Here is a 57,671-nt window from a genome sequence, read left to right as displayed (position 1 = left end):
GCCTGGTCTTCTACGGCGCGCAGGGTCAGATGCGCGAGGAAGTCCGCCACGTCCCGCTCGGCGCCGGACAGTTGCAGCCGGGGGAAAGCGTGTTCCAGCTCGGCATCGCAGAGGCGTTCAAGCCGGTTTATGGGTTCGGGCTCGCCAATTTCATGCACAGGGAGGCAGGACCGCGCGTCACGCTCGGCATGGATTACGGGCTGACGTCGAGTTTCACCGTGCATGCCGATCTCACGCGGTATGACCCGTGGGGTGCGGGTGCCCGGATCGCCGCCGCCGCCGGGGTCAAGACCATCGTCGCAAGGACCGGCCTCGATGCGCTCGTTGCCCATGATACGCTTGGCGGCCGGGCGGCGAGCCTGCTTGCCGCGACGCGCCGGGGCAGCTTCGACCTTCGTGCGAGCCATTCGGAATATGCCGGTGGCTTCATCGACGAAACGCGTGGGCCCATCGGCTTTGGCCTTGGCGCGCTTCGCCGGGCGAGCGAATTGCGGATGGGCGTCGCGGCGCCCTTGCCGGGCGGAATGCTGCTGCCCCTGTCATTCGATCTTCGCTATGCCGATTTTGACAGGGACGGCGCGCGTTTTGATGCGAACATACGCGCTGGCGTGTCGCTGGGCCGTGCCTATGTCAACCTGCTGCTCGGTCGGCAGCGCCGGAGCGGCCCTGTCGCGATGGAGCGCAACGTCGCCGCCGCGGAGGCGATCGTTCCGCTCGCCGAGGCGGTCACGGTGCGAACGGGGCTCACCTATCGCATGACGGACGGGGCAGGGGTGGAGCGCGCATTCATCGCTTCGCAATTCCGGAACCGTTTCGGCGAGTTTCAGCTCGGCGCGTCGCGCTACGATCGCGGCGTGGCCAACACGCTGGTGGATATGTCCCATCGTTACCGGATCGCCGGGGTGGATATTACGACCGCCGGGGGGATGGAGCTTGATACGGGCGATTGGCGCGCGTCGCTGCAATTGTCCTTCGTGCTCGCGCCGGGCGGAATGCGGGATGGCTATCGCCTTTCGTCGGCGAATGGCGCGATCGGCGGGCGCGGGGCAATCGACGCCTTCATCGACGCGAATGGCGATGGACGGCGACAGGATGACGAAGTCGGCGTCGGTTCGCTTCGCATTCACACGCCCGGCGGGATCGTGACCACCGATGATGCCGGCTACGCCGTTGCGGATATGCTGGGCGATTCGTCGCCGGCACGGCTGCGCATCGACGCATCGCAGACCGATCAGCTTTATCTTGGCGGGGTGCCCGATGCCTTGATGTTGACCCCGCGGCAGGGGCGAACCGTGCCGATCCGCATCCCGATGAGCTTCGCGTCGGAGATCGAGATTCCGGTGTTTTTCGCAACCTCGGACGGCTTTCGTCCGATCGCCGCGATTTTGCTGAAGCTCGTGCCGCTGGCGGGCGAGGATGGTGCCGGTCCGGTCATCGCGGCGCGCACGGGCCACGACGGTATTGCCATTTTCGGTGCCGTTCCGCCGGGCAGGTATACGCTTCGCCTCGATCCCGATCAGGCCACCCGGTTCGGCCTCCGCATGGCTGAGGCGCCGGTGGTCGAGGTGCCTGCGTCGTGCGGCTACATGCTGCTCGACCGTGCCATTCTTCATATTCAGGAAGGAGCGGTTTGATGGCCAGGTTCGTGATGTGGCTTCTGCTGCCCGTGGCGCTGGCGTTCGTCTGCGTTTCGCCGGCACAGGCACAGCTTTCGGTGGTGTTTCAGACCGGCGTCGCGTTGCAGCTTGGCGAGATCATCGCCGGCACCGTGCCGACGACGTTCCGGATCGCGCCATCGGGACAGGTCACGCGCATATCGGGCGATGCCATCCGGCTCAGCACGCGCCGGTGGCCGTGCCCCGCATGACGATATCGTGCCGTGCGCTCAACCTCTCGAACCTGTGCCTTATCCGCTATGTCCGCATTACCCTCGTGCCGCAGACGCAGCATGCCGCATCGCGCGTCACCATGTTCTATCCAGGGACACTTTCGGGGGCGAGTTTTCGGAACGGCCCGCCGCCGGGGGGAAGCTCGCTCGATTTTCAGCTTAATCCGATGGGGCTGGGCGACACCACGCTGAGCCTCGCGATGGATGTGGTGGTGGAGCCGGGCTATACCGGCCCCGCAACCTTCGCATACAACGTGAGCGTCGCCTTCGATTGAGACGGGATCAGATGGAGAGCCGGGGGCCGGGAGCATCCCCGGTTGCACGAATATCACCCGGATCGCCGGAAAGCCGCCGCCGGAACAGCGACTTTACCAGCCAGCTTTCCAGTATGCGTCCCACGATATAGAGCGCCGCGAAGATACCGGCGAAGATATAGGCGGCCGTGGGCTTGGGGCCCTTGTCCTCTTCCGCATCGTCGGCGCTCGGCTTTTCGGGTACCGGGGCGCCCAGTGCCGCGTCGATGAAGTGCTGCGGCAGATCCTCGTCCTCGGCCTTGTCCTTTTTTTCGCTGTCCTCGGCCGTTGCAGAATTCGCCTCGTATTGCGCGATGAGCACGGTGACCTGCGCGATGGCGAGAAAGAGCAGCGGCGCAAGGAAGCAATAGAGCAGGGCGCGGCTTTTCATGTTGTAGCGCAGCGCGCGTCCGCCCGCACCTTCCTCGACGCGCAGGGTTCCGCCATCGAATATCGAAAGCCTGTCCTGCGCTTCCTGATCCTTCTTGTCGAAGGTCAGGGTGTCGCCTTGGCGACGATGCGTCGTGCCGCGCGTCGCGAAAAGCGGATCCAGCCGCGCAAAGGCATCGTCGGCATCCTGACCGGGGAGGAGCGGCACCGCGCCCTTTATGTGCCAGATGCTGTCGATCATGGATTTCATGGGTGTTTATCCTTCTGCGCGGATGCGTCGGCGGCGTGGTGGGGCATCGCCCTCATTCGGCGGGAACGGCGGTGGCGCGATTGCCGGGGAAACGCTCGCGGAACGCCTTCCACCCTTCGGTAAAGGGGTAGACCATCGTTTCGCGGATCGACATCGGACGTCCGCCTTCCATGCCGAGCAGTTCCGCCTCGCCATCGATGGCCGTGCCGAACATGCGGTCGATGATGATCCAGGTGGCCGAGTAATTGCTGCGGCTCGCCTCGTAATCCTGGGAATGGTGGACGCTGTGGTGTTCGGTCGTGTTGAAGAGGAAGCGCCACCAGTTCGGCGTGTTGAAGCGCACGTTGATATGCTGATAGATGGAGACGGCGATGCCGAGCGAGCCGGCAAGCAACGCGGCGCGCGGCAGGAAGTTGAAGAACCCGCCAATGCCGAGACCGATCAGGAACAGCTCGATCGGGTTGCCGACCGCGCCCTTGTTGATGTTGAGCTGTGTGATGTAGTGATGCGGCGCATGCGTCAGCCACAGCGGGAACCAGTTGTGCATGCCGCGATGCATCCAGTACTGCCCGAAATCGAAGATGAACGAGATCAGGAACGCCTGAAGCAGGAGGGGCAGGCCCATGAACCACAGGAACTTGTCCCATTCGAACACGCCTTGCACCGCCTCTGTCATGAAGCCTGAGCCGAAATAGCTGCCCGCGAGGCTGACCACGGTATAGCCGATGCCGACATAGAACAGATCGGTCGCCGCTTCCTTCCACGTCAGACGCCAGCTGGTGAAGCGCGGGCTCACCCATTCTAGCGCGAGCAGAAGCGCCTTGAACCCGATGCCGAGGTAGATCGCCGTTTCCGCCGTCGCGAGCCAATTGGGCGCATAATACCAGAACGCGATGAGCGCGAACAGCATGACCGGCTGAAACCAGGTGAACACGAATTGCTTGATCGGTCCACCCTCCACACGGGGGAGGTTTTCCCAGCCGATGGTAACCGGCGCTTCGGTGCCGATCATCCTGTTTCCTACGCGCGTTCCGTTCATGTCATCTACCTTGGTGACTGCAACTCATGGTGCCGTTTTCGCGTCCGGGGACAACGATGCGGCACTGCACAAATGGTAAAGGGAACAAGAGGCCGCGCGTAAGTGTTCAAATGACGTATGCCCCCGGTGCGTGCCTTTATCCGGCTAGGATGCGCATGGCATGGGCGGTCGCCGCCGCGCGGGTTTCCACGCCCAGTTTCGTGAACACCTGTTGCAGATGCTTGTTCACCGTCCGCGGACTGATCTCTAGGATTTCGCTTATCGTGCGGTTCGATTTGCCGCGCGTGACCCAGAGCAAGACCTCCGCCTCGCGAGGGGTGAGGGCGCCCTGTTTCTGGAGAAGGGCGGCCTCGGCCCCTTCGCGAATTTCGGTCAGGCGGACGAGGATCTCGCCTTTCTCCTCGCGTTCGCCTTCGCGGGCGCTTTCCATCGTGGCGAGTTCGATCTCGAACGTGCCGAAAGACACGCGGATCGAACGTCCGAGGTCGGAAGGATCGTGCAGCAATCGTGCCGCTGCGGCGCGCAATCCACCGGGGAGGCGCGAACGCTGCGTGTCCCAGTCAGGATCGACGAGCAGAAGCAGGCTTTCGGCCTGCGGCGTGCACCAAAGCAACGTGCCCTCGCTGTCGAGCGCGAGGACATGGCGGCCCGCCACGTCGAGCGCGCGCCGGGAACGATGCGACGCGCGCGCATTGGCAAGATGGACGCGGATGCGTGCCATCAATTCGTCCAGCACGACGGGCTTTCGCACATAATCGACGCCGCCACATTCCAGCGCCATGATCGCATGTTCAGGCTCGCTCAGCCCCGTCATGAAGATGACGGGCAGGTGGGCGAGGGCGGGGTCGCGCTTGATCCGGGCGGTTGTCTCGAAACCGTCCAGCCCCGGCATCACCGCGTCCATCAAAACGAGATCGGGTACCGTGTGGCCAAGCAGGTCGAGCGCGGCCTCCCCGCTTGTCGCGACGAGCGGCGTCATCCCCTCCTGATCGAGCATGTCGACAAGGAAGCGCAGCGCGTCCGGCGTATCGTCCACGACCAGGATCCGGTCGCGCCGCACTATCTCTTCCGTCATCGCGCGGCCCCTTCGGCGGCGATGCGGGCGAGGGCGGCAAGATCGAACGCGTCCAGCGCATCGCGCATCCGGCCGGTCAGCGCGGCGGCATCGGGCGCCAGTGCGGCAAAATCAGCGATCCGCGTGTCGAGCGCGCGAACATCGCCGCGCCGTGCGTCACGCTCGATCTGCGAAAGGCAGGATGCGGCGTCGGCTTCGGCTCCGGCTGCCGCGTTCGCATCCGATGACGGGGCGGCGGCGGGCGGTGTTCCGCCCGCGGCGGTCCATTCGATGCCGAGCTGCTGCGCCACGAGATCGAGCAGACTGCCAAAGTCGAAGGGTTTGAGGAGGAAACCGTCATTCGCGGCCCGGCCATCGCCGCCGCCGTCCAGTTCATGGGCATTGGCCGACACCATCACGATGCGCATAGCCCGCCCATGCCGCGCGCGCAGGATTTCGGCCGTCTCCCACCCCGTGCGGCCCGGCATGGATATGTCGAGCAGGACGAGCGCCGGCGGGCGGCGTTCGGCCATGGCGATCGCATCCTCGCCATTGGCCGCAACGGCGATGTCGAAGCCCAGCGGTTCGAGTAGCCCCTCCACCATTTCCGCCTGTTCTGCATCGTCATCGACGATGAGAATGCGGCGGCGCCCTTCGCCCTGTCCTGCATCGCTATAGCCGGCGATGCGGGCGGTTGGCGCCGGACCTGCCGGCGCCGAGGGCGGCTGCGACAGCATCATGCGCACCGTGAACCGGCTTCCCTCGCCGACCGTGCTTTCGACCGCGATATCGCCGCCCATCATATGCACCAGCGCGCGGGTAATCGACAGGCCCAGCCCCGCCCCCGGCGCGAGGGCGGCACGCGTTTCGTCGCCGCGTTCGAACGGATCGAAGACGCGGGCGCAATCCTCGGCCGGTATACCGACGCCGGTGTCGCGGACCTCAAAGCTGGCGATATCGCTGCGGTAATGCACCGCCAGGGTCACGGACCCTTCCTTCGTGAACTTGATCGCGTTCGACAACAGGTTGATCAGCACCTGACGCAGCCGTTTCGGATCCCCGCGCACGAATTCGGGCAGGCTGTCGGGCCGTTCAAGAATTAGCGAGATACCCCGCACACGGGCCTGCGGCTCGAACATGGCGATCATCTGGTCGAGCAGGGCGGGAAAGCGGATCGCGTCACGCTGAAGCCGCAGGACGCCGTTCTCCACCTGCGAAAGATCGAGCAGACCCTCGACCAGATTGGTCAGATGCTCGCAGCTGCGCCGGATGATCTGCGCCGCACGCATCGCATCGCGCCCCTCCTTGCGCTCCAGCAATTGGGCATGGCCGTAGATGGCATTGAGGGGCGAGCGGATTTCGTGGCTCAGGCTGGCGAGGAAGCGGCTCTTCGCCTCGTTCGCGGATTGCGCGCGGCGGACCTCCTGCGAGAGCCGGGCGTTTTCCGCCTCCAGCGCGGCTATCTTGCGCGATGGCGCATCATCGGTTGCGCCCACCGCCCGATCCGTCTCCTCCGAATGGCCGGTCATCGTCATCCCGCCAGCCTTAGCGCCCGCCGGACGGGAGGCAATCGCGGGTTATGCCGGAATGCCGGGGCCGTTTGCCCGGCTCCGGTACGGCCCGTGCGGCTGAAGGATGCCGGCGCCATTCAACCTTGCGCGATAAAGGCGCGCCAGCCGCCCAGATGCGTGATATCCTCCGCCCCGTCGAGCGCGCGCGGTTCCGCGACGAAACCCTTGACGCTGCTGCCATCGGAAAGCGTAACCGTCCCGATGGCGAGCGGGGCGGGAACCTCGGCGGTGAAGCTGCCGAAATGGGCCACGTCCATTTCGTAGATCTCGACCGGGATTTCGGCACCGTCCGCACTGAACGCGAGGGCGGGTTTGGGCGGCGTGCTGTCCGCCATGGCATATAGGCGATAGCTCGGCGCGGTGGTCGTCTCCGCGATGAATTGCGCATCGCGCGAGGTCAGCTGCCAGTGCAGCGGCATGTCCTTCAAGTGGGCGCCCACGACGGCCAGTTTCACACGTTCCACGATAGTCTCCTCGGCAAGGGGCGGGGGCGGCGGAAGCTTTGCCGCATCGAGATAGTCTTGCGCCGCGTCGATCAACGCGGCATCCGTATCCGCCGGACCGATCAGCGTGATGCCGAAGCCGGTGCGATTGGTGCGCGCACCCGCCGGCACCGCAATCGCCGCCATGTCGAGCAGGTTCACGAAATTGGTATAGAACCCCAGATTGCTGTTGAGCGCGACGGGCGCCGCCTGCAGTTCGCGCACCCGATACGTGGTGCCCGTGGTCGGGAAGGCGAGCATGTCGACATCGTTCCACATCATGTCGGCATGGCGTTTCAGTTCGGCCAGACGGTAGATGCCGTTCCACAATTCGACCGCGCCCATGTCGATACCGGCGCTCACCACCTCCCGCACGGTGGGGTCGATGGCATCGGGATCGTCCTGTAACAAGGAGCCGATGGCGGCGGTCCGCTCCGCCACCCAGGGCCCGCCGTAAAGCAGCCGCGCCGCCTCAAGCAAGGGCGCGATGTCGAGCTCGACAATGTCGGCATCCTGGCCGAGCGTTGCGAGCGCTCGTTCGTAAAGCGTTTCCGATTGCGCATCGCCGAAAAAGGCGCGCTGATCCCGGCGCGGGACGCCGATGCGCGACACGGCGATGTCGCGATGCGCCAGCGGTTTCGACCAGGGATCGCGCGGATCGAAACCCCCGATCACGGCATCGGCGAGACGCGCATCGGCAAGATCGTTGGCAAATACGGTGATGCAATCGACGCTGCGGCACGCGGGCACCAGCCCGTCGGTGCTCCACCGCCCCTTGGTCGGCTTGAACCCGATCAGATGGTTGAAGGCGGCGGGCACACGCCCGGACCCCGCCGTATCGGTGCCGAGCGCGATCGGCACCAGCCCCGCGGCGACGCAGATGGAGGAGCCGGAACTCGATCCGCCGCTCACATAATCGGGATTATAGGCGTTGCGCGGAATGCCATACGGGCTGCGCACGCCGACGAGGCCGGTCGCGAACTGATCGAGATTGGTCTTGCCGATGCAGATCGCGCCCGCCTGTTCGAGCCGGGCGACCGTTGTTGCGGAGCGTTCGGGGCGGTAGGCGAAAGCGGGGCAGGCCGCCGTTGTTTCGAGCCCCGTGACATCGATATTGTCCTTTGCCGCAAAGGGCACCCCGGCAAGCGGCAGGCTCTCGCCATCCGCGATGCGCGCGTCGATCCGTCGTGCGGCATCGCGCAGATCGCCTGGCGAACGCCGCGAGATCCAGATCGCCGGCTGCACCGCGTCGTAACGCTCGATCCCGGCGATCGTCTCTTCCATGATCGCGGCGGCGGTGCTCCTGCCGGTGGCGACGGCGTCGGCGATTTCGGTCGCGCTGCGTAGCGGGTCCGTCATGCTCATGCCTCCCGCCGCAGGGCGACCATCGGCGCGCCGGGGGTCAGCGCCTGGCGCTCCTCGACATAGATGGCCGCGATCGTGCCGCTCGCCGGGCTTTCGAACGGGCATTCCATCTTCATGGATTCGATGACGGCGATCACCTGACCCTCGGTCACGCTGTCGCCGGGGGATACGTTCATTTTCCACACGCTCCCGCCAAAGGGCGCTTCGATAAGCTCGGCCCCGTCGGGAACCTCGATCGCCGGGCCTGTGGCGCCAATGCCTGCCTCATCCTCGATCAGGTCGCTCACCCGGTCGAATTCGCCGGAGCGTTCCCATTCGGCACGCTCTGTATCGAAGGCGGCCTGCCTTGTTTCCTCGAACGCGGCGATGGACGCGGCATGTTCGGCAAGGAAGGCCCGATAATCGGCGAGGCGGAACTCCGAATGCTCGACCTCGATCGCGCGGCGTCCGTTGGGGAAATCGCGCCGCCATTCGGCCAGCTCGTCCGCATCCACCTTGAAAAAGCGGATCTGATCGAAAAAGCGCAGCAGCCACGGCTTTCCATCGACGAAGGCGTCGGTCTGGCGGTGGGTGTTCCACACCTGGATCGTGCGGCCGAAAAGCTGGTATCCGCCCGGTCCTTCCATGCCGTAAATGCACATGTAGGCCCCGCCGATCCCCACCACATTGGGCGGCGTCCACGTGCGGGCCGGATTGTATTTCGTCGTCACCAGCCTTTGCCGCGGATCGACCGGGGTCGCGACCGGCGCACCGAGATACACATCGCCCAACCCCATGACGAGATAGCTCGCATCGAAGATCAGCTTCTCCACCGCATCGGCATCGGGAAGCCCGTTGATGCGGCGGATGAACTCGATATTGTCGGGGCACCACGGCGCATCGTCGCGGACCGCGCCCATGTATTTCTCGACCGTCTCCTCGATCGCCGGGTCGCGCCAGCTCAGCGGGAGATGCACGATGCGCGAGGGCACGGTGAAATCCTCAAGATCGCCCAATGCTTCTTCTGCCGCGATGAGCGCGTCGAGCGCGCCTTGCTGATCCAGCGCACGCCCGTCGAAATGCAGTTGCAGCGAGCGAATGCCGGGCACGATGTCGATCACGCCGGGCAGCGCGCGCCGTTCGAGTTCCTCCATCAGCGCATGGACGCGAATGCGCAATTCGATGTCGAGCACGATGTCCCCGTATTCGACCAGGATATTGCGGTCGCCCTGCTGGCGATAGACGGTGCGGGGGCGGTGGCCCTGCGGCTCGATCGTGCCGAGAATGGGGGACAGCGCGGCGATGTCGGCGCCCGCATCGGGCGTCTCGTCGTGCGACAGGGAGAGGCGGTCGGCCTCCGCCGCATCCTCCACGGTGACGGGGACGAAGCGGACGGTATCGTCGGGCGAAAGCTGCCCGATTTTCCACCTGTCCGCTGCGATCACCGTGAAGGGACACACGAACCCGCCGAGCGACGGCCCGTCCGGTCCCAGGATGATCGGCATGTCGCCGGTAAAATCGACCGCACCGATGGCATAGGGATTGTCGTGAATGTTCGAGGGGTGCAGCCCGGCCTCGCCGCCGTCCTTGCGCGCCCATTCGGGTTTCGGCCCGACGAGCCGGACGCCGGTCCGGTTGCTGTTGTAATGCACCTGCCAGCGGGCATCGGCGATTTGCGCGATGTCGGCCTCGGTAAAGAAATCCGGCGCGCCATGCGGTCCGTAAAGCACGCGCAGCGACCATTGCGTGCCGAACGCCGGTTCGCCCGTCGGCTGACAAGGCGCGGCGATTGCAGCGCGTTCGAGGTGCAGCGTATCGCCCGCCAGCAGCTGCCGCGCGGCATGCCCGCCGAACTGTCCCAGGGCAAAGGTGCTCCGGCTGCCGAGATAGGCCGCGATGTCGAGCCCGCCTGCGAACAGCACATAGCCGCGCACGCCGCCCCCGCTCACCCGGCCAAGCGCGAGCGTCTGCCCCGCCGCGATGTCGAGCACCTCGCCGCGCGGCACCGGCTTTCCATCCAGCGTGGCGCCGAAATCCGCCCCCATGAGGCAGATGCGCGCATCCGCATTGAAGAGCAGCGTCGGCCCGCTCGCCGTCATTTCGAGGCCTGCCGTACCCTCCGCATTGCCGAGCATCAGATTGCCGAGCCGGAACGAACGGTCGTCCATCGGGCCGGAGGGCGGCACGCCGACGGACCAGTAACCCTCCCGGCCCGGCCAGTCCTGCACCGTGGTGGCGGTGCCGCCGCTGATCACGCGGAGGCTCGCCGGGCGATAGTCGATGGTCTCGAGCAGCTTGGTCGAAACCGTCCCGCGGCCGAAATGCCCGTCGCGCATCACGTCGCGCAGCCATCGCAGATTCGTCTCGATCCCGTCGATGCGCGTATCGTCGAGCGCATCCTGCATCGCGCCGATCGCCGCCTCGCGCGTGTCGGCGTGGACGATCATCTTGGCCAGCATGGGGTCGTACCACGCGCTGATCTCGCTCCCCGCCATGCACCAGCGTTCGACGCGCACGTCGTCCGGAAATTGAACGGCGGTCAGCGTGCCGACCGTGGGCCGGTAATCCATCGCGGGATCCTCGGCATAGAGGCGCACCTGTATCGCGTGGCCGTTTGCAACGGGGGTGGCGGCGTCCATGAACGCGAAATCGCCCTGTGCCCCCCGGATCATCCATTCGACGATGTCGATGCCCATCACCTCCTCGGTGACGCCATGCTCCACCTGAAGCCGGGTGTTCATTTCGAGGAAGAAGAACTCCTCCCGCTCCGCATCGAACAGGAACTCCACCGTGCCGGCCGAAAGATAATGCGCCGCCTCGCCCAGCCGGACCGCCGCACCGATCAGCTCCGCACGCTTGGCATCGGACAGGCACGGGGCGGGCGCTTCCTCCACCACTTTCTGATTGCGGCGCTGGAGCGAGCAGTCCCGCTCGCCCAATGGCGTGATGCGGCCCGCGCCATCGCCGAAGATCTGCACCTCGATATGGCGCGCGCGGCCGATGTATCGTTCGAGGAACACGCCTGCATCGCCGAAATTGCCCTGGCCGAGCCGTGCCACCGCGTCGAACCCGTCGCGCACCGCGGCCTCGTCCTCGCAAATGCGCATGCCGATCCCGCCGCCGCCCGCCGTCGCCTTCACGATAACGGGAAAGCCGATGTCGCGCGCGGCTGCGGCTGCTTCCTCCCGATCGGTGAGCAGGCCGGTGCCGGGGGCAAGCGGCACGCCGTGGCGCGCGGCGAGGTCGCGGGCGCTGTGCTTCAGGCCGAAGGTGCGGATATCGTCCGCCGTCGGCCCGATGAACACGATTCCCGCATCCTTGCACGCCTCGGCAAATTCGGTGCTTTCGGCGAGAAAGCCGTAACCGGGGTGTATCGCGCCCGCGCCGCTCTGGCGCGCGGCATCGATGATCGCGGGAATGGAAAGATAGCTTTGCGACGCGGCCCCCGGGCCGATGCAGATGGCATGGTCGGCCTTGGAGACATGGAGCGAACCTGCATCCGCCTCGGAATAGATCGCGACGGAGCGCAGCCCCATGCGGCGCAACGTACGGATGATGCGCGTGGCGATGGCGCCCCTGTTGGCGACGAGGACCGTATCGAAGCTCATGCCGAAACGATCATGCGGACGGGGGTGGGGTTGAACGCGTTGCACGGATTGTTGATCTGCGGACAATTGGACACCACCGCGATCACATCCATCTCGGCATGAAGATCGACGGTGAGGCCGGGCGCGGAGATGCCGTCGACGATGCCGAGCGCGCCATCATCTTCCACCGGCACGTTCATGAAGAAATTGATGTTTGACACCATGTCGCGCTTGCCCCGCCGTTCGGTGAGGTTCGCCTCCAGGAAATTCTCGACGCAGGCGTGTTGCGACTTGGTATGATGACCGTATCGCAACGTATTGGATTCGCACGAACAGGCGCCGCCGATGGTGTCATGATATTCGACCGAGGTATCGGTGATCGTCATCATCGGCCGCCCTTCGTTGGAGCGCAGCACGGTACCCTTGCGCAGGAACAGATTGCCCTGCGCGGCGACGGTGTCCTGCGCGCTGTAGCGTTCGGCGTCGTCCGCTTCGCTGTAGAGCAGGAAATCGACGGCCTGATTGCCCTCCACATCGACGATGCGAAGCGTCTGCCCGGCCTTGACATGGTGGAGCCAGGGCGCGCGGGCGGCGACGATTTCGTCATGCACGATCGGGCCGGGGAGGCCGGCAACATTCGGGTCGTTGCTCATGTCGGCAAGTCCTTCTTTCCAGCAGCGCCGTTCAGCGGCGGTAATAGTCTTCGACGTTCTGAAACGCGCGCAAGCCTTCGGGCGTGGCGTTGCGCACCGGATCGTCGGCAGCGGCGGGCGCGCCGCGCCATGCCGTCGCACGCAGCGGGGTCATGCTCCATTCCGCGCGCGGGTCGAGCACGTGGGGGCAGTTGGCGAGCACGACGATGACGTCCATTTCGGCGCGCAGGATGATCTCGCGCCCCTTCTCGAACGGGCCGACGAGCGGGGTGATCGTTCCGTCCTTCTCGATCCGCGTGCCCTTGAACAGGTTGACGCACGGGTGCACGTCCCGCCGCGTCAGCCCATGCTTGGCCGAGCCGAGGATGAGCCGGTCGCGCCCGTTGGGGGTGGGGCCGCTGTTGCGACCCTCGCCATATTTCGCGGCATTGGTAGCCGCGTTCGACGTGCCGCAGAACGCGTCATGCGTGCCGGCGCCATCCTCGATCAGGCTCATCAGCACACGGCCCATGTCGGAGAGCAGCAGCCGCCCCGGCGCGAGATAGGCGTTCCACTGCACCTTCACCGTATCGGCGACGTTCAGCCGTTCCGTCGGCATGTCCGCGTTGTAGAGCAGCATCGAGGCACAGGCATCGCCGCCAACGTCCACCAGCCGCAACCGCGTCCCGCGTTTCAGCACACGGGTCGCGTAACCGCCCGCCGCGATCGTTTCCTCCCACACCAGATCGCCTGTATCGACGCCATCGGGCAGGTCGTCTGCCACGGGCGGGATGATCGGCATGGCCTCCGCAACGGTTCCGGCCATGGCGCGGGCGTGGTCGCGCGCCGCCATCGGGTTGGCGAGATTGGTCGTCATACCTTCGCGTCCTTGTTTCGTGGTTTGCGGCCTTTTGCGGGCGCATCCGGCGTGTTGGCGGATGCGGCCCATTCAAGGGTGTCCAGTTCGTGCAGGGGCGGCAGCAGGGCGGTCGTCGTGACGAGCTGAAGCTGATTGATGCCGCGAATGCTGCGCAGCGCATCGCAAAGCTCCTCGAGCCGCATGGCGGGCCCCTGCACGAGCAACACCTCGAGCGACTGGTCATCTTCGAGGAAGACATGCTGCGAGGAGATAACTTCCTTCAGATAATCGGCCTGCGTCTCGGCGAGCTGTTGCCGCACGCGCCCGCGATTGCCGCGATAGACGAGGGTGATCGTGCCTGCGAGCATGTCGTCCGGGCGGAACTGCGCCTCGTGTTCCGCGAGCGCGTGGCGGATCAGCTCGGCGATAAGCTGAGAGCGGGAGGGAAGCCCGCGCTCCTCCACCATCATGTCGAGCTGGCGGAACAATTCGGCGGGCAGGCTCATGCTCAGACGCGCCAGATTGTTGGAATCGGAACTCATGCGACCTCTCTGTCAATTATTACGTTTGTTGTCAATCGTAATACCGCTGATTTCAGGCGGTGTCGGCTCCGTCGCGTTCCGGCTCTGATCCTCGAGCGCTGCCGGATCCTTTTTCGACAGTTCGAGGTCATAGACAGCCGTGGCACCAAAGCGGTGCGGCGCGTGCGGATCGTGGCGCCGCTTGTCGAGCGTGAGGACCCGCGTGCCGAGCGTGAACGCTTCCTTCAGGTCATGCGTCACCATGATCACGGTCAGCGCATATTCGTTCCACAGCCGGGTGATGAGCGCATGCATGTCCGCGCGGATACCGGGGTCGAGCGCGCCGAAAGGTTCGTCCAGCAACAGAATCCGCGGCCGCTTGATAAGTGCCTGCGCAATCGCCAGCCGCTGCTGCATCCCGCCCGACATTTCGGCGGGGTAGAGGTGCATCGCATCCTTCAGCCCCACGGCATCGAGCATCTCCTCTGCCTGGTCGCGCGCGGCACGCTTGCCAGCACCGAACAGGCGGGCGGCGAACGGCGCCTGTGCACATTCGAGGCCGAACATCACATTGCCCAGCGCGGAAAGATGCGCGAACACCGAATAGCGTTGGAACACGACCCCGCGATCCGGCCCGCATTCGGGGGCAAGCGCCTCTCCATCGAGGAGGATGGAGCCGCGGGTCGGACCCTCCTGACCCAGAATTACGCGCAGGAGGCTGCTCTTGCCCGCGCCCGAGGGACCGATGATCGACACGAAGGACCGGTCCGCAATGTCGAGCGAGACATTCTCCAGAACGATCTTGTCGCCATATTCGACCCAGATATTGCGGAGGCTCAGCAGCGCGCTCAATGTCCTGCTCCATGCGCCCAAGGGAACATGCGGCGGCTCGCCTGCGTCAGCAGCAGGTCCATCGTCACGGCGAGCAGTGCGATCCACGCCACATAGGGCAGGATGATGTCCATCGACAGATAGCGCCGCACGAGAAAGATCCGGTACCCAAGCCCCACATCCGCCGCGATCGCCTCCGCCGAAATCAGGAACACCCATGCCGGGCCGAGCGAGAGCCGCACCGCATGGATAAGCCGGGGCATCGCCTGCGGCAGGGCGACGCGGATCATCACCTGCCAGCTATTGGCGCCAAGCGTCTGCGCCTTGATGATCTGTTCGCGGGGCAGGGCGGCGATATGGGCGGCGATGTCGCGGATCATGAAGGGCGCGATGCCGATGACGATGAGCGCGACCTTCGCCGTTTCGCCGAGCCCGAACGCAATGAACAACACCGGCAGCAGCGCGATCGGCGGGATGACGGCAATGCCGGTCACCAGCGGGCCGAATGTCGCGCGCACCGGCGGCAGGATGCCGAGCACCAGCCCGGCCACAAGCGCCGACGCGGTCGAGATCGCAAGCCCGATGGCAAGCCGCGCGAGGCTCGCGAACGTATCGTCCCAGAACAGCCGCCCGCCCGAAAGCGGATCGCGTTCGAAGATCAGCGCCGCCATCGCGTCGAACATCTGCCCCGGTAACGGCAGGATCTTGTCCGCCGGGTTGATCGCGTGCCGGTCGGCGGCAAGGAGCAGGTAGAGCAACAGCAACAGCGCGATCGGCAACGCGCCCATGATGATCGCGTGCCCCCGGCCGAGCCGCCGATTGACCCACCGCATTAGTGGCGGACCCCCGTTACCTTGCGTGGCATAAGGCGCCGCGTCGTGACGCGTGCGTCAAAGTGCATTGTCGGCCGCCATCTGCATGAAGCTGTCGTCGAAGCGCAGCGTCACATTCTGCGCATCGCCGAGCGTCTTGCCGCCGGGGAATGCCATGCCGACCGCATCGGCGGAGCGGGCACCCTGACCGAACAGCCCTTGGGAAAAGCTGAAATCGCGGACGCGCCGCATCGTCTCGACAAGCGCGGGCGAACGAGCCGCCGCGACGCCGGCCTGCGGCGTGTCGTAGAGGAATGTCGTGGAAAGCTGTCCTTCGAACACTTGCGGCGTGGTGCCGGCCATCTTGGCCATGGCGGCGCGGGCGGCCTGGCCCTCGGCGTCCTGCTGCTTCATCAAGGCCATCGTCTCGTACCAGATGCCGGCCAGCGCCTTGCCAAGGTTCGGATTGGATTTCAGCGTGGCCGTATCGACCACCAGCAGATCGAGAATCTCGCCCGGAATATCGGACGAGCTGAACACCATATTGGCGCCCGGCGTGTCCTTCATCGTGGCAAGCTGCGGGTTCCAGGCCACGGCAACCTCGATTTCCGGCGCGGTGAAGGCGCCGGCGATATCCGCATCGGCCGTGTTGATCGTGTTGACAGCCGTCATCGGAAGGCCCGCCGTTTCGAGCCCGCGCGCCAGCAGATAATGCGACACCGACAATTCGACGAGATGCACGTCCTTGCCCCGGATCGCGCCGAGCCGGTCATTGCCCTTGAGCAGGATCCCGTCATTCCCGTTCGAATAATCGCCAATGATGACCGCGGTCGTGTCCTTGCCCCCCGCGGCGGGAATGGTGAGCGCGTCCATGTTCGCGACCGTCACCCCGTCGAGCTTGCCGGCGGTGTACTGGTTCACCGATTCCACGTAATCGTTCACCTGCACGAATTCGATGTCGAGGCCGTATTTATCGGCCCATTTGTCGACGATCCCGGCCTGCTGCGCATAAGGCCAGGGCATCCACCCGGCATAGATCGACCAGCCAATGTCGAAATCGGTGCGCGGACCGGACGCCTCGTCCGGGGACGAACACGAGGCCAGCGCGAGAGCGCCGGCAATTGCGGCGATGTTCCCCGCGGTGCGGATACGGTTGATCATGATTCGTCTCCTTTCGCGTTTGCAGCATTGCGCGATCATGGCCTCTTGTCCATGCTAAATATTACTATTGATCATATTAGTAATATCGGTATAGTTTTCGTCATTCGCGGCGCCTTTGCGAAAGGACGGCGCGACGATGTCCGGGGAGGGGGCGTCCGAAAAAGGCATGCGTTCAACGCCGCCTGCGCGGCGGTGCGAAAGGATGACGATGCCCCAGACCGATACGGCACAGCCGATCACGACGACCATCGTGGAATCAACCGCGACACGCGTTTATCCCAACGGCAATCCCGATCTTCCCTATAACCACGCGGCGGTGCGCAACACCGACAGCGCGGTGCCGCGCCCGCCGCGTGCGCCGGTCATGCACGATTACGATTGTGAGGGGCCGGCCCCGGGCCGGATCGCCTTTCGCTGGATTCACGGCTCCAATATCGCCGCGAAAAATCAGGATCCGCGCGTTCATGTCCTGCAATATAACGAGGACAGCTTCATCCTGCGGCAGAATGTCTGCGTGCATTGGGAGGCGCCGTTCACCTATCTACTGTTCGGGAATGCCGGGGCGCTGCTGATCGATACCGGCGCGACGGCGAACGCGGCGCATTATCCGCTGCGAAAGACTGTCGATGCGGTGATCGAACGCTGGGCGCAGGCGCGCGGACGGCGGCGGGTGCCGCTTACGATCGCGCTGACCTCGGGTGAGGATGTCGCGCAGAACCAGGGTCTCAAACAATTTGCCGGACGCGCCGATACGACGGTCGTGCCGCCGCCCTTTGCCGCGATGAAGGGGCATTACGGTCTTGTCGAAAGCTGGCCCGGCGGGTCGGCGGGCATCGACCTTGGCGACCGGGTGATCACCGTGCTGCCGACGCCCGGCGCGCATCGTGACGGGGTCAGCTTCTACGACCCTTATTGTGATTTCCTGTTTACCGGCGACCTCCTCTATCCCGGCAAGATCAATATCGGCAATGACCACGATTTCGTGACCTCGCTCGAACGCCTGTCGGCGTTTGCCGGCATTCATCCGGTCAAATGGGTCATGGGCGGCCATGTCGAGATGATGTTCGTGCCGGGCCGCTATTACCCGCGCTTCGCCACGTTCAAACCGTATGAGCGGGTGTTGCAGATGGAACCGGACCTCATCGACGAGGCGCTGACCTACGCCCGCGCGGTGCAGGGGCGGGACACCATGCTGATCCGCCCCGATTTCGTGCTGATGAACGGGGTCAGCCCGGATCAGCGCACCTCCGACTGGCCCGAGGGCGTGCCGAAAATCAATCCGCCGCACCCGTTCTGAACGCTCCCATCCGAACGAAAGGATCCGCCGATGGATCGTCGCACCTTCCTTGCCTACAACGCCGCGGCGGCCGTGCCGCTCACCCTTGCGGGAACGGCGTATGGCGCGAATGTTTCACATGACGGCCCGCCGGTGGATTTTGCCACCGACGGCCCCGCGCCCGGCCGGTTTCCCGACCGCTGGATCTGCGGATCGTCGTCGGCGATGGACAATACCGACCCGCCGATCCAGGTGCACTGGTACAACGAACACACCGCGATCCTGCGGCAGAACAAGGCCTATAGCTACGAAGCGCCGTTTGCCCCGCTCTATTTCGGGAACGAGAGGGTGCTGCTGCTCGACGAAGGCTACGTACAGCTACGCAACGATTGCGATTATCGCGCGGTCGTCGACGATTGCATCGAACAATGGTGCCGCCGCAATGGCCGCAATCCGGCGGCAATGGAACTGCTCGTCGCGTTCAGCCATCTGCATGCCGACCATTACGCCGCGGTCAATCAGTTCGCCGACCGCCCGAACACGCGATACATGGGCCTCACCCACGAAGAGATGCTGGGCTTCTGGGGCATGACCAATTTCCCGGAGGAGCGGGTGACGCTCGACCTCGGCGGGCGGGACATCCTGATCTGGGGATCGCCCGGGCACGTGATTTCGGAATTCGCCTATTACGACAGCTATACGCAGATCTTGTACACCGGCGACATGTTCTATCGCGGGCGCTGCTACATCAGCTTCTGGCAGCCGTGGTTCGACAGCATGAAACGGCTGATCGATTTTTGCGACACGCATCCGGTTGCGCATGTGATGGGCTGCCATGTCGAGATGAGCGAGACGGGCGAGGATTACCCCTACGGCCTGACCTATCAACCGGATGAGGCGCCGGTGCAGATGACCGTCGCGCAGCTTCGCGAAACCTACGAATATGCCAAGGGGATAACAGAGCCCGGCATCTATTTCACCGGCACCGTCTATCTGTGCAACCAGTCGCGCAGCACGACGACGATCGACCGCTATCCCTATCGCTACGAATGATGCGCCATCGCGCGACCACAGGAGATTGTCCATGAAACGCACCATCGTAACCGCCGCCCTGTTCGCCGCCACCGCGGGCTGCGCAACGACAGATACGACCGGCATGGGCGCGGCGCCCGCCCTGATCGAACGCGAATTGAGCGTACCGGGCTTTGCCGATTTCCTCGCCGTCGATGGCGATACGGTGTGGGTGACGAATGACGGGCGGGTCGAACAATGGTCACGCGAGGAAAAGCTGGCGAGCGTGACCGTGCCGCGTCCGTGCGGGACGATGGCGGTGGCCTCCGGATCGCTCTGGGTCGCGAATTGCCCCGACGCCAATCTCTATCGCATCGACACCGCAACGGCGACGGTGCAGGCGGTCATCGAAACCGGCATCGCCAATCCCAAGGGCGAGACGAATGTCGTCTCCGGCGCAGGGTCCGTATGGGTGCCCAGCGCGGCCAGCGGTGAAATTGCGCGGCTCGAGCCCGAAACAGGCGCGATCGTCGCGCGCATTCCCGTCGCCGCGGGCACGTTCTTTCTCGCCTTTGGCCATGATGCGCTCTGGGCGGTGAGCAGCGATGGCCGCACGCTTCAAGAGATCGACCCCGACACAAATGCGGTCGCGCGCACGGTCGCGCTGGGGCTTCAGCCCGGTTTCCTCGCCGCGGGGGAGGGGGCCGTCTGGGTGCAGGAGCAGGGCGATGGCACGGTCGCACGCATCGACCCCGAAACGCTTGCCATCACCGACCGGGTGAAGGTTGGCGAGACGCTGGCCTATGGTGATATCGATGTGGGCGGGGGGCTGGTCTGGCTGCGCACGACGGAGGATCAGGTGTTTGCCGTCATCGATCCGGACACCATGGAGGTCACCCGCCGCCTCGGCGAACCGGCGGGCAGCGGGGCGATCCGCTATACCCCCGATGGCGTATGGACCAGCGCCCACGACAATCAGACGCTTTCCTGGTGGGAAAGGCCGCGCTGAATATCCGCCGGACACAATACGATTGCCGCCAAGCTTTGCGATAATATCGGATAATACCCGGTTTTCCCGCAGTTTATGTCGCGATGTACCGCACGGGCGTTCGTTACCACATATTTCATAAATTAATACGCTTGACGCATTTCGTAATATCTGTAGCGTATCGAAAGACGCCGCAAGAGCGTCTCACCAAGAGCGAGAGGATCCACCCGGCCGAGCATATGCCCGGCCCGATACGGAGGTTTCTCGTGCACCTGCCCGATCAGAAAAATTCCGCATCCATCGCCCATCCCCGCGCCGCAGGGTTATTCGCGCACGCCGCGCGCTCGCAACCGGGCACCCGGCGGGAAGGCGTGATGCGAACGGTGGTGCGCGTCCTGTTGCATCGGCGCACTGCGGCACGCTGATGACGACCGGCCACCCCGCCATGACGGAACGCGGGGCGGCCTTTTTTCCAAACCGATCATCGACGCGCGATCGCGCGCGGGGTCTCATACCTGACAGGGGGAAAACCATGACCAAACGCCAGACATTCAGATCCACCCTTCTTTCGGCGACCGTGCTTGCCATGGCGGGCCATGCCGCCCACGCCTCGGCGCAGGATGCGAACGCGGGCACGATGATCAACGAACCGGCGGGCGATACCTATGCCGATACGATCGACGGCGCGATCGTCGTGACCGGCACCCGGCGCAGCACGACGATTCAGGACACGCCGATCAACATTTCGGCCATCGATGCGGAGGAGCTTGCCCGCAAGCAGATCGAGGATGTGCGCGACATCGCCGATTTCACGCCGGGCATGACCATTTCGGACACCGGGCCGGGGTCGACGGGTTCGATCGTGCTGCGCGGGTTGAATGCGTCGGGGGTCGACGATTTCGGCGCAGGCTATGACGATTCGCTCGGCATCTACCTCGGCGAAGTGCCCTTGTTCTACGATTTCAAGCTGATCGATATCGACCGTGTCGAAACACTGCTCGGTCCGCAGGGCACATTGTACGGTCTGGGCACGCTGGCGGGGGCGATCCGCTATATTCCCAATCGCCCCGATGTTTCCGGTTTCGAAGGCGAGTTCCATGGCCGCGCCTATGCCAAGAGTCACAGCGATGATTTCGGCTATCAGGCCGATGGCATGGTCAACATTCCGATCGTGCGCGATCATGTCGCGTTCCGGTCGGCGACCGGCTATTACTTCGATCCCGGCTTTATCGATTATCCGCTGCTCGTGCAGGAACCGGGCGTGTCGCTGCCGCAGCCCGACGGGCCCGATGGCGTCACGCAGGAAGGTTTCGCCGAAAACCTGCGCCGCGCCGAGGATCTGAATTTCGAGCGCACCTTCACCACCCGCAATCAGCTTTTGTTTCAGACGACCGAGGATCTGAAACTGATCCTCACCTATGCCTATCAAAAGACGGATACCGATGGCGCGCAGGCGAACAGCTTTGGCGTGCTGGGCACCGGGCGTTATGAAAATGCGAGCCGCTTTATCGAGCCGATCTCGCGCAATGCCCATCTGGCCAGTGCGGGGGTCAATGCGAATATCGGCGATTTCGTCGATATCGTCGCGACCGGCGCCTATACCGAAGTGAATTTCGAAGGGCAGGCCGATGTTACCGACCTGTTGCTCGATCTCGATTATGATTACGAATTGTTTCCCGCCTTTGCCGGATACACCGAATCGATCAATCAGCGGAAGCAGAAGAACGCCGAAATCCGCTTCGTCTCCAGCCACGGCGGCCCGCTCAGCTGGGTGCTCGGCGGGTTCTTCAACGAGAACAAGTATCAAAGCGATTATAACGAACGCGTTCCCAACCATCCCTGGGTCGGGCCGGACAATCCCGATGCGCTCGAATATGTGAGCTACATCACGTCCGAGGTCACGGAAAAGGCGGTTTTCGGCGAGGCGACATTCGAAATCACGCCGGAGTTTCAGGTCACCGCCGGCACGCGATATTTCGATTACGAGTCGGAAATTTCGGGCGCGGCCGCGCTCCCGCTGCTCGGCGATCCGCTGAGCCCTTACGAGTTGCCGGCCAATGGCGGGCAGGCCGGGCAGGACGGCTGGGTCTGGAAATTCAACAGCAGCTACGAATTCACGCCCGATTTTCTGCTCTACGGCACCTATAGCAAGGGCTATCGCATCGGCGGACCGAACCGCGTTGCCCCGTGCCCGGCCGATATTCAGCCCGGTCAGCAGATCATCTGCGCGCTTCCCGACGAACTGCAATACGGGCCGGACACGACGAAGAACCTGGAGCTGGGCGTTCGCACGCAATTGTTCGACCGGATGCTATCGCTCAACTTCAACGTGTTCCAGATCAAGTGGGACGGCATTCAGGTGGATTCCGCCACGCTCTATGGCGCGACCGGCATCACGGTGAACGGCGGCAAGGCCAAATCCGAGGGGTTCGAAGCCTCGTTTCAGCTTCGCCCCGTGCGCGGCCTGTCGATCCAGGGGAATTACTCCTACACCGATGCGCGTCTGACCGAGGATATTCCCGGCATTCTGACCATCCGCGAAACGCCGGGCGATTATTCGAACCGTTTCGTACAGCTTGACGCGATGGACGGGGACCGGCTGCCCGGTTCGGCAAAGAATGCGGGGAGCATCGGCGCCACCTATGTGCAGCCCCTGACGAATGGCGATCTCATCGCGAACTGGACCACGGTGTATCGCGGCGACGTGGTGTCGCGTCTGGGATGGGAGCGGGCCTATGGCGAGCTGATCCCGAGCTATGTCACCCATCGCGCCCGGCTCACCTACGATACCGACAAGTTCAGCATCGGCCTGTTCGCGAACAATATCTTCGACAAATATGCCATCGTGTCGGTCGCGAACGACCGGTCGCGCATCGGCATCAACGACGGCGTTGCGGTGCGCTATTATCGCCAGGTCGTGCTCAATCCCCGGACCGTGGGCATCGAGGGGCGGGTGAAGTTCTGATCCCAATGGGCGGGGCGGCACACCGGGCGCCGCCCCCGTCAGTCAACCGGTCTCGATCCCCTGGTCCTCGAACCAGCGGCGGACCGGTTCCAGGGCATCGGCATGGGTTCGCCATTTGCCCATGCCGTCGCTGTTGATCGGGCGGCGGACCTGTGCCGCGCTGGGCGTCGCCACCGCGGCCTTGTTCTCGTGAAAGGACAGGCACGCCGCATCCCATTCCAGCCCGCAAAATGACAGCAGCCGCCGGGTTTCGCGTTCCTGCGCGGTGACCAATGCCTCATACGACAATTGCAGAACGCGGCATGGAATTACGCGATCCCAAAACCGCATGAGCCGGTCGAACCGCGCGTAATAGCGCGCCGTCGCCATCAGGTCGTAGGAATAGGCATAGTAGGGTGAGCGGCTGGCGAACAGGTTTTTGAAATTGCTCCACACCGTGTCCATCGGATTGCGGCGCAGGCACACGATCGGCGCGTCGGGAAAACTGCGCGCGATATGGCCGATATACAGGAAATTGGCAGGCAGCTTGTCGACGAAGCGCGCGGTTTCGTCGATCCGGTGGTGCTGCGCCTGCGCGAGGTAGCGGCTGGCGAGTTGCGCGGGGTCTATATCCCGGCTCGCGCGGATGGTGTCGGGGTCGATGATGACGCGCGACGTCGTCTGGCTCAACCGTTTCACGGCGAGGGGCATCGCCTGTAACTCCCCGGCGGAAACGACGTCCGGATGGGAGGACAGGATCCGGTCGACCAGCGTCGTGCCGGTGCGCGGCATGCCCACGACGAAGATCGGCGCACGTTTTCCCATCGGCGGGCCCATCGGCGCCGCAATGCCATCGCCGCCGCCATCGGCAAAGCAATGTTCGATCGCGTCGAAGATCGCGGCGTCTTGCGCAAAATCATAGCGCAGATTGCGCGCGTGCCGGGCATTGGCATCGGCGAGATGGCGGAAGGCCTCCGCCTCGCCGAGGTCTTCCAACTCCTTCGCCAGGGCATAGCGTATGCGCAGGGCATCGTCTTTGCCACGCGCCGCATCCAATGCGGTCTTCAATCGCGCGACATGATTGTCGCCGCGCGTCTGCCGCGACAATATGGCGAGCGCGTAATGCGCGCGTCCATTGCCCGGATCGAGTTTGAGCACGTGTTCGTAATGGACGCGCGCCGCCTCGACCGCGCCTGTGAAGCCAAGGGCCGCGGCCAGATTATAGCGATAGTCGAGATTGCCGGGTTCGGCTTCGACCGCGGCGGTAAAAGGCGCGATGGCGCGGGCGTGATCGCCGAGCCTGACCAGCACGCAGCCGATCGTGTCGAAGGTGCGCGCATCGCCCGGGCCAAGATCGAGCGCGCGCCGGGCCATGGCTGCCGCGTCGCCATCGCGGCGCATCAGGATGAGAAGGCGGGCAAGCTGCGCGCAATGTTCGGGATCGTCGCCCCGCGCGACGGCGGATTCAAGCAGCGGCACCGCCTTTGCAATTCCGCCTGCTTCCGCAGCGGCGATACCGAGCAGGAAATAACCGTCCGCATCGTCCGGCCTGTCGGCGATCAACGCATTCGCGGCACGCGACGCCGCCGCGAGATCGCCGCGCGCAAGCGCATCGCGCGCCTCCAACGCGAGCGTCACGAGGCGCACCGACCGTGCGTATCGCCGGTAAAATCATTGCCGCGCACCGGGATCACGCGCCCCGATACGCAGCAGGGGATCAATCGCGCAGTGCCAGAACGGTCGGCGTCGGGCGGGCCGCCATGCGCTGCTCGATCTGGTCGCGAATTTCCTGCTTTACCGCGATACGGCATTCCCGCGCCTGTGCGTGAAGCTTCAGATGCACACGGTCCAGCCCCTCTCCGCAAACGGCATTGGCGGCCGCGTCCATGCGGATCGCGAGGCTGCGCTGTCCCTCGACCGTCGACAGGTTGATCCCGTCGAGCTGCAAGGTCGCACTTTCCTGAACGAACGGATCGGCCATTGCCGTCGATGCGGTACCGGCCAGCGTGCACGCGGCCATGACCATAAGGGCCTTTTTCATCAAACTCTCCTGCGAATATCAAAACGCCGCTCTCCGGCGGATGGCAGGAATATAGGATGCCGCGTTGCCGATGGCAACAGCCAGCGAACGTTTCCGAAACGCGGACGGCATGGCTATCGTGCGCGAACCCTTATCGTGTCGAGGTCCGTCGTGTCGCCGAGCACGCCTATGGGAAGGTCCACGATGGCGACATCCTTCGCACTGCGGTCCGGGGCGTGGAGCGATACCGCGATGGTGCGTGCCGGCCCATCCGACCATTCGCGCAATGTGTCGAGCGACAGGCGCAGTTTCCATCCCTTGCCGCCTTCGACGAAAACCGGGCGTCCGTTCACCTTCACGATGGCCGCCGGATCGTCGCGGCGTCCCGATACCATGAGACAGCTCGCCTCGCCGCACCGGACGAGGCGCGTCACCGGATCGCCATCGCCGAAAGCCTGCGTCGGCGCGGCGCCGGCCGCGATCACCGCGAGCATTGCGGCGGCAACGCGGCCGCGCCGGGGCGCGATGCGGGGGACAGGGCGTGACCGGATGCGATCCATGAAGAAACCTCCTTCCGCCGGCCTTATCGGGCCGCAGCGGCGATTGAATCTCTCCCACGCGCTTGTCGTTCTTATGGGATATAGTCTACCTGTATTACCGCACGCGTCAATGGTATTATTCGAATGGTGATCGGAGCGGGTTTCGCGCGTTAACGGATGACGCCGGTCTGATAATCGCGGATCGCCTGCGATATCTCCTCACGCGTGTTCATCACGAAGGGGCCGTGTGCGACGACCGGCTCGCCGATCGGATCGGCATGGCCGTACAGGATGAGGCATCCGTCATCGCTTTCCACCTCGATCGTGTCCCCCTCGCTCAACCGGGCGAGGGTATGTTCGGGAACGCTCTCGCCGCCCACCGCCGCCGCGCCGCGCACGGTATAAAACAACACGTTACGTCCGGCAGGCGCGGGGAAAGTAGCGCGTGTGCCCGGTTCCATCTCCACCGTGCCGAGCACCACCCCGGTCAGCGATTGCACCGGCGCGCCGTCCGGTCCCGACACCGGCCGCCAGCGTACCCCCGGCGCCATCGCGATGTTGGGGATATCGGCCGCGTCCGCGCCGATGTAACCCGGCTCCGTCATCTTCAGCCGGGAGGGGAGGTTGACCCATAATTGCAGGATTTCGACCGGTCCGCCCTCCTTCTTGAAACGTTCGGGCGAAAGCTCGGCATGGACGAGACCGCGCCCCGCCGTCATCCATTGCATGCCGCCCGCCTTCACAATGCTTTCCCCGCTCGCGCTGTCGGCATGGGCGAGGCTTCCGGCAATGATGAAGGTCACCGTCTCGAACCCGCGGTGGGGATGGGGGCCGAAGGGCAGGCCATTGCTGTTCGGCGGGTAGGTTTGCGGGCCGTGGTGATTCAGAAACAGGAACGGATCGACCTGCGGCAGGTCCGGAGCGGGCACCGGGCGGCGCGTGACGAGATCGCCGATATCGTCCCGCATCGCCGGGTGGAGCGAGAGCAGCCGGCGCGCGGTCATCCGTGCCTCGTTACGAAAGGGAGTGGGAAAAGATCGTTGCGCGTCATGGTGTGATCTCGGCTGTCTGCGATTGTTTTAAAGGGGACGCCCGATCTGGTCGCTCGCGCATGGTTTTCCAAGGTGGCGGGCGAAGAAAAGGCCACGAACCGCTTGCCCGCACGTGCTCGCGCCGCCATCGTTGGAAAGAGGGGAGAAGGCATAATCGCAAACGACCATATCCTGGCCATCGATCAGGGCACGACATCTACCCGCAGCATCGTGTTCGACGCACGCGGCCATGCGGTCGCCTCGGCGCAGGTGGACCATATTCAGCATTACCCCGGCCGCGACAGGGTCGAGCACGATGCGATGGAAATCTGGAAAAACGTGCTCGACACCGCGCGTCAGGCGATTGCGGCAAGCGGACTCGGCGCACAGGATATCGCCGCGATCGGCATCGCCAATCAGCGCGAGACGAGCGTGGTGTGGGACCGCGATACGGGCGAGCCGATCCACAACGCCATCGTGTGGCAGGACCGCCGCAGCGCGCAAGCCTGCGCCAAACTGGTCGAGGACGGGCACGGCGCGGAGGTGACGACGCGAACGGGCCTGCTCATCCACCCCTATTTCAGCGCGACGAAAATCGCGTGGATCCTCGACCAGGTGCCCGGTGCGCGGGACCGGGCCGAGCGCGGCGCCCTGTGCGCAGGCACGATGGACAGTTTCATGCTGTGGCACCTGACCGGCGGGCGGGTGCACATGACCGACATCACCAATGCATCGCGCACCATGCTGTTCGACATTCATCGCCAATGCTGGGACGCGCGGTTGTGTGCGCTGTTCCGCATACCGATGGCGATATTGCCGGAGGTTCACGACAACGACCATGCGTTCGGCAGGACCGCGCCCGGCCTGTTCGAACGCCCAATCCCCATCACCGGCATGGCGGGGGATCAGCAGGCCGCGCTCATCGGGCAGACCTGTTTCGAGGTGGGTTCGGTCAAGGCGACCTACGGTACCGGCTGCTTCATGTTGCTGCATACAGGTGATAGGCCGGTGACGTCGGGCAATCGCCTGCTGACGACGCCTGCCTATCGTATCAAGGGTCGCACGGCCTATGCGATCGAGGGGTCCATCTTCGCGGCGGGGGCGGCGGTGAAATGGCTCCGCGACGGGGTGGGGCTTATCGAACGGGCCGGCGATACGCAGGCGCTCGCACAAAGCGTGCCCGACACCCACGGGGTCTATATGGTTCCGGCGTTTGCGGGGCTGGGCGCGCCGCATTGGGACGCAGGCGCGCGCGGCGCGATCTATGGGCTGACGCTCGACACGCGGGCCGCACATCTCGCCCGCGCCTCGCTGGAGGCCGTGGCGTATCAGACGCTCGATCTCATCACCGCCATGCGCGACGATGGCGGTGCGATGCCGCGCGTGCTGCGCATCGACGGGGGCATGGCGGCGAACGACTGGCTGTGTCAGTTCATCGCCGACGTTGCCGACGTGCCCGTCGACCGGCCGGACGATCTGGAAACGACGGCGCTCGGCGCCGCGTTTCTGGCCGGATTGGGTGCGGGGCTATGGCCTGATCTTGACTCGCTCGCCAAACTGCGGCGCCGCGAACGCGCGTTTCAACCGAACATGAAGCCCGATATGCGCGCGGCCCGCATCGATGGCTGGCACGATGCGGTGACGCGCACGCGGTCGCGACAGGCCGGGGCATAGCAAAAGGGCGCGCGGGCCGACTGGCTCCGCGCGCCCGCGACGCGAGGGTCAGGGGCCTTCGCGCCGCACGACGGACGCGTTCAGAACGCGTCGGCCTCCATCGCCATCATGGAATCCTTGCCGCTCTTGATGGCAAGGAACTTCGCTGTCACCTCCGGCAGGACGCGGTCCATGAAGAAGCGCGCGCTATGAAGCTTGTTCTTGTAGAATTCCGCATCCCCTGTTCCCTCGGCGAGACGCTCGGTCGCGATCTTCGCCGATTTTAGGAAGCAGTAGCCCATGCCGACAAGACCCAGCATCCGGAGGTAGTCGGTCGCCGCTGCGCCCGCTTCCTCCGGATCCTTCATGCCCTTTTGCGCAATGGTGCCGGTGGTAAGCTGCAAGGCGCCGAACGCCTGTTGCATGCCGCCGACCATCCCGGCGAGACGCTTGTCATCCGTCCCGGCCATATCCTCCAGAAGGTTGGACACCGCATGGAAGAACGGGCGCAGATTGCGGCCCATCCGGTCCGGCATCTTGCGCCCGACGAGATCGAGCGCCTGAATCCCGTTGGTACCTTCGTAGATCTGCGCAATGCGGGCATCGCGCACGAATTGCTCCACGCCCGATTCCACGATGTAACCATGCCCGCCATAGGTCTGAATGCCCATGTTGGCCGCATCAAAGGCAAGGTCGGTGAAAAGAGCCTTCACCACCGGCGTCATCAGCGCGACGAAATCGGTGGCACGGGCCTTTACCTCCGGATCGTCGGCATGTTCGCTCGCGTCGAGCGCACGCGACGTCCACTGGCCCAGCGCCCGGCACCCTTCGGCATAGACGCGCATCGTCATCAACATGCGGCGCACGTCGGGGTGCACGATGATGGGATCGGCGGCCTGATCGGGGTTCTTCGCACCCGAAAGGCTACGGCCCTGAATGCGGTCCTTCGCGTAATCGACCGCGGACTGATACGCGATTTCATTGATGCCGAGCCCCTGGATACCGACCGAGAGCCGTTCCTGGTTCATCATGGTGAACATCGCGGCCAGCCCCTTGTTCGGCTTGCCCACGAGCCAGCCTTTCGACCCGTCGAAATTCAGCTGACAGGTGGCGGAGGCCTTGAGGCCCATCTTGTGCTCGATCGCGGAGACCGACACGCCATTGGACGGGCCGATGCGGTTTTCCTCATCGACCTGATACTTCGGCACGAGGAACAGGCTGATGCCTTTCACGCCCTTGGGCGCGTCGGGCAGGCGGGCCAGCACGAGATGGATGATATTGTCGGTCAGGTCATGATCGCCGGAGGAGATGAAGATCTTCGCCCCGGTGACGTTGTAGCTGCCGTCCTCGTTCGGTTCCGCCTTGGTGCGCAGCATGCCGAGATCGGTGCCGCAATGCGATTCCGTCAGACACATCGTGCCCGACCATTCCCCGCTCACCATCTTGGGCAGATATTTCTGCTTCAGCGTGTCGGAGCCGTGCGCCTCCAGAGCGGTGGTCGCGCCGTGGGTCAGGCCGGGATACAGGCTGAACGACAGGTTGGTCGCGCAGATCATCTCCTCGACCAGCTTGTTGATCCGTTCGGGAAGGCCCTGTCCGCCCCATTCGGGATCGGAGGCAAGCGCCGCCCATCCGCCTTCCACGAACTGGTCATAGGCGTCCTTGAACCCCTTTGGCGTGCGGACCACCCCGTTTTCGAGCGTACAGCCTTCGTGGTCGCCGCTGGCGTTGAGGGGGAGGAGGATGTTGCGCGTCGTCTTGGCCGCCTCGTCAAGGATGGCGTTCAGCAGGTCGTCGTCGAAATCGGCATGTTTGGCGATCCCGCCGAAACCGTCGTCGGTGAACAATTCGTGCAACACGAAACGCATGTCGCGAAGGGGTGCTTCATAAGTCTGCATGATCGTTTCCTCAGTTGCGCAGGGGCTTGCCGGTTTCGAGCATATGCTCGACCCGGGCCTGCGTGCGGGGGTCGCGCACGCATTCCATGAATGCCTCGCGCTCCAGCTTGAGCAGCTGGTCTTCGCTGACCTCGTCCTGCATGTCGGTATCCCCCCCGGTCAGCACATGGGCGAGCCGTTTGGCCACGACCGTATCGTAATCGGTCGCGACGCCTTTCTTGTGAAAATCACTGACGGCGAGATCCACCGCCGCGCGGCCCGTATCGCCCGGCAGGCGATAGACCGGCTTTTCCGGCGGGGTGTAGCCATCGACCAGCGACAGCGCCTTCGCCTTCGCATCGGCGAGCAGCCGGTCCCTGTTCATCGTGATGCCGTCGTCGGGGCGCAGGAACGCCATTTCCTTTGCCTGCGCTGCCGATTTGGCCACCTGCGCGGTGGAGATGGTTTCGAACGCCTTGGACAGGGCGGGCATCGGCCCTTTCGGCATTTTCGGGCTGTTCATCAGGCGGGAGAGATATTCGCCATTGCCGCCCCATCCGGGGACCAGCCCGACGCCGCATTCGACAAGCCCGGTATAGGTTTCGGCATGCGCCTGCACCGCGTCGGAATGCATCAAAATCTCGCATCCACCGCCAAGCGCCAGCCCGGCCGGCGCCGATACCACGGGGAAGGGCGCGTATTTCAGCGCCTTGTACGCATCCTGCCCCGCGCGGATCAGCTTTTCGATCTCGCTCCACGCCGCGATATTCACCGCGAACATGGCGAGGCCGAGATTGGCGCCGGCGGAAAAATTGCTACCCTCGTTATAGATGACGAGTGCCTTGCGCCCATCGCGGACCATGCCGATGGCCTTGCCGATCATCTTCATGACCTGCTCGTCCAGCGCATTCATCTTCGCCGTGAATTCGAGTGCGAGGACACCGTCGCCAATGTCCCAGATCGCCGCCGAACCGTTCTTCGCCAATGGTTTTGCGGCACGCTTGATGTCTTCGAGCAGGAGCACGCCTTCGGGCCGGACGATGTCGCGATATTCGCCCCCGGCCGTCAGATATTGGCGCTTGCCATCCTCGATCCTGTAGAACGGACGGTCGCCCGCCGCGTCGAGGATTTCGGGCACGTCGCGCCCTTCTGCGCGCAGGCGTTTTGCCAGATAGCCGGGGCCAAGCCGATCGATCAGCTCGAACGGTCCATGCTCCCAATTGTAGCCGAGCTTCATCGCATCGTCGATTCCGACGATATTGTCCGCGGCCTCACCCACCAGCATCGCGGCATAGGACAGCACATTGCCCAGCAGTTCCCACGCATAGCGACCGATCTTCCCGTCGAGCGAGACGAGCGCGGTCAGATCCTTTTGCGCATGTTTGGGCACGCTGGCGGGGCGGGCGGCGCGATATTCGCCGCTTTCGAGATCGATGGCGTATTTTTCGCGCCCGCCGCCGGTCGCCTGCTTCAGCGTGTAGAAACCGCCCTTGCCCTTGCGGCCGGTAAATCCGTCGGCGATCATCTTCTCGATCAGCGGCATGTCGCGCACCGTGTCGAAATAGGGGTCGCCCTTGGGCAATGTGCTCGACAGGCTTTGCGACAACAGCGGCATCAGATCGATACCGATGAGGTCGAGCAGGCCGAAAATGCCGGTCTTGGGCACGCCCATCGGCTTGCCGCCGATGGCGTCGGCTTCCTCCACCGTGATTCCCTGATCCATCGCGGCATTCACGGCGAGTGCGAGCCAGTAGGTGCCAATGCGATTGGCGATGAAACCGGGTGTGTCCTTTGCCGCAACGACGGTCTTGCCCATCTTGCGGTCGAGGAAATCGGACACCTTGTCGATGATCGCCGCATCGGTCGCCGTGCCGCGCACCACTTCGACGAGGCGCATGTAGCGCGGCGGATTGAAGAAATGGGTGATGAGGAAATCGCGGCGGAATTGTTCATCCATGCCGTCGACCAGATTTTCCAGCGGAATGGTCGAGGTGTTGGACGACACCGCGGTCCCCGCCTTCTTCACCTTCGCGATTTTGCCATAGAGGTTCTGCTTGATGTCGAGCCGTTCGACAATCGCCTCCACCACCCAGTCGCATTCGGCGATACGGTCGAGGTGATCGTCGATATTGCCCGTCTCGACCAGCTTTGCCGCCGATTTGGTCATGAAGGGGGCGGGGTCGGCCTTCAGCATCTTTGCCACCGCACCATCGGCAATCGCGTTGCGATTGGCCTCGCCGTCCTTCACGATGTCGAGCAGCAGCACCGGCACGCCCGCATTGGCAACTTGCGCCGCGATCCCCGCACCCATGGTGCCCGCGCCGATGACACAGACCTTTTTGATATGTTCAGCCATCATGCACGCTCCAGCACGGTCGCGATGCCCTGACCGCCGCCGATGCATTGGGTGGCGAGCGCGTAGCGGCCCCCTTCGCGCTTCAGCAATTGCGCCGCCTTGCCGGTGATGCGCGCCCCCGTCGCGCCGAGCGGATGGCCAAGGGCGATCGCCCCGCCGTCGATATTGATCGTCTCTTCCTTCAGCCCCAGCTCACGGATGCAGGCAATCGCCTGGCTGGCGAAGGCCTCGTTCAATTCCACCACGTCGAGGTCGTCCGCGGTGATGCCGGCGCGCTCCATCGCCTTTTTCGAGGCGTTGATCGGGCCGAGACCCATCGTCTCCGGCTCGCAGCCCGAGATCGCGACCGACTTGATCGTGGCGAGAATGTCGAGTCCGTTCGCCACGGCAAATTCACGGCTGCACACCAGCGTCGCCGATGCACCGTCGGTGAGCGGGGAGGAGGTGCCAGCGGTGACCGTACCATCCTTGTCGAATGCGGGCTTCAGACCGGACAGAGCCTCCTTCGTCGTGCCGCCACGGATCGTGCCGTCCTTGGATACGGCGCCCTGCTTGCCCTCGATCGCGATGATCTCGCCGTCGAACTTTCCGGATTCCTGTGCGGCGGCGGCCTTCTGCTGGCTCTTCACCGCGAATTCCTCCTGCTCGTCGCGGGTGATGCCGAACTTTTCCGCGACGTTCTCCGCCGTTTCGCCCATGCCCATGTAGGCACCGGCGGTCTTCTTCGCGAGCGCGGGATTGGGGGAGGGGTTGAACCCGCTCATCGGCACGCGGCTCATGGATTCGAGGCCGGCACAGATATAGGCATCGCCCGCGCCGATCGCGATCTGCCCCATGGCGATGTGGATCGCGCTCATCGACGAGCCGCAGAAGCGGTTCACCGTCATGCCGCCCACCGAAATGGGAAGATCGGCCAGCAGCACGACCATGCGAGCCACGTTCAATCCCTGCTCCCCTTCGGGAAAGGCGCAGCCCAGGATCACGTCCTCGATCCTGCTCGCGTCCACGCCGGTCTTTTCGATCAGGCCGCGAATCGTCTGTGCGGCTAGGTCGTCGGGGCGTACGCGGGCCAGATCGCCCTTGTTCGCAAGGTGGAAGGGGGACCGGGCATATCCGGCGATGACGATATCAGTCATTGCGTTTCCTCTCTTTGATCCGAACCTGTGGCGCACGGGGTGCGGGCGGTCTCTGCGCTTGCTAACCAATGCGTCGTATGCTTACCCTATAGGTAAGCCATGAGGGCAGGATTTTTCAACCCCCCACTTTTGCGGGAGAATAGCCATCGTAAAACACGCCTTCCCAAACGGCTCGCGACCCTGCAACAAGGCAACGGACGGGATCGGACGCGGGTTCCGGCATGCGGGAGAGGGGAACGAAAGCTTGGCCGACACCAATCCACTGCGCGGCATTCAGGATGTCGCCGACAGTCTGGGCGTGACGACGCGCACGCTGCGCTTTTACGAGGACAAGGGGCTGGTGCAGCCGGTCCGCGTCGGCGGCACGCGCGTGTATGCCCGCCGCGATGTCGCGCGCCTGCAACTGATCCTGCGGGGCAAGCGGCTGGGTTTCTCGCTTCGCGAGATCGAGGAATTTCTCGACCTCTACGACGCCGATCCGCAACATCTGGAACAGATGCGCCGGCTCTCTGAACGCTGCGCCGAAAGGATCGAGGAACTCGAGGCGCAGCGTGTCGCACTCGATCAGACGCTGCGCGAACTGAAGGAAATGGAGAAGCAGGCTCGCGCCCGCATTTCCGAGGGGCAGTGACGCACGCAGGTCACGTCGCCCGCCGTCCATGCTTCGTATCGGTGGGGCGGCCCATCACCAACTCGCTCTCCAGATAGGTCACGAGCGCAGCGTAATAATCGTTGAGGAAAACGGTGTCGTCCTCGCCATCATCGGGGATGTCCGCCTTGACCCGGATGGTCGCGGCGACCCGCGAAATGCTGTCCTGCCGCCCCTGCCTCAGCACTTTTTCAAGCGTCTGCAATTCGTAGATGCCGTAAAGCCGGAGCGCGCGCTCATCGAACCGGCGCCGGGGGCGGGCGTCCTCCGTCGCGGCGAGATCGGGCAATAGCCGGGCCTGTGGCACATGCACCACCCATGTCCCGGCAAGCAGGTCCCCGATACGCATCCGGTCGCGATTGAGCAGCGGGAAGAAGAGGAAAAGCCCGCTCCACGCAAGGCCGAGCAGGCCGATCAATGCGTCGAGATCGCTCGTCGCGGCCTCGATCGCCAGAAATTGCAGGGGGAGGAAAACCTCGATCTCGCGCATGGCATTGCGCACGACCACCGCCCCGCCGGTGAGCCGGGCCCCGTCGCGCGCCACCACGCGAAGCTTCATGAGCCGTTTGCCGGGCGTCGCGCCGCGACCCCCGCTCTCGAAACCGATGAACCAGAAATTGCGGAGCACGAAGAACCCGATCATCCAGATGATCGCCGCCGCATTGCCGCCGCCACCCGACAACACGGCCGAGGCAAAGATCGTCAATGCGATCAGCGCCCCCACGATGATCGCGGCATCGATGGCAAAGGCGATCGCACGCTCCGACCCGCCCGCCAGCCGCAGGTGGAGGTTCACCCCCTCCGGCGTGACGAAATCGCGGGTAAGCGTGCGTTCGCGCTGGGGGCGGGGTGCGCTCATCGCCGTTCGGCGTCCCCGCGCCGCCCGAGGTAGAAATATCCCGTCCAGAGCAGCAGCATCCCCGCCGCGATGGCGTAGCGTGCGCCATCTGCGGTCACGAGCTGCCGCCCGATCCCCTCGAGCGCGCCGGCCACGATGAGCATGATGACCACCCCGCCCATCACCGGGCCCGCGGTACGTCCCGCCGCAACCGCCGCGTCCATCCGCCGCATTCCGCCGGGAAAGGCGATTGCGCGCCCGATGCGGAACCCCGCCGCCCCGGCGAGCAGGATCGCGAACAATTCGGTCGTGCCATGGATCATCAGCCATCCGGTCAGCTCGAACACGAGCCCGGCCTCCGCATAAATGGCATAGAATGCGCCAAGTATCATCCCGTTATAGAGTAATAACAGCGCCGTCGGCGCGCCAAAGGCAAAGCCGAGCGCGAAACAGAACAGCGCCACCTGTGCGTTATGGGTGAGAAGATAGGCGGCAAACACGCTCAACCCGTCCTGTTGCGTGGCGTAGAGTGCGGCACGCAGCACCTCGGCCGAGGCGCCGGGATCGCGCCCGCCGGCAAGCCCTTCGGGGATGAGCGCGTAGAACCATGCCGGATCGATCGTCACCATCACGAGACCGATGACTACGCCCATCACGCTCAGCACCAATGCGGCGAGCGTTTCGGGGACGATCGCGCGCACCGCACGTGGCCAGCCCGCCGCGAAAAACCGGCGCAGTTGCGCGCGGCCCGTGTCCGGCACGCCATAGACATGGAAATAGGCCCGCGTGCACAGCTGTTCGAGAAAGGCGATGAGCGCCGCATCGAGCGCCGTTTCGCGCGCAATCGACAGCGAGGACAGCGCCGTGCGGTAAAGCACCGGAAGCGCCATCAGCTCTTCGTCCGACAGGCTGCGGATCGAGCGTTTCTCGATCCGGTGGAGCAGCGCATCGAGCCGCGTCCACTCCGCCTCGCGCGCTTGGCGGAAAAGCGTGGAATGCGCGCGCGCGGATAGAGGGGCGGGGGCTGGCGCGGTGACGGGCGGGTTCACAACCGGTTCTCCCGCTTCATGACGAGATACGCCTCGACCAGCCGTTCGCCGACATCCTCGTGCCCGGCCTCGACGACTTCGACGCCGAGCTGGCGCAATTGCGTGAGCACCAGAAGCCTTTCGCGCAGCAGCGCATCGGCCGTGACCGCCCGCGCAATATCGTCCGCCGTATCGGGCCGCGCGCTTGCCATGCTCCCCAGCTCCTCGTCGCGCAGCACCACGACCATCAACACATGCCTGCGCATGATCTGTGCGGCGGAGCGCAGCAGGAACCCGGCCGATATGGCATCGGTAACCTCCGTCATCAGCACGATAAGCGAACGGCGGTGCACCTGCCCCGAGAGTTCGGACAGCGCCAGCGTGTAATTGGTCTCCTGTGCCGAATAGTCGATGCGCGCGGCGACCTGCTGCAACTGTGCAAAGGCGGACGGGCCACCTGCAAAACCGCTCGTCACCCGGGGCCGCGCGTCGAAGGCGAAGAACGCGACCCGGTCGCCCAGCCGAAGCGCGAGCCAGGCATTCAGCAGCGCCGCAGAAACCGCCCGGTCGATCCGCGGCATACCGGCGATCGGGTCGGTCATCTGCCGCCCCGCGTCGATGGCAAAGACGATCTGATTGTTTCGTTCGGTGCGATATTCGCGGGCATGCAGGGCGCGGTGCCGGGCGGAGTGTTTCCAGTCGATCGCGCGCCGGTCCATGCCGGGCCGGAATTCGACGAGGCTGTCGAAATCGGAGCCTTCGCCGCGCAGCATTTGTGTGACCATGCCATTATGTTGAATCCGGTCGAACATGCGCGGCCCGTCGCGCCGGACGGTTTCGATATCGGGCAGGACGGCGGTTTCGCCATCGGCGTCGTGTACCATCTGTTTCCAGCACAGCCCCATCGGCCCGGTCCAGCGCAGCCACACCCGCCGCCCTGTGATCAATCCGCGCCTCCGGAGACGCAGGGCGATCGCCGCGCTCGCCTCGCCGCCCGAGGGGATGAGTGCGCGCGCTACGCCTTCGACCGCCTCCGCATGCGGGGCAAGGCCGAGCGATAGTTCGATCATGTCGGGCGCCTTGCCGGCGAAACGCAATGTGACCACCGTGTCGAAAACATGCCCCACCGATACGGTTTCGGGCATGGCGATTGCGATGGACAGTGCCCGCCGCGACGGCGCCATGATCGCATCCACCGCTACCAGGGCCGCAACCGTCAACGGCCACAAAATGCCCGCCGCCCATGCCGAAGGCCACAGCATCGCGATGCCGAGCGCCAGCGGAAGCCCCGCCGCCGCCGCAATCAAGGCGCGCCGGGTGGGGTAGATCAACGCGGCGCCTCGATCGCTTCGATGATCGAACGCACGACATCCTCGACCGCGCGCCCCTCGATCTGTGCAGAGGGCGAGAGTTGCAGCCGGTGCCGCAGCAATGCGGGGGCAAGCGCCTTCACATCGTCGGGAATGACGAAATCGCGCCCGTCGATCGCCGCATGCGCGCGCGCCGCCCCGGCCAGCATCGCGCCCGCACGCGGCGACGCCCCACCGTCGAGATCGGCGGAATCGCGCGATCCGCGGATCAGCCGCGCGATATAATCGACGATCTCTTCCGCCATACGCACCTCGCGCACCGCGGCGATGGCGGCGCCGATGCCATCCCCGTTCGCGACGCGTTCGACGTCCCATGCCTCGGGCGACATGTTCGCATCGCGTGCTCCATGCCCGGCGATGATGCGCAATTCCTCATCGTAATCGGGGTAGCCGACGACCTGTTTGAACAGGAAACGGTCGTTCTGCGCCTCAGGCAGGGGGTATACGCCCTGCTGCTCGATCGGGTTCTGCGTCGCGATCACGGTAAAGCGTGGGCCGAGGTCCATCGTTTCGCCATCGATGGTGACGTGCCGTTCCTGCATCGCCTCCAGCAGGGCGGCCTGCGTCTTGGGCGGGGTGCGGTTGATCTCGTCGGCGAGCAGGAGATCGGTAAAGATCGGGCCGCGTGTCAGGGTAAAGCTGCTCGTCTGGAAATTGAACAGATTGGCGCCGATGATATCCGCCGGCATCAGATCGGGCGTGAACTGTATGCGTCCGAAATCCATCCCGCTGGCCCGTGCAAAGCTGTGGGCGAGCAGGGTCTTGGCCGTGCCGGGCGGCCCTTCGAGCAGGATGTGCCCACGCGAAAACAGCGCGATCAGCATCAGCCGGACCGTTTCGTCCTGACCGACGACGGCCTTGCCGACCTCGGCCCTTATCGCGCCGGCCAGTGCCTGCAATTCGTCAATGGTCAAGACGTCTTCTCCCGTTTCCAGTCATCGAGGGCGCGTGCCGCGGAGAGCAGCTCCGTATCGTTGTCCGCCGCCGCGGCGCGCGCGGCAAGGGCGGTGAAATCGTTCCGGCGGTTCATCCGGTCAAGCCGTGCGTCGAGCGTGTCGCCCCGAATATGCGCGGGTATGGCGAACATGCGCCGCGCCTGTAACCGGATCGCATCGGCATAGCGCATGCCAAGCCGATGCGTGCGCCCCGCCTTGCGCATCATGGCCGCGCTGCTGTCGGCAAGCGCCGCCTTCCCGAAAGGCAGCGCGCGGGCACGTGCCACAGGCTCGCCAAACGGGGCGAGGGCGCGCAAGCCGACCATCGCCATCAGCACGAAAAGGCAAAGCGTCATGGCCAGCAGCGGCGGTTCGAACAGCAGGCGCAGGGGGCTCGCGGTTACGGCAAAACCGTTGCGCGTGACATCGAACATGATGCGCCCGGTCGCATCCTGCCGCCCTTTCGAACCATCGGCCTGCAAGATATCGAGGAGGGCGAGAGCGGCGCGCGCATTGGCCGCGTCGCGCATGCCGATATTGTTGATGAGATCGGGGTCGGACAGGACGAAGAGATGCCCGATCCGGCCCAGCACGATCCCGCCGCGCCCATCGGTGATAAGCGGTTCGAACACCCGGTCGCGCGCATCGCGCCGTGCACGCGGGCGTTCCCCATCCTCATCGGCATCGTCATCGCTGGCGAAACGGTCGTTCACCAGCACTTGAAGCATGGGGGGCGCATCGAACCGGATGTCTTGCGAAAGACCCGCTACCGCCAGCGTTTCGCCATTCGTGACGCGCCGCTCGATGTCGTAGCGTATCGCCGGGAAGAGGACGGTTTCCGGATCCCTGGCGTTGAGCGGCCCGGGCGTGCTGGCCCAGCCGCCACGTTCGTCCAGGGGTTCGACTTGCCATTTGGGAAACACGACGAGCGTGGGCCGACCGCGGTTCGTGCTTTCACCAAGAGAGGTATAGCCGCTTTCGGGGGTAAGGATGAGCAGCCCGTCGCCATCCCATTGCCGGTCATTGCGGACCAGTACCGGCGCCCGCCCCGTCGCCTCTGCCAGCCGGAACAGGCCGCGAAATCCCACCGCGCTATTGGACAGCGCATTGGCCCGGCCATTGTCCAGCCCGCGCCGTTCGGGCGCATAGGCCGCAAAGACCATCAACAGCAAAAAGCCCAGCACCCCCGCCGCGATGAGCAGAACGACGGCGCCCCGGCGAAACGGGCTTCGAGGCTCGGCCTGGCCGATGGCGATGTCGCTCATCGCGCGGCATCCTCGGGAAGGGCGAATGCGGCATAGGCGTCCCGCGCATGACCCCAGTCCGCCGGGGACAGCGCGCGCCCGCCGAACAGGCTGCGTTCGACGAGTGCGGCAATCTGCGCAAATGCGCCGCGCGCCGAGGGGGGAAGCGCGGGCGCCCCGGCGAGATCGCGGCTCGTCGAGGATGGTGACACCGCGCCGGGTCGCCACCGCGCAATATCCTCCACGCTGCGCAGGAGAAGCCGGTGCACCGCCTCGCCATAACGGCCCTCGGCGGCAAGGATATCCGCCTCTTTCAGCCAGGCGCGTGCCGGCTCCTGCGCCGGGGTCCAGCCTTCGTCATCCCCATTTTCCGCATTGCGCCGCGCGCGCTTTGGCCAATTCCATGCCCCTGAACGAATGCGCACCACCACGATCCAGACGGCGAGGATCGCAAGCGCCGCGAGCAACACCACGAGCAGGACCCGCGCATAGGACGCATCCGGAACCCACGACAACAGCCACATGATTGCGTTGCCGATCGATTCCAGACCGTCGGCGATGGCGCGCCCTACCGCGCGAAGCCACTCGGGTGTCACAGGCGGCTCGGTCGAAGGGCCGAACGCGAATTGCACCTCGCCGCCATTCACGAGTTCGCGATGCGCCTCCCGAAACGTCGCCTCGTCCACGGACGGGTCGGGCGCCCTTGATGCTGATGCCATGAAAAACGCGCCCCGATGGTCTGTGGTCCGGCCCATACACCTCGCCATCGGCGCAGAGTAGCCGATGCCGCGCCGGGTTCAAGTGCGGGCGGCCAATGCCCGTTGCGCAAATATCGCTGGACAGGGGGCGACGTGCTTGGCACCCGATGGAAATTGCTTTGGGGGAGCGGTGCGTGACGGACGAAATGGCGGTCGGGAACTATCGGGCGCAGGGGCATCTTTCCATCGGTGAGGCGGTGAAATCCGTGCCGCGTGCGTTGCGCCGCGATGGCGGGACCCTGCTTGCGCTCGCGCTCATTTTCGGTGTCGTGCCTGTGTTTGTGTGGAGCCTGTTCGGCGCAGGGTTGGCGGGCGGGGCCGGCGATGAGGGCGGGTACGGCATCATCGGCGCGGCGGCGATCGCCTATCTCGTGAACCTCGCGTCCTATCTCCTGGTTCAGGCCGCTTTGGTGCAGGCGAGCTACCGGTCGCTGCGGGGCGAGCGCACGGCTTTCGGGCAGAGTATTGCAAGTGCTGCCTCGGTCGTGCTGCCGCTGCTCGGTTTCCTTATCCTCTATCTGCTTGGCGTTTTTGCCGGGTTCATGCTGTTCCTCGTGCCGGGGATCGTGCTGGTCGTCATGTGGTCGGTCGCGGTTCCCGCCCTCGTGCTCGAACGCAGCGGCGTAATCGGGGCATTCGGCCGCAGCCGCCGGCTGACGAAGGGGCATCGCTGGTCGATTTTCGGAATGTTCCTGCTGCTCTTCGTGGCGGCGATGGTCGGGGGCGGCATTTTGGGCGCCGCGGTCCTGCTGTTCATGGATGTGCCGAACGCCGCGTCCGGATCGAGCCTGTGGGTTGCCGCCGCGATCGATGCGTTGATTACCGGCCTCGTCAACATGGTTGGCGCGATCCTCGTCACCGCGCTCTTCATGCAATTGCGCGCGATGGAGGAGGGCCCCGATATGGCGGAGCTGGAGGACATCTTTTCCTGAAACCCGGCTTTGGGCCATCGTTAAAGTGAAAAGCGCCGCATCCCCCGTCGGGGTGCGGCGCTTTTCCTTGGCTCGGATAGTGCGATCAGCCCAGCATCATCAGGCTGGCATTGCCCCCGGCCGCGGTGGTGTCGATGGAGGTGGACACCTCCTCCAGCATCCAGTCCACGTGCCATGCCCCCCCTTCGAGGCATTCGCGCGGGGTCGCCGCCTGCGTCAGCAGGATCGGCCCGTCCATCTTCGCGATTTCGCGTTGGAGTTCCTTCACCCTCTCGGCGTCGCCTTCGATGAGTGCGCCGGCAAAGCCGAGCCCCAGATCCTGCGACACGTGGCGCCGCACGCTTTGCGGCAGATCGGCGGGAAGCTTCACCTCGCTGTCGAAGACCGCCACGCCGCCCGCCGCGATCACGGCGGCAAGCTGACCCAGCATGCCGCGCCGCGTTTCGGGCAGGCACAATATGCGGCCCCGGCTATGCAGGGCATAGAGGTTCTGCTCGCCCACCGGGCCAGGCAGTTCCAGCTCCACGCCGAGCGCCGATTGCCAGCCATAGGTCTTGGCCCGGCGCGCGGTGCCCTGTTCGCCGTTCTGATGCAGCCATTTGCCGTAATCGAGCAGGGCCGTATCGCCGCGCACGGCAAAGGGATGCTCCATCACCGGCGGGTTCTTCACCAGCCGGCGCAGATAGAGCGGCCCGCCCGCCTTGGGCCCGGTGCCCGAAAGCCCGCGGCCGCCGAACGGCTGCACACCCACGATGGCGCCGATCTGGTTGCGATTGACATAGACATTGCCGACCCTGATCCGCTTCACCACATGGGCGACGCGTTCGTCCATCCGCGTGTGCAGGCCGAAGGTCAGACCGTAGCCTGTATCGTTGATCGCATCGATCATCCTGTCGAGTTCATGCGCCTTGAACCGCACGACATGCAGGACGGGGCCGAACACCTCGCGCGTCAACATCGCCATGTTGTCGATCTCGATGATCGTGGGCGCGACGAACGTGCCATGGGCGGTATCGTCCGGCATGGAAAGCCGGTGCACGCGGCACCCCTTGGCTTCCATTTCGGCGATGTGCTTTTCGATGCCGTCCTTCGCCTCGGCGCTGATGACCGGGCCGATATCGTTGCCGATCCGGTCGGTCGATCCGATCCGCAATTCCTTCAACGCGCCCTTCAACATGTCGAGCGTGTTGTCCGCGATCGAATCCTGCAGGCACAGGACGCGAAGCGCCGAACACCGCTGACCCGCGCTGTCGAATGCGGAACCGATGACATCGCCGACGACCTGTTCGGGAAGCGCGGTGGAATCGACGATCATCGCGTTCTGCCCGCCGGTTTCCGCGATGAGCGGGATCGGTTTGCCTTCGGGCGAAAGCCGGTCGGCGAGCTGTTTTTGAATGATGCGCGCGACTTCGGTGGAGCCTGTGAACATCACGCCGGCCACCTCGGGCGAGCCGATGAGCGCGGCGCCCGTTTCGCCGAACCCCGGCATCAGTTGCAGCGCATCGCGGGAGATGCCCGCCTCGTGCAGCATGCGCACCGCTTCGGCAGCGATGAGCGGCGTTTCCTCCGCCGGTTTCGCGACGACCGTGTTCCCGCCGATCAATGCGGCGGCCACCTGCCCGGTGAAGATCGCCATGGGGAAGTTCCACGGGCTGATGCAGACGACAGGGCCGAGCGGCTTGTGCCCTTCGTCGAAAATTTCACGCGCGTGCATCGCGTAATAGCGCAGGAAATCGATCGCCTCGCGCACCTCGGCAATGCCGTTGAGCACGGATTTGCCTGCCTCCCGCACCAAAAGGCCGAGCAGTTCGGGCATGCGTTCCTGCATCGCGTCGGCCGCGCGTTCGAGCATTTCGGCGCGGGTGGAAAGCGGCACCTCGTTCCATTTCGATGCCGCCGCCCGCGCCATCGCCGCCTCCGCGATTTCGGGCGATGCGACCCGCATGTGGCCCACCACGTCGCGATGATCGGCGGGGTTCAGCACCTCGACCGGGTCGCTGGTGTCGCCGTCGGCAAAGGCGGTCCAACTGCGTTTGGCGCTGGCGATCATCGCATCGGTCATGGCGGCAAGGTCACGCTCGTCCGAAATGTCCAGCCCTTCGGAATTGCGCCGCTCGCCGTAGATATCCTTCGGCAGCGAGATACGGTCGTGCAGGCGACCCGGCATGGGCATGTCGCGCACGATCTTCACCGGATCGACGACCAGTTCTGACGCCGGAACCGCGGGATCGGAAATGCGATTGACGAAGGACGAATTCGCCCCGTTTTCGAGCAGGCGCCGCACCAGATAGGCGAGCAGCGTTTCATGCGTGCCGACCGGTGCATAGATGCGGCACGGCCGGTTCAGCTTGTCCGCACCGACGACCTGTTCATAGAGCGGTTCGCCCATGCCGTGCAGGCACTGAAACTCGTAATCGCCGAACTGGAAATCGTCCGGTCCCGCCATGTGGTAGATCGCGGCCAATGATTGCGCATTATGCGTCGCAAATTGCGGGAACACGACATCCTTGTGTTCGAGCAGCTTCTTCGCACACGCGAGGAAGGACACATCGGTGTGCAGCTTGCGCGTGAACACGGGAAAATCGTCCAGTCCTTCGACCTGGCTCTGCTTGATCTCCGCGTCCCAATACGCGCCCTTGACCAGCCGGATCATGATGCGGCGGTCGGACCGTTTTGCAAGGTCGATGATCCAGTCGAGCACGTAGAACGCCCGCTTGCCAAACGCCTGCACCACGAAACCCAGCCCGTTCCACCCGGCCAGATCGGGATGCACGGCCAGCGATTCCAGAATGTCGAGCGAGAGTTCGAGCCGGTCCGCTTCTTCCGCATCGATGTTGAGGCCGATGTCGTAATGTTTCGCAAGGCGCGCGAGTTCGACCACCTTGGGCAGCATCTCGTCCATGACGCGATCCGCCTGCGCCCGTTCGTAGCGGGGGTGGAGTGCCGACAGCTTGATCGAAATGCCCGCGCCTTGGTAGATGCCGCGCCCGTTCGCCGCCTTGCCGATGGCGTGAATGGCGGTTTCGTAATCGCGATAATACCCTTCCGCGCCCTTCATCGTGGCGGCGGCCTCGCCCAGCATGTCGAAGCTGTAGGAAAATCCCTTCTTCTCCATGCGGCGTGCGCGTTTGAGCGCCTCGTCGATATCCTCGCCGGTGACGAACTGTTCGCCCATCATGCGCATCGCGATGTCGACCGATTTGCGGATGACCGGCTCGCCCACACGCGCGACCACGCGGGTCAGCGCATTGGCCAGCCCCTTTTCGGTCAGGCCCTTTGGTCCCACGCTCCCCGTGAGATGGCCGGTGAACATGAGGCCCCAGCTCGCCGCATTGATAAAGAGCGCCTTTTCCTCCCCCACGTGGGAGCGCCAGTTCCCGCCCGAAATCTTGTCCCGGATGAGAGCGTCGCGCGTCGCCGCATCCGGCACGCGGAGCAATGCCTCGGCCAGGCACATCAGGGCGACGCCTTCCTGCGTGGACAGGGAAAATTCCTGTACCAGCCCCTCGACCCCCGAAGGCTTGCGCGCCTTGCGCAGCCCCATCACGAGGTCATAGGCGGTGTCCTGCGCGGCCTGACGCTGCACCTTGGGTCGGCGCGCGTATTCGAGCAGGGGTTGCAGGCAATCGGGCTCGGCACAGCGATAATGGTCGGTGATACGCCGCCGCAGCTCGGATTGTTCGCGGACGGGCGGGGCGAAACGGGTGAACGCCTTATGGCCTGCGATCACGGCATGATCGCTCGTCTCCCCGGATCCGGCCTCGTCCAACGGTTTTTGGGTCCGGTCGGCGGCGGGGGCGTCGCTCTCACGCAGGGTATCCTGGGTGTCGCGGTTCAGGCGGTCGATGGATTCGGAAGTGTGCATGTAGGTCATAATAGCCAATTCAATGCACGGCGTATGGCTTATTTCCTTCCCCCCCGCACAGTTAAGCCCTATCTGGCCACAATGACCCCACCTGCTAGACCAAATGGCACACGTCTTGCCGAGGACACAGTCGATCTGGACGCGTTCGACCACAAGATACTGGCCGCCTTGACCGCCGACGGTCGCATGTCGGTAAGCGAGCTGGCCCGGCAGATCGGCCTGTCGAAAACGCCGTGCCAGATCCGTTTGAAACGGTTGCAGGATCTGGGCGTGATCACGGGCTTTCGCGCGATCGTGGACCTTGCCCGGCTGGGCCGCGACCACGTCACTTTCGTGGAGCTGAAGCTGTCCGACACGCGGGAGCCGGCGATGGTCGCGTTCAAGGCCGCGGTCAGGCAGCTGCCGGAGGTGGAGGAATGCCACATGATCGCCAGCACGTTCGACTTCCTGCTCAAGATCCGCACCCGCGACATTCAGGAATATCGCAAGGTGCTGTCCGAACGCATTTCCGCGCTGCCCCATGTGTCCAGCACGTCGACATTCGTTGCGATGGAAACGATTTGCGACTTCTCCCGATAAGGGGCGATGCGCTATGCACGGCGCATGTTCATCAGCACATTCGATTTGTTCAAGATCGGGGTCGGCCCGTCCAGTTCGCACACGATGGGGCCGATGTCCGCCGCCGCCGCCTTTGCCGCCGTCGCGCCGCCCGACACCGCGCGGGTGGAAACGCGGTTGTTCGGCTCGCTCGCGCTCACGGGGAAGGGGCATGCCACCGACCGCGCGGTGCTGCTCGGCCTTTCGGGGCAGACACCGGCGGAGATCGACCCGGACGAGGCGGAGCGTATCGTCGCCCGCGTGCGCGAGACAGGACGCCTGCCGCTCGATAACACGCGCGACATCGCATTCGACGAGGATGCGGACCTGCTGTTCCTGCAAAAGGAGCGGCTGACCTTTCATTCCAACGCCATGCGGTTCACGGCCTTCGATGAGGACGGCGCCGAGTTGCGCAGCGACGTGTATTATTCGATCGGCGGCGGCGCGATCCTGCACGAGGACGAGGTGGGCCGGAATGCGCCGGTCGATCTTGCCGGCGACGTGCCGAATGCGTTTTCGTCCGCACGCGAATTGCTGGCGCTGGCCCGCGAAAACCGCACCAGCATCGCCGATCTCGTGCGCGAGAACGAGGAAAGCCTGCGTTCGCCGGACGAGATCGGGCGGCGGCTGGTCGAAATAGCCGATGCGATGACGGCGTGCATCGAACGCGGCATGCATACCGAGCTTCGCGAATTGCCCGGCGGATTGAAAGTGAAGCGCCGCGCCCCCTGTATCCGCGAGGCGTTGATGCAACGGCAGGAACGCGCGCTGGCCGATCCGCTCACCGTGATCGACTGGATCAACCTGTGGGCGCTCGCCGTGAACGAGGAGAACGCCGCCGGTGGCAAGGTGGTGACCGCGCCGACCAATGGCGCGGCCGGGATCGTGCCGGCGGTGCTACGTTATTACGAGCGTTTTTCCCCGAATTCGAGCCGGCGCGGGGTGGAGGATTTCCTCCTCACCGCCGCCGCGATCGGCTCGCTGTTCAAGGAAAATGCCAGCATTTCAGGCGCCGAGGTCGGGTGCCAGGGCGAGGTCGGCGTTGCCTGCTCCATGGCGGCGGCGGGGCTTGCCGCCGCGCTCGGCGGCACGCCGATGCAGGTGGAGAACGCGGCCGAAATCGGCATGGAACATAATCTGGGCCTGACCTGCGATCCTGTCGCGGGCCTCGTGCAGGTGCCGTGCATCGAGCGCAATGCCGTCGGTTCGATCAAGGCGGTGGAGGCGGCGCGGCTCGCCCTGCTCGGCGATGGGACCCACCGCGTAACCCTCGACGAGGTGATCGAGACCATGCGCAAGACCGGTCAGGACATGATGGAAATCTACAAGGAAACCTCGCTCGGCGGGCTGGCCGTGAATGTCGTGGAATGCTGATACGCTGACCATGGCGCAAAGAGGTTTCATATGATACTATAGCGCGGTAGACGCAAAGAGCGCCGCGGGCGAGCGGGGAAACCTTTCGCCACAGGCGCGTTGGGCAAGGAGGATCACGATGACCACGCCATTCCAACTCAGCCGCATTCACCACGTCGCCTATCGCTGCAAGGACGCGAAGGAGACGGTCGAGTGGTACGAGCGCATGCTCGGCATGAGGTTCAAGAGCGCTTTCAGCGAGGACAAGGTCCCCTCCACCGGCGAAGACGACCCATACATGCATGTCTTCCTCGATTGCGGGGGCGGCAATGTGCTGGCCTTCTTCGAACTGCCCGGACAGCCCGACATGGGCCGCGATGAAAACACACCCATGTGGGTGCAGCATCTCGCGTTCGAGGTGCCCGACATGGACGCGTTGCTCGCCGCGAAGGACCATCTGGAGGCAGAGGGCGTCGACGTGCTCGGCCCGACTTTCCATGGCGTTTTCAAATCGATCTATTTCTTCGATCCGAACGGGCACCGCGTCGAACTGGCCTGCAACATCGGCACCGACGAACAATATGCGGAACTTGAACGGGTCGCTCCACTCATGCTGGATGAATGGTCGCGTACGAAGCGTGCACCCCGCCATGCCGCATGGTTACACGAGGAACCTGAAAAGCAATGACTGATACGGATTTCACCCACGACCCCGCCGCGAAAAGCTGGGTCGAGAGCGCGAACGATCACCCCGATTTCCCGGTACAGAACCTGCCGCTCGGCATTTTCGCGCCGCCCGGAAAGGAGAAGCGTGGCGGCGCCGCCATCGGGGATGAGATTCTGGACATCGCGGCGGTTGCCGATCTGCTCGACGGCGATGCGGTACAGGCCGCGAAGCTGGCGGGGCAGGATACGCTGAACGCGCTGCTGGGTTGCGGCCCGGCGTCGGCGCGCGCATTGCGCCGGGGCTTGTTCGGCCTTTTGACGGACGAGAGCCGGGCCGCCGACGTGCGTCCCCACCTTTACGCGGCAGACGATTGCACCATGCATGTGCCCGTGACGGTCGGCGATTATACCGATTTCTACACCGGCATTCACCACGCCATGAATATCGGGAAGCAGTTCCGGCCCGACAATCCTCTCCTGCCCAATTACAAGCACGTGCCGATCGGCTACCACGGGCGCTCGTCCTCGATCCGCGTATCGGGCGCGGAGGTCACGCGTCCGGTCGGCCAGAAAAAGCCATCGGAAGACGGCGGCACCCCCGGTTTCGGGCCGGCCGCCCGGCTCGATTACGAAATGGAGATGGCGATCTGGATCGGGAAGGGCAACGATCTGGGCCAGCCGATCCCGATAGCGGAGGCGAGCGAACACATCGCCGGCATGTCGATCCTCAACGACTGGTCCGCGCGCGATCTCCAGGCGTGGGAGTATCAGCCGCTCGGTCCCTTCCTCGCCAAGAATTTCCATAGCTCGATCTCGCCCTGGATCGTGACGGGCGATGCGCTCGCCCCGTTCCGCACGGCGCAGCCCGCCCGGCCCGATGGCGACCCGCAGCCGTTGCCCTATCTCACCGATGAGGCGGATCAGAATTCGGGCGCCTATGCCATCACGATGGAGGTTCTGCTGACCACCCCCACCATGCGCAGCGCGGGCGCCGAACCGCACAGGCTGAGCAAGGGGCCGATGACGGCGATGTACTGGACCGCGGCGCAGCTTGTCGCGCATCACTCGGTCAATGGCTGCAACCTAAGGCCCGGCGATCTTCTGGGCACCGGGACCTTGTCGGACGCCGATGACGACACGATGGGCAGCCTCATGGAAATCAGCCGCGGCGGCAAGCAGCCGCTCGAACTGCCCAATGGCGAGACGCGTTCGTTTCTGGAGGATGGGGACGAGATTATCATGCGTGCCTATGGCGAAACGGATGGTGCCGTACGCATCGGGTTCGGCGAATGCCGCGCGGTCATCGGCCCCGCACCGGAGATACGCGCATGACCCCGCCCGAACTGATCCTCCACGGTTACTGGCGTTCCGGCACCAGCTATCGCACGCGTATCGCGCTGGAGCTCAAAAGGCTGGAATACGGGCAGGTCACGCATGATCTGCGCACCGGGGCGCACAGGCTGGAAACGTATCGTTCGATGGCGCCGCAAGGGTTGGTGCCCGTGCTGGAAGAGGGGGAGTATTACCTCCCCCAAAGCCCGGCGATCCTCGAATTCCTCGAAGAACGCTATCCCGAGCCGCCGCTTTTGCCGACCAATCATTACGAGCGGGCGACGGTGCGCGCGATGTGCGCGGTCATCGGGTGCGACATTCATCCGCTCAACAACCTGCGCGTGATGAACGCCATTCGCGACGATCTCGGCGCCGATGACGATGCGGTAAAGGCATGGGTGACCAAATGGATGGCGAGCGGTTTCGAAGCGCTTGAGGAAATGGTCATCAAGCACGGCAACAAATACGCGTTCGGCAATTCGCCGACGATGGTCGAATGCTATCTCGTGCCGCAGGTCTATTCGGCCGAGCGTTTCGACGTGGACATGACACCCTATCCCAAGCTTATGCGCGTTGTCGAACATGCCCGCAACAATGCGCAGATTGCCGCGGCCCATCCCGACCGCCAGCCCGACGCCGACTGAATGATAGCGCCGGTTCGCCGCATGCGTGGCAAACCGGCGCCCGTCCTGCCTCAGGCCGCTTCTGCCTTCCTGCGCAGACGCCATGCGTGCAGCAGCGGTTCGGTATAGCCGGAAGGCTGCGCCGCCCCTTCGACGATCAGCGCGCGTGCGGCGCGATAGGCGTGGCTGCTGTCCCAGCGGCCCGCCATCGGTTCGTAGAACGGATCGCCCGCGTTCTGCGCATCGACCTTTACGGCCATGCGGCGCAGGGCGGCGTCGATATCGGCCTCGCTACATACCCCGTGCATGAGCCAATTCGCCAGTGCCTGCGATGAAATGCGCAGGGTGGCGCGATCCTCCATGAGGCCGATATCGTTTATGTCGGGCACCTTGGAGCACCCGACTCCCTGATCGATCCATCGCACGACATAGCCCAGGATGCCTTGCGCATTATTGTCGAGTTCGCGCGCGATTTCGTCGTCGGACCAGTTGCGCCCATCGGCCAGCGGCACGCGAAGCAGGTTTTCGAGCGGGGGGATGCCCTCCTGTGCGATCTGCTCGCGCCGGGCGAACACGTCGACGCGGTGGTAATGGATGGCGTGCAAGGTCGCGGCGGTGGGGGAGGGGACCCACGCGGTATTCGCCCCCGTCATGGGATGGGCGATCTTTGTCTCCAGCATGTCGGCCATGCGATCGGGCATCGCCCACATGCCCTTGCCGATCTGCGCCTTTCCGTCGAGCCCGCAGGCAAGCCCGATGGCGACATTGCGCCGTTCATAGGCGTCGATCCACTCTGCCGCCTTCATCTCGCCCTTGGGCACCATGGGACCGGCGTGCATTGCGGTGTGGATCTCATCGCCGGTTCGGTCGAGGAACCCTGTATTGATGAACACGATCCGGTGGCGCACCGCCGCGATGCAGGCGGCGAGATTGGCGCTCGTCCGGCGTTCCTCGTCCATGACGCCGACCTTCATCGTATGGCGCGGCAGGTTCAGCATGTTTTCCACCGCGTCGAACAGGCGGTTGGTAAAGGCGGCTTCTTCCGGCCCGTGCATCTTGGGCTTCACGATATAGATGCTGCCCGTGCGGCTGTTCGTGATGGCCGGATTGCCGAGCCGTTTGAGATCGTGCAGCGAGCACAGCGCGGTGATCGCGGCATCCATCAACCCTTCGGGCACGTCGGACCCATCGGGCAGGCGAATGGCCGGATTGGTCATGAGATGGCCGACATTGCGGACGAAGAGCACGCTGCGCCCGGGCAGGGTGAACGCGCCATCGAGCCCGGTATATTCACGGTCGGGGGCGAGCGTGCGGCTCGCATCCTTTCCGCCTTTCCGGAAATGCGCGGTCAATTCGCCGCGCATCAGGCCGAGCCAGTTGGCATAGGCGGCGACCTTGTCCTGTGCATCGACGGCAGCGACCGAATCCTCCATGTCGACGATTGTGGTGATCGCCGCCTCCATCACGATATCGGCAATGCCCGCCCTGTCGGTCCGGCCGATGGGGTGATCGCGGTCGACGACGATCTCGATATGAAGACCGTTATGCCGCAGGAGCCAGCCTTTGCCGCGCCGCCCCCGCAATTCCCCTTTTCTCAGGGCGGGTTCGCTCCCGTCCCAATCGGCCCATGACCCCGTGCGCAACGGCACCGTTTCGTCGAGGAACGCCCGCCCCGCCGCGATCACTTTGGCGCCGCGCGCCGCGTCATACCCGCCCGGCTCCGGCGTGCCGGGCAGCGCGTCGGTGCCATAGAACGCATCGTACAGACTGCCCCAGCGTGCGTTGGCGGCATTGAGCACGAACCGTTCGTTGAGCACCGGCACGACAAGTTGCGGCCCCGCCATGGTCGCGATCTCCGGATCGACGTTCCGGGTATCGACGGCAAACGGTGCCGGCTCCTCAATGAGATAGCCGATCTTGTGGAGAAATTGCATGTAAGCCTGGGTGTCGATTGGCTCGCCACTGCGGGCCGCATGCCATTCGTCGATGGCCCGTTGCAACGTGTCGCGCCGGTCGAGCAGGGCGCGGTTGACGGGCACCAGCTCGTCCAGCATTGCGGCAAAACGTTGCCAGAAGGTATCGGCGTCGAGGCCGGTTCCGGAAAGGGCGCGGGTTTCGACGAACTCGGCAAGCTCCTTCGCCACGTCCAGCCCGGCACGCGGTACGCGCCCGTTGTTCGTGCCGGTTCTCTCCATCGTGTTCTGCTGCGTCATCGCCCTTCTCCTCCTGCCTGTTGCCGGAGGGGGTAGGGGGTCGGCGGCATCGGCGAAACCGCCGACCTTGTGCTTTTGCGTAAAGGCGGGCCGTCGTGCTTGTAAGATTTGCACCTGCCGCGGGCCGGTGCGCGGCCGATGCCGCTTGCCAAGGGGGGCGGCGGCGCGGCATGGTGACCCCATGGCAATTCCCGAACAGGTGGAAACGCCCGGCGGGCAGGCGGGCGGACGCATCGTGCGGCGGCATCGGCTGTCCACGCGGCTGTGGCACTGGACCAATGTGGCCGCGGTGTTCACGCTATTGATGAGCGGATTGATGATCTTCAACGCGCATCCCCGGCTTTACTGGGGTCATTACGGCGCGAATTACGACAGCGCGTGGCTTCAGATCGGCGCGCGAGATACCGTTGCGGGGGCCGAGGGGTATCTGCGCGTGGGCGATGCGGCGATCCGGACGACCGGCATGCTCGGCGTGTGGGAGAAGGAGGGGCGCACGATGACGCGCGCCTTTCCGCACTGGATGACCCTGCCCAATTACTACAGCCTTGCCGACGGCCGGCGTTATCATTTCCTCGGCGCGTGGATATTCGGCATCGCCGGGCTGCTGTATATGGTGTGGAGCATCGCGAACCGGCATGTCGCGCGCGATCTTCTTCCCGCAAAACGCGAATTGCGCGCCCGGCATATCGGGCGCGACATCCGCGATCATGCACGGCTGCGCTTTCCCACCGGTGCGGCGGCGGCGCGTTACAACATATTGCAGAAGCTGAGCTATCTCGCCGTGCTGTTCGTCATCCTGCCGACGATCGTGCTGACCGGACTTGGCATGAGCCCGTTCATGAATGCATCGTGGGGATGGATCCTCGACCTGTTCGGCGGGCGGCAATCGGCCCGCTCTGTGCATTTCATCGCGGCATTCGCATTGGTCCTTTTCATCATCGTGCATATCGCGATGGTCCTGCTGTCCGGACCGGTGAACGAGCTGCGGAGCATGATAACGGGGCGGTTCCGCCTGCCGGAGGAAAAGCGATGAGCGTTACGAGGCGCGGGATGCTGGCGCGCGGTGCGGCGCTGCTCGGCACGGGTGCGACGCTCGGCGGGTGTCAGCGGATACTGGAAACCGGGCCGGTGTCGGATGTGGTCTATTCGCTCGACGGGTTCACCCGCGATGCGCAGCGGCTCGTCACCGACCGACGCGCGCTGGCTCCCGAATATGCGCTGTCGCAGCGCAGCCCGGTGTTTCGCGCCAATGGCTCGCGCACGGTCGATACGCCCGAATATCGCCGGATGCTGGCCAATGGTTTTGCCGATTACCGGCTGCGCATCGGCGGGCTGGTGCGCCGCCCGTTCGAACTCACGCTGCGCGATCTGATGAACCTGCCCGCCCGGACGCAGGTTACGAAGCACGATTGCGTCGAGGGGTGGAGCGCCATCGGCGCGTGGACCGGAACGCCGCTCAAGTTGCTGCTCGACATGGCGGGGCTGGACCGGGGGCGGGCGCGTTACGTGCTGTTCCGCTGCGCCGACAATTACGGCGATACGCCTTATTACGAGACGATCGATCTGGTCGAGGCGTTTCATCCGCAGACGATCATGGCATGGCGCATGAACGGCGAAATGCTGCCCGAACGGCACGGCGCGCCTTTGCGTCTGCGCGTGGAGCGGCAATTGGGCTACAAGCACGCGAAATTCGTGACGGGAATCGAGGCGATTGCCGATTTCGCGAGCATAGCGGGCGGGAAGGGCGGATATTGGGAGGACAGCGCCCGCTATGCCTGGTGGGCCGGAATCTGAGGCTCAGAGCAGGCGCTTTTCTTCCAGCAGGTCGGGCAGGTCGTTCTCATAAAGGATGACATCCTCCGCCGTCGCGATTTTTTCGAGCGCGGCGCGCGCCTCGGCAAAGCTGTCGACCTCGTGCGGTTCCTTGCCAGCCTTGCGCAACCCTGCGGTAAAGCTTTCGATGCGCGACGGGTTCACGGCATAGACGATATCGGCATGGCCCGCCGTATATTCGCCCAGCGCCGCATGCACGCGGTCGTGCTCCATCCCAAGCTCGGCAATGCCCGGCGTGACCAGGATCGCGCGCCCGCCGCGTTGCCGCGCCAGCTCGGCCAGCACGGAGACGGCATTGCGGAAACCCTGCTCGTTCGCGTTATACGCATCGTCCAGCACCAGCGCCTCGCCCTGGCTCTCCCGCTTTTGCAGGCGATGGGGCACCTGCTCCACATCGGGGGTCACCAACGCAATGCGCCGCGCCACGGTCGGGTCGATCACCGCGGCGGCCGCCACGGCCAGCGCGGAATTCATCACATTATGCTCACCCAGCAGCGGCAGCTCGTAAGCGAGCGAGCCGAAACCGCCCTCGCGCCGGTCGTCGAGCACGATGTGCCAGTCCGCTTCGTGCAGTTCCGCGCTTTCGATCCGGATGTCGGCGTCCTCTTCGGGGCCGACGGTCACGACCTGCGCCGGGTGCGCATCGCGAAGGGCGCGGAACGGTTCGTAATCCATCACCTGTGTCGCAACGAGCGAGACGCCGCCATTGGCGCACACCGCCTCGACCAGCTCGCTCTTTGCCTTCGCGATATTTTCGACAGAGCCGAAGCGTTCGGTATGCGCATCGCCGATGGCCGTCACGATGCCGAAATCGGGCTTCACGAACCGGCACAGCCGCGCGACCGAACCGATGCCATAGGCGCCCATCTCGGCAATGAAGTAGCGGTGGCTGAATTGGAGACGCTCGCGGATATGGCGCGTGAGGCCGAGCACGGTGTTGATCGAACCCTTGGAGTAGAACACCGGGCCGGACACGGCGAGCACTTCGGCAAAGATATGCTTCGTCGTGGTCTTGCCGAAGCTGCCGGTGATGCCGATGCGGCGGGGGTCGAGCCGGGCAAGCTTGTCCCGCGCTTCGGCGATGTATCCCTCGTTCTCCCGCTCCTGCAGCGGGGCGAGCACGGCATTCCCCGCGATCAGCGCCAGCGGCAGCAATTGCACTGCGACCAACGTCGCCAGCGGCCCCGACAGCGCCGCCGCAATGACGAACAGCGCGAGGATCGCCGCAAGGTTGCGAATGCGCCGCGCCCGCCCCGTCATCACCAGCGGCTTTTTGTAGCCATAGCCGCGCTCCCGCCACGCGATCAGCGCCAGCAGCCCCGCATCCACGAAAATCAGCAGCGAAAGCGCGATGGCGCCCGTCCTGCTCGCAGGAAGAAACAGCGCAACCGCGGTGCTGATCGCAAGCACCACGCTGGCCTTCACATCGAACAACCGCACGCGCAGAACCGCGCCGATGAAACGGCGTCCGTTATATTCTTCCTGTTGAAAATAGGTCAGCAGCGTGTGGATGCGCACCCATGCCAGCGCATAGGCCGCCACCGCGAACAGGATCAGTGCGAAGGTCACGCCGTGTCTCCCGGCAATGCTTCCTTGATGGCGAGGGCGATCTGATGCCGTCCGCGATCGAGGATCGAGATATGGTCATAATACGGGCATTCGATATATTCGGATTGCGGAATGCCGGCGGCCAGTTTCCGGCCGATTTCGGGCGGCGTCTCGGTATCCGCGCCGCCGTAGATCAGTGTCGTGGGCACGGCGACCTTGTGCAGCTGATCGCTTTGATCCTCCGATATCGTGGCGACGAAAATGTCGCGCATGCCGGTTTCGCGCGCCGCGACGTAATCCGGGCTGCCATATTGGTTTTCGAGCGCGATGAGAGCGTCCTCATCCCTTGCGGCGGCCTTCAATCGTTTGAACTTCGCGGCGCTGCGCTTGCGCTTCATCGCCTCGCGCCAGCCGATGTCGCGCGGAACGCCCGCACCCGCCACGATCACCATATGCTGCAACAGGCCCGGCGAACAGGCGCCGATGCGCAATCCGACGCGCCCGCCAAAACTGTGCCCGACCCATACGCACGAATCGATGCCCAGTGCGTCGAGCAGATGTTCCGACATGAATTGCCCGTAATCCGCGGTTCCCCACGCATCGGCGGGCCGTTCGGATTCGCCAAAACCCGGCATGTCGAACAGATATGCATCGACCGACGGGGCCAGCGCCTCCGCAACCGGGATGAAATCACGGTGGGTGCGACCCCAGCCATGGGCAAAAACGACGCGCGGCTTGCCCGGCGTGCCGATCCGAATATGATGGGGGGGCTGCATGACGCCCTTCTTACAGTGCTTGATTTGCGGCACAAGACGAAGCAAGCGCGCAAGCGGCGCATGACGGCGGAAAACTTCAGACCCAAGGATATGTTTTGACGGCTCACGACAGGAAACGCGTGGCGGTGATGTTCGGCGGTGCAAGCCAGGAGCATGACGTGTCCGTCGTGTCGGCGCATCAGCTGATGGATGCCGCCGATGTCCGCAATATCGAGGTGGTGCCCGTCTACACCGATTTCGAGAACCGCTTTTTCTCCGCGCCTTTCCTCCGCGATATCAGGCGGTTCAAGCCCAAACCTGCGGGTGCGGCCGAAGTGTTCTTCCGCTGGTCCGAACGCGGCCCGGTGATGCAGGAGCTGAAATCCGGTATCCAGACGCCGATCGATTGCGTGCTGCCCGTGTTTCACGGCCCGTTCGGGGAGGACGGCCGGCTTCAGGGGCATTTCGAACTGCTCGGCATTCCGGTCACCGGCTTTGCCGCGGGCAGCAGCGCCATGGCCATGCGCAAGGATGCGACAAAGGCGCTCGTCAAGCTGGCGGGCGTGAACGTGCTGGATCATGTGACCGCCAACCGGGCGCGGCTCGCGCGCTCTGCCGATCTTGTCGCGGAGGTGGAGGCGAAGCTCGGCTTCCCGGCAATCGTGAAGCCTGCCAATCTCGGCTCGTCGATCGGTGTGGGTCTGGCGAAGACGGCGGCGGATCTCTTGCCGCTGGTCGCCTATGTGCTGGCGCAGGACAATCTCGCCCTGATCGAGCCGCAGGTTCAGAATCTGGTCGAATATAACATCGCCATGCGCTGGACCGGGCACGATGTCGCGCTTTCGGCTATAGAGCGTCCGAAGTCTGGTGCGGAACTCCTTGATTTCAAGGAGAAATACTTGTCATCGGGTGGCGGGACGAAAGGCGCGTTCCTGCCGAGCGAGGGAATGCTTTCGCTCACCCGCGACGTCAACCCCGACCTTCCGGCCGAGCTTCGGGACCGCATTCACGATTATGCTCGCCGGGTGTTCGTCGCACTCGGCCATCGGGGCGCGCCGCGCATCGATTTCATGGCAAATCGCGAAACCGGCGAATTGTGGTTCAACGAGATCAACGCAATACCGGGCAGCTACGGATTCTTCCTGTGGGAGGCGGCGGCGCGGCCCTTGCTGTTCCCCGAACTGATCGACCATCTCGTCACCGAGGCGCTGGCCGATACGGTCAAGCGGTTCGACGATCCGGTGCCGCAGGGCGCCTATCTCCTTCCGCGATAGAGCGGCAAGCGTGCAAATCCGCTTGTCCGCGCCCGTCGCCAAAGCTAGCACGGCATTGATGGACAGCGAACCCGACGAGCCGACCCACGATACCACCCGCGTCATCGCCATCGACGTCGGGGGAACGAACGCCCGCTTTGCCTTGGCCGAGGTTGCCGATGGGCGCGTGGTGTCGTTGGGCACGCCGCACACCTTCGCGACGAGCAGCGTTGCCGGCCTTGCCGCGGCATGGGACCGGTTTGCCGACGCGGTCGATTACGAATTGCCCCGCGCAGCGGCGATCGCGGTCGCAGGGCCGGTCACTGGCGAGGAA

48 protein-coding genes (2 of these 48 only partly in view) are annotated in these 57,671 nt (G+C 64.6%); 19 read left to right on the top strand and 29 right to left on the bottom strand.

The features are described 5' to 3' along the window. The 3 genes in view from K4G67_RS06225 to K4G67_RS06215 are tightly spaced (each overlapping or abutting the next) and all read left to right on the top strand, a layout consistent with a single transcriptional unit that may run on beyond the window. Positions 1-1,634 carry the 3' portion of a hypothetical protein gene (locus tag K4G67_RS06225; RefSeq protein ID WP_239805520.1) on the top strand. Its footprint begins 928 nt before the window's first position, so only the last 1,634 of its 2,562 coding nucleotides appear in the window; the start codon falls outside the window, past its left edge; its stop codon occupies positions 1,632-1,634. Then, the gene (locus K4G67_RS06220; protein WP_239805519.1) at positions 1,634-1,867 is read left to right on the top strand and encodes a hypothetical protein; all 234 of its coding nucleotides are present in this window, start codon (positions 1,634-1,636) and stop codon (positions 1,865-1,867) included. The genes K4G67_RS06225 and K4G67_RS06220 overlap by 1 nt, the downstream gene beginning before the upstream one ends. Next, complete coding sequence (locus tag K4G67_RS06215) at positions 1,864-2,163, top strand: hypothetical protein (protein WP_239805518.1); 300 nt, start codon at positions 1,864-1,866, stop codon at positions 2,161-2,163. The genes K4G67_RS06220 and K4G67_RS06215 overlap by 4 nt, the downstream gene beginning before the upstream one ends. A 7-nt stretch (positions 2,164-2,170) precedes the next feature. On the opposite strand, the gene K4G67_RS06210 is transcribed toward K4G67_RS06215, so the two are convergent. The 12 genes from K4G67_RS06210 to K4G67_RS06155 all read right to left on the bottom strand — a co-directional run bounded on the left by K4G67_RS06210 (position 2,171) and on the right by K4G67_RS06155 (position 16,714). Then, positions 2,171-2,821, bottom strand: coding sequence for a hypothetical protein (locus K4G67_RS06210; protein ID WP_239805517.1), 651 nt, complete (start codon positions 2,819-2,821; stop codon positions 2,171-2,173). Positions 2,822-2,873: 52 nt separating this feature from the next. Continuing rightward, positions 2,874-3,860, bottom strand: coding sequence for a sterol desaturase family protein (locus K4G67_RS06205; protein ID WP_239805516.1), 987 nt, complete (start codon positions 3,858-3,860; stop codon positions 2,874-2,876). 136 nt (positions 3,861-3,996) lie between these two features. Beyond that, on the bottom strand, positions 3,997-4,935 hold the full coding sequence (locus tag K4G67_RS06200) for a response regulator transcription factor (protein WP_239805515.1): 939 nt from the start codon (positions 4,933-4,935) through the stop codon (positions 3,997-3,999). Next, on the bottom strand, positions 4,932-6,449 hold the full coding sequence (locus tag K4G67_RS06195; RefSeq protein ID WP_239805514.1) for an ATP-binding response regulator: 1,518 nt from the start codon (positions 6,447-6,449) through the stop codon (positions 4,932-4,934). Before K4G67_RS06195 ends, K4G67_RS06200 begins: the two co-directional genes overlap by 4 nt. A gap of 113 nt (positions 6,450-6,562) precedes the next feature. Next, positions 6,563-8,326, bottom strand: coding sequence for an allophanate hydrolase (gene atzF / locus K4G67_RS06190; RefSeq protein ID WP_420830006.1), 1,764 nt, complete (start codon positions 8,324-8,326; stop codon positions 6,563-6,565). A 2-nt stretch (positions 8,327-8,328) separates the two neighbouring features. Continuing rightward, positions 8,329-11,919: an urea carboxylase gene (gene uca, locus K4G67_RS06185; protein ID WP_239805512.1), complete on the bottom strand. Its 3,591-nt coding sequence runs from the start codon at positions 11,917-11,919 to the stop codon at positions 8,329-8,331. Next, positions 11,916-12,551: an urea amidolyase associated protein UAAP2 gene (locus K4G67_RS06180; protein ID WP_239805511.1), complete on the bottom strand. Its 636-nt coding sequence runs from the start codon at positions 12,549-12,551 to the stop codon at positions 11,916-11,918. The genes uca and K4G67_RS06180 overlap by 4 nt, the downstream gene beginning before the upstream one ends. 31 nt (positions 12,552-12,582) lie before the next feature. Next, entirely contained in the window at positions 12,583-13,407 is an 825-nt protein-coding gene (locus tag K4G67_RS06175) for an urea amidolyase associated protein UAAP1 (protein WP_239805510.1), read from the bottom strand. Further along, on the bottom strand, positions 13,404-13,931 hold the full coding sequence (locus K4G67_RS06170) for a CopG family ribbon-helix-helix protein (protein ID WP_239805509.1): 528 nt from the start codon (positions 13,929-13,931) through the stop codon (positions 13,404-13,406). The genes K4G67_RS06175 and K4G67_RS06170 overlap by 4 nt, the downstream gene beginning before the upstream one ends. A gap of 12 nt (positions 13,932-13,943) precedes the next feature. Continuing rightward, complete coding sequence (locus tag K4G67_RS06165) at positions 13,944-14,762, bottom strand: ABC transporter ATP-binding protein (protein ID WP_239805508.1); 819 nt, start codon at positions 14,760-14,762, stop codon at positions 13,944-13,946. Beyond that, complete coding sequence (locus tag K4G67_RS06160) at positions 14,759-15,574, bottom strand: ABC transporter permease (RefSeq protein WP_239805507.1); 816 nt, start codon at positions 15,572-15,574, stop codon at positions 14,759-14,761. Before K4G67_RS06160 ends, K4G67_RS06165 begins: the two co-directional genes overlap by 4 nt. Positions 15,575-15,631: 57 nt before the next feature. After that, positions 15,632-16,714, bottom strand: a complete 1,083-nt coding sequence (locus tag K4G67_RS06155; RefSeq protein WP_239805506.1) for a putative urea ABC transporter substrate-binding protein — start codon at positions 16,712-16,714, stop codon at positions 15,632-15,634. A 208-nt stretch (positions 16,715-16,922) separates the two neighbouring features. On the opposite strand from K4G67_RS06155, the gene K4G67_RS06150 reads away from it, so the two are divergent. The 4 genes from K4G67_RS06150 to K4G67_RS06135 all read left to right on the top strand — a co-directional run bounded on the left by K4G67_RS06150 (position 16,923) and on the right by K4G67_RS06135 (position 22,954). Further along, positions 16,923-18,011, top strand: coding sequence for an MBL fold metallo-hydrolase (locus K4G67_RS06150; protein WP_239805505.1), 1,089 nt, complete (start codon positions 16,923-16,925; stop codon positions 18,009-18,011). 30 nt (positions 18,012-18,041) lie between these two features. Beyond that, positions 18,042-19,043 carry an MBL fold metallo-hydrolase gene (locus K4G67_RS06145; RefSeq protein WP_239805504.1) on the top strand — a complete coding sequence of 334 codons (1,002 nt, stop codon included), beginning with the start codon at positions 18,042-18,044 and terminating at the stop codon, positions 19,041-19,043. 31 nt (positions 19,044-19,074) lie between these two features. Then, positions 19,075-20,010 carry a Vgb family protein gene (locus K4G67_RS06140; protein WP_239805503.1) on the top strand — a complete coding sequence of 312 codons (936 nt, stop codon included), beginning with the start codon at positions 19,075-19,077 and terminating at the stop codon, positions 20,008-20,010. 511 nt (positions 20,011-20,521) lie between these two features. Then, on the top strand, positions 20,522-22,954 hold the full coding sequence (locus K4G67_RS06135; RefSeq protein ID WP_239805502.1) for a TonB-dependent receptor: 2,433 nt from the start codon (positions 20,522-20,524) through the stop codon (positions 22,952-22,954). 42 nt (positions 22,955-22,996) lie between these two features. Here the strand turns inward: K4G67_RS06135 and K4G67_RS06130 are convergent, their stop codons facing one another. The 4 genes from K4G67_RS06130 to K4G67_RS06115 all read right to left on the bottom strand — a co-directional run bounded on the left by K4G67_RS06130 (position 22,997) and on the right by K4G67_RS06115 (position 26,496). After that, positions 22,997-24,571 (bottom strand): tetratricopeptide repeat-containing sulfotransferase family protein, encoded by a 1,575-nt coding sequence (locus K4G67_RS06130; protein ID WP_239805501.1) that lies wholly within the window; start codon positions 24,569-24,571, stop codon positions 22,997-22,999. A gap of 79 nt (positions 24,572-24,650) precedes the next feature. Continuing rightward, a complete protein-coding gene (locus K4G67_RS06125) occupies positions 24,651-24,974 on the bottom strand; it encodes a UrcA family protein (protein WP_239805500.1) in 324 nt (107 codons plus the stop codon). A gap of 113 nt (positions 24,975-25,087) precedes the next feature. Next, a complete protein-coding gene (locus K4G67_RS06120) occupies positions 25,088-25,513 on the bottom strand; it encodes a hypothetical protein (RefSeq protein WP_239805499.1) in 426 nt (141 codons plus the stop codon). A 149-nt stretch (positions 25,514-25,662) separates the two neighbouring features. Further along, on the bottom strand, positions 25,663-26,496 hold the full coding sequence (locus K4G67_RS06115) for a pirin family protein (protein ID WP_239805498.1): 834 nt from the start codon (positions 26,494-26,496) through the stop codon (positions 25,663-25,665). Positions 26,497-26,694: 198 nt separating this feature from the next. On the opposite strand from K4G67_RS06115, the gene glpK reads away from it, so the two are divergent. Next, positions 26,695-28,197, top strand: a complete 1,503-nt coding sequence (gene glpK, locus K4G67_RS06110) for a glycerol kinase GlpK (RefSeq protein ID WP_420830005.1) — start codon at positions 26,695-26,697, stop codon at positions 28,195-28,197. An 80-nt stretch (positions 28,198-28,277) separates the two neighbouring features. Here the strand turns inward: glpK and K4G67_RS06105 are convergent, their stop codons facing one another. Genes K4G67_RS06105 through K4G67_RS06095 form a run of 3 tightly spaced genes read right to left on the bottom strand, consistent with a single transcriptional unit; the run spans position 28,278 to position 33,545 of the window. After that, positions 28,278-30,074, bottom strand: coding sequence for an acyl-CoA dehydrogenase C-terminal domain-containing protein (locus tag K4G67_RS06105; RefSeq protein ID WP_239805497.1), 1,797 nt, complete (start codon positions 30,072-30,074; stop codon positions 28,278-28,280). Between the two features lie 10 nt (positions 30,075-30,084). Beyond that, a complete protein-coding gene (locus K4G67_RS06100; protein WP_239805694.1) occupies positions 30,085-32,409 on the bottom strand; it encodes a 3-hydroxyacyl-CoA dehydrogenase/enoyl-CoA hydratase family protein in 2,325 nt (774 codons plus the stop codon). Beyond that, complete coding sequence (locus K4G67_RS06095; RefSeq protein WP_239805496.1) at positions 32,409-33,545, bottom strand: thiolase family protein; 1,137 nt, start codon at positions 33,543-33,545, stop codon at positions 32,409-32,411. Before K4G67_RS06095 ends, K4G67_RS06100 begins: the two co-directional genes overlap by 1 nt. A 244-nt stretch (positions 33,546-33,789) precedes the next feature. Here K4G67_RS06095 and K4G67_RS06090 point away from each other — a divergent pair, with 244 nt between their 5' ends. Further along, positions 33,790-34,176 carry a MerR family transcriptional regulator gene (locus tag K4G67_RS06090; RefSeq protein ID WP_239805495.1) on the top strand — a complete coding sequence of 129 codons (387 nt, stop codon included), beginning with the start codon at positions 33,790-33,792 and terminating at the stop codon, positions 34,174-34,176. A 10-nt stretch (positions 34,177-34,186) separates the two neighbouring features. Here the strand turns inward: K4G67_RS06090 and K4G67_RS06085 are convergent, their stop codons facing one another. From K4G67_RS06085 to K4G67_RS06060, 6 genes are read right to left on the bottom strand one after another with little or no spacing between them, the layout of a single operon-like run. After that, entirely contained in the window at positions 34,187-35,053 is an 867-nt protein-coding gene (locus tag K4G67_RS06085) for an RDD family protein (RefSeq protein ID WP_239805494.1), read from the bottom strand. Continuing rightward, positions 35,050-36,081, bottom strand: coding sequence for a stage II sporulation protein M (locus K4G67_RS06080; protein ID WP_239805493.1), 1,032 nt, complete (start codon positions 36,079-36,081; stop codon positions 35,050-35,052). Before K4G67_RS06080 ends, K4G67_RS06085 begins: the two co-directional genes overlap by 4 nt. Next, positions 36,078-37,391 (bottom strand): DUF58 domain-containing protein, encoded by a 1,314-nt coding sequence (locus tag K4G67_RS06075; protein WP_239805492.1) that lies wholly within the window; start codon positions 37,389-37,391, stop codon positions 36,078-36,080. Before K4G67_RS06075 ends, K4G67_RS06080 begins: the two co-directional genes overlap by 4 nt. Continuing rightward, positions 37,388-38,344 carry an AAA family ATPase gene (locus tag K4G67_RS06070; RefSeq protein WP_239805491.1) on the bottom strand — a complete coding sequence of 319 codons (957 nt, stop codon included), beginning with the start codon at positions 38,342-38,344 and terminating at the stop codon, positions 37,388-37,390. The genes K4G67_RS06075 and K4G67_RS06070 overlap by 4 nt, the downstream gene beginning before the upstream one ends. After that, positions 38,341-39,630, bottom strand: coding sequence for a hypothetical protein (locus K4G67_RS06065; RefSeq protein ID WP_239805490.1), 1,290 nt, complete (start codon positions 39,628-39,630; stop codon positions 38,341-38,343). Before K4G67_RS06065 ends, K4G67_RS06070 begins: the two co-directional genes overlap by 4 nt. Next, positions 39,627-40,328: a DUF4129 domain-containing protein gene (locus K4G67_RS06060; protein ID WP_239805489.1), complete on the bottom strand. Its 702-nt coding sequence runs from the start codon at positions 40,326-40,328 to the stop codon at positions 39,627-39,629. Before K4G67_RS06060 ends, K4G67_RS06065 begins: the two co-directional genes overlap by 4 nt. 146 nt (positions 40,329-40,474) lie before the next feature. On the opposite strand from K4G67_RS06060, the gene K4G67_RS06055 reads away from it, so the two are divergent. Next, entirely contained in the window at positions 40,475-41,299 is an 825-nt protein-coding gene (locus tag K4G67_RS06055; protein WP_239805488.1) for a DUF7847 domain-containing protein, read from the top strand. Between the two features lie 85 nt (positions 41,300-41,384). Here the strand turns inward: K4G67_RS06055 and putA are convergent, their stop codons facing one another. Next, positions 41,385-45,026, bottom strand: a complete 3,642-nt coding sequence (putA, locus tag K4G67_RS06050) for a bifunctional proline dehydrogenase/L-glutamate gamma-semialdehyde dehydrogenase PutA (protein ID WP_420830004.1) — start codon at positions 45,024-45,026, stop codon at positions 41,385-41,387. A gap of 219 nt (positions 45,027-45,245) precedes the next feature. Here putA and K4G67_RS06045 point away from each other — a divergent pair, with 219 nt between their 5' ends. The 5 genes from K4G67_RS06045 to maiA all read left to right on the top strand — a co-directional run bounded on the left by K4G67_RS06045 (position 45,246) and on the right by maiA (position 49,756). Beyond that, on the top strand, positions 45,246-45,743 hold the full coding sequence (locus K4G67_RS06045; protein WP_239805486.1) for an Lrp/AsnC family transcriptional regulator: 498 nt from the start codon (positions 45,246-45,248) through the stop codon (positions 45,741-45,743). Positions 45,744-45,767: 24 nt separating this feature from the next. Further along, positions 45,768-47,135: an L-serine ammonia-lyase gene (locus K4G67_RS06040; protein WP_239805485.1), complete on the top strand. Its 1,368-nt coding sequence runs from the start codon at positions 45,768-45,770 to the stop codon at positions 47,133-47,135. Positions 47,136-47,253: 118 nt separating this feature from the next. Next, complete coding sequence (locus K4G67_RS06035) at positions 47,254-47,802, top strand: VOC family protein (RefSeq protein WP_239805484.1); 549 nt, start codon at positions 47,254-47,256, stop codon at positions 47,800-47,802. Beyond that, on the top strand, positions 47,799-49,112 hold the full coding sequence (gene fahA, locus K4G67_RS06030; RefSeq protein WP_239805483.1) for a fumarylacetoacetase: 1,314 nt from the start codon (positions 47,799-47,801) through the stop codon (positions 49,110-49,112). The genes K4G67_RS06035 and fahA overlap by 4 nt, the downstream gene beginning before the upstream one ends. Next, entirely contained in the window at positions 49,109-49,756 is a 648-nt protein-coding gene (maiA, locus tag K4G67_RS06025; RefSeq protein WP_239805482.1) for a maleylacetoacetate isomerase, read from the top strand. Before fahA ends, maiA begins: the two co-directional genes overlap by 4 nt. Before the next feature lie 50 nt (positions 49,757-49,806). Here the strand turns inward: maiA and K4G67_RS06020 are convergent, their stop codons facing one another. After that, positions 49,807-51,948 (bottom strand): malate synthase G, encoded by a 2,142-nt coding sequence (locus tag K4G67_RS06020; protein ID WP_239805481.1) that lies wholly within the window; start codon positions 51,946-51,948, stop codon positions 49,807-49,809. Between the two features lie 181 nt (positions 51,949-52,129). Between K4G67_RS06020 and K4G67_RS06015 the strand changes: the two genes are divergently transcribed. Both K4G67_RS06015 and K4G67_RS06010 read left to right on the top strand, forming a co-directional pair. Then, positions 52,130-52,981: a cytochrome b/b6 domain-containing protein gene (locus K4G67_RS06015; protein ID WP_239805480.1), complete on the top strand. Its 852-nt coding sequence runs from the start codon at positions 52,130-52,132 to the stop codon at positions 52,979-52,981. Further along, a complete protein-coding gene (locus tag K4G67_RS06010) occupies positions 52,978-53,742 on the top strand; it encodes a molybdopterin-dependent oxidoreductase (protein ID WP_239805479.1) in 765 nt (254 codons plus the stop codon). Before K4G67_RS06015 ends, K4G67_RS06010 begins: the two co-directional genes overlap by 4 nt. A gap of 3 nt (positions 53,743-53,745) precedes the next feature. Here the strand turns inward: K4G67_RS06010 and K4G67_RS06005 are convergent, their stop codons facing one another. Beyond that, positions 53,746-55,350 carry a Mur ligase family protein gene (locus K4G67_RS06005; RefSeq protein ID WP_239805478.1) on the bottom strand — a complete coding sequence of 535 codons (1,605 nt, stop codon included), beginning with the start codon at positions 55,348-55,350 and terminating at the stop codon, positions 53,746-53,748. Beyond that, positions 55,347-56,105, bottom strand: a complete 759-nt coding sequence (locus K4G67_RS06000) for an alpha/beta fold hydrolase (RefSeq protein WP_239805477.1) — start codon at positions 56,103-56,105, stop codon at positions 55,347-55,349. Before K4G67_RS06000 ends, K4G67_RS06005 begins: the two co-directional genes overlap by 4 nt. Positions 56,106-56,200: 95 nt before the next feature. On the opposite strand from K4G67_RS06000, the gene K4G67_RS05995 reads away from it, so the two are divergent. Together K4G67_RS05995 and K4G67_RS05990 are read left to right on the top strand one after the other, a co-directional pair. Next, positions 56,201-57,358: a D-alanine--D-alanine ligase gene (locus tag K4G67_RS05995; RefSeq protein WP_239805476.1), complete on the top strand. Its 1,158-nt coding sequence runs from the start codon at positions 56,201-56,203 to the stop codon at positions 57,356-57,358. A 58-nt stretch (positions 57,359-57,416) separates the two neighbouring features. Continuing rightward, a protein-coding gene (locus K4G67_RS05990) for a glucokinase (RefSeq protein WP_239805475.1) crosses the window boundary here: on the top strand, positions 57,417-57,671 show its 5' portion. Its footprint extends 756 nt past the window's final position; the window shows 255 of its 1,011 coding nt (coding positions 1-255); the start codon lies at positions 57,417-57,419; its stop codon lies off the right edge, out of view.

Origin of the sequence: Croceicoccus hydrothermalis, assembly GCF_022378335.1 — a bacterium.
In the GTDB taxonomy this organism is placed as follows: Bacteria; Pseudomonadota; Alphaproteobacteria; order Sphingomonadales; family Sphingomonadaceae; genus Croceicoccus; species Croceicoccus hydrothermalis.
The sequence above is the reverse complement of the archived record's forward strand: the minus strand, read 5'-3'. Positions and strand labels throughout refer to the sequence as shown.

Bases quoted from the DNA above. Each gene is read 5' to 3' on its own strand.
- K4G67_RS06210 (WP_239805517.1), bottom strand. From the start codon at position 2,821: ATGAAATCCATGATCGACAGCATCTGGCACATAAAGGGCGCGGTGCCG.
- K4G67_RS06065 (WP_239805490.1), bottom strand. From the start codon at position 39,630: ATGAGCGACATCGCCATCGGCCAGGCCGAGCCTCGAAGCCCGTTTCGC.
- K4G67_RS06125 (WP_239805500.1), bottom strand. From the start codon at position 24,974: ATGAAAAAGGCCCTTATGGTCATGGCCGCGTGCACGCTGGCCGGTACC.
- K4G67_RS06135 (WP_239805502.1), top strand. From the start codon at position 20,522: ATGACCAAACGCCAGACATTCAGATCCACCCTTCTTTCGGCGACCGTG.
- K4G67_RS06100 (WP_239805694.1), bottom strand. From the start codon at position 32,409: ATGGCTGAACATATCAAAAAGGTCTGTGTCATCGGCGCGGGCACCATG.
- atzF (WP_420830006.1), bottom strand. From the start codon at position 8,326: ATGACGGACCCGCTACGCAGCGCGACCGAAATCGCCGACGCCGTCGCC.
- K4G67_RS06155 (WP_239805506.1), bottom strand. From the start codon at position 16,714: ATGATCAACCGTATCCGCACCGCGGGGAACATCGCCGCAATTGCCGGC.
- K4G67_RS06205 (WP_239805516.1), bottom strand. From the start codon at position 3,860: ATGAACGGAACGCGCGTAGGAAACAGGATGATCGGCACCGAAGCGCCG.
- K4G67_RS06140 (WP_239805503.1), top strand. From the start codon at position 19,075: ATGAAACGCACCATCGTAACCGCCGCCCTGTTCGCCGCCACCGCGGGC.
- K4G67_RS06215 (WP_239805518.1), top strand. From the start codon at position 1,864: ATGACGATATCGTGCCGTGCGCTCAACCTCTCGAACCTGTGCCTTATC.
- K4G67_RS06085 (WP_239805494.1), bottom strand. From the start codon at position 35,053: ATGAGCGCACCCCGCCCCCAGCGCGAACGCACGCTTACCCGCGATTTC.
- K4G67_RS06160 (WP_239805507.1), bottom strand. From the start codon at position 15,574: ATGCGGTGGGTCAATCGGCGGCTCGGCCGGGGGCACGCGATCATCATG.
- K4G67_RS06015 (WP_239805480.1), top strand. From the start codon at position 52,130: ATGGCAATTCCCGAACAGGTGGAAACGCCCGGCGGGCAGGCGGGCGGA.
- K4G67_RS06180 (WP_239805511.1), bottom strand. From the start codon at position 12,551: ATGAGCAACGACCCGAATGTTGCCGGCCTCCCCGGCCCGATCGTGCAT.
- K4G67_RS06020 (WP_239805481.1), bottom strand. From the start codon at position 51,948: ATGACGCAGCAGAACACGATGGAGAGAACCGGCACGAACAACGGGCGC.
- K4G67_RS06045 (WP_239805486.1), top strand. From the start codon at position 45,246: ATGACCCCACCTGCTAGACCAAATGGCACACGTCTTGCCGAGGACACA.
- K4G67_RS06170 (WP_239805509.1), bottom strand. From the start codon at position 13,931: ATGAGTTCCGATTCCAACAATCTGGCGCGTCTGAGCATGAGCCTGCCC.
- K4G67_RS06150 (WP_239805505.1), top strand. From the start codon at position 16,923: ATGCCCCAGACCGATACGGCACAGCCGATCACGACGACCATCGTGGAA.
- K4G67_RS06115 (WP_239805498.1), bottom strand. From the start codon at position 26,496: ATGACCGCGCGCCGGCTGCTCTCGCTCCACCCGGCGATGCGGGACGAT.
- K4G67_RS06000 (WP_239805477.1), bottom strand. From the start codon at position 56,105: ATGCAGCCCCCCCATCATATTCGGATCGGCACGCCGGGCAAGCCGCGC.
- maiA (WP_239805482.1), top strand. From the start codon at position 49,109: ATGACCCCGCCCGAACTGATCCTCCACGGTTACTGGCGTTCCGGCACC.
- K4G67_RS06175 (WP_239805510.1), bottom strand. From the start codon at position 13,407: ATGACGACCAATCTCGCCAACCCGATGGCGGCGCGCGACCACGCCCGC.
- fahA (WP_239805483.1), top strand. From the start codon at position 47,799: ATGACTGATACGGATTTCACCCACGACCCCGCCGCGAAAAGCTGGGTC.
- K4G67_RS06105 (WP_239805497.1), bottom strand. From the start codon at position 30,074: ATGCAGACTTATGAAGCACCCCTTCGCGACATGCGTTTCGTGTTGCAC.
- K4G67_RS06095 (WP_239805496.1), bottom strand. From the start codon at position 33,545: ATGACTGATATCGTCATCGCCGGATATGCCCGGTCCCCCTTCCACCTT.
- K4G67_RS06040 (WP_239805485.1), top strand. From the start codon at position 45,768: ATGTTCATCAGCACATTCGATTTGTTCAAGATCGGGGTCGGCCCGTCC.
- K4G67_RS06060 (WP_239805489.1), bottom strand. From the start codon at position 40,328: ATGGCATCAGCATCAAGGGCGCCCGACCCGTCCGTGGACGAGGCGACG.
- K4G67_RS06010 (WP_239805479.1), top strand. From the start codon at position 52,978: ATGAGCGTTACGAGGCGCGGGATGCTGGCGCGCGGTGCGGCGCTGCTC.
- uca (WP_239805512.1), bottom strand. From the start codon at position 11,919: ATGAGCTTCGATACGGTCCTCGTCGCCAACAGGGGCGCCATCGCCACG.
- K4G67_RS06145 (WP_239805504.1), top strand. From the start codon at position 18,042: ATGGATCGTCGCACCTTCCTTGCCTACAACGCCGCGGCGGCCGTGCCG.
- K4G67_RS06200 (WP_239805515.1), bottom strand. From the start codon at position 4,935: ATGACGGAAGAGATAGTGCGGCGCGACCGGATCCTGGTCGTGGACGAT.
- K4G67_RS06195 (WP_239805514.1), bottom strand. From the start codon at position 6,449: ATGACGATGACCGGCCATTCGGAGGAGACGGATCGGGCGGTGGGCGCA.
- K4G67_RS06055 (WP_239805488.1), top strand. From the start codon at position 40,475: ATGGAAATTGCTTTGGGGGAGCGGTGCGTGACGGACGAAATGGCGGTC.
- K4G67_RS06120 (WP_239805499.1), bottom strand. From the start codon at position 25,513: ATGGATCGCATCCGGTCACGCCCTGTCCCCCGCATCGCGCCCCGGCGC.
- K4G67_RS06220 (WP_239805519.1), top strand. From the start codon at position 1,634: ATGGCCAGGTTCGTGATGTGGCTTCTGCTGCCCGTGGCGCTGGCGTTC.
- K4G67_RS06035 (WP_239805484.1), top strand. From the start codon at position 47,254: ATGACCACGCCATTCCAACTCAGCCGCATTCACCACGTCGCCTATCGC.